The sequence below is a fragment of the Sinomonas susongensis genome, from assembly GCF_005877005.1.
Classification (GTDB): Bacteria; Actinomycetota; Actinomycetes; order Actinomycetales; family Micrococcaceae; genus Sinomonas; species Sinomonas susongensis.
This window is the reverse complement of the sequence record NZ_SSNH01000001.1, coordinates 1-57,336: the sequence shown is the minus strand read 5'-3', so window position 1 is coordinate 57,336 and position 57,336 is coordinate 1. Positions and strand designations below refer to the sequence as shown.

At 69.4% G+C, this 57,336-nt stretch carries 49 protein-coding genes and 2 pseudogenes (1 of these 51 only partly in view); 19 read left to right on the top strand and 32 right to left on the bottom strand.

Going from position 1 to position 57,336, the window contains the following annotated elements:
* The 5 genes from E6A21_RS00260 to E6A21_RS00240 all read right to left on the bottom strand — a co-directional run.
* Positions 1–909, bottom strand: partial view of a sulfate adenylyltransferase subunit 1 gene (locus E6A21_RS00260; protein WP_138442070.1) — the 5' portion only. 489 nt of this gene lie to the left of the window's left edge; only the first 909 of its 1,398 coding nucleotides appear in the window; its start codon is at positions 907–909; the stop codon falls past the left edge of the window.
* On the bottom strand, positions 909–1,856 hold the full coding sequence (gene cysD, locus E6A21_RS00255) for a sulfate adenylyltransferase subunit CysD (protein WP_425471487.1): 948 nt from the start codon (positions 1,854–1,856) through the stop codon (positions 909–911). The genes E6A21_RS00260 and cysD overlap by 1 nt, the downstream gene beginning before the upstream one ends.
* Positions 1,853–2,590, bottom strand: a complete 738-nt coding sequence (locus E6A21_RS00250) for a phosphoadenylyl-sulfate reductase (protein ID WP_246036103.1) — start codon at positions 2,588–2,590, stop codon at positions 1,853–1,855. Before E6A21_RS00250 ends, cysD begins: the two co-directional genes overlap by 4 nt.
* Positions 2,587–4,374 carry a nitrite/sulfite reductase gene (locus tag E6A21_RS00245; RefSeq protein WP_138442065.1) on the bottom strand — a complete coding sequence of 596 codons (1,788 nt, stop codon included), beginning with the start codon at positions 4,372–4,374 and terminating at the stop codon, positions 2,587–2,589. The genes E6A21_RS00250 and E6A21_RS00245 overlap by 4 nt, the downstream gene beginning before the upstream one ends.
* A 145-nt stretch (positions 4,375–4,519) precedes the next feature.
* Positions 4,520–5,206 (bottom strand): sirohydrochlorin chelatase, encoded by a 687-nt coding sequence (locus E6A21_RS00240; protein WP_138442064.1) that lies wholly within the window; start codon positions 5,204–5,206, stop codon positions 4,520–4,522.
* A gap of 74 nt (positions 5,207–5,280) precedes the next feature.
* Between E6A21_RS00240 and E6A21_RS00235 the strand changes: the two genes are divergently transcribed.
* A complete protein-coding gene (locus tag E6A21_RS00235) occupies positions 5,281–5,721 on the top strand; it encodes a hypothetical protein (protein ID WP_138442062.1) in 441 nt (146 codons plus the stop codon).
* 220 nt (positions 5,722–5,941) lie between these two features.
* Here the strand turns inward: E6A21_RS00235 and E6A21_RS00230 are convergent, their stop codons facing one another.
* From E6A21_RS00230 to E6A21_RS00215, 4 genes are read right to left on the bottom strand one after another with little or no spacing between them, the layout of a single operon-like run.
* A complete protein-coding gene (locus E6A21_RS00230) occupies positions 5,942–7,042 on the bottom strand; it encodes a polyprenyl synthetase family protein (RefSeq protein WP_138442061.1) in 1,101 nt (366 codons plus the stop codon).
* Between the two features lie 9 nt (positions 7,043–7,051).
* Positions 7,052–8,398: a geranylgeranyl reductase family protein gene (locus tag E6A21_RS00225; RefSeq protein WP_138442059.1), complete on the bottom strand. Its 1,347-nt coding sequence runs from the start codon at positions 8,396–8,398 to the stop codon at positions 7,052–7,054.
* A gap of 7 nt (positions 8,399–8,405) precedes the next feature.
* Positions 8,406–9,170, bottom strand: coding sequence for a demethylmenaquinone methyltransferase (locus E6A21_RS00220; protein WP_281281536.1), 765 nt, complete (start codon positions 9,168–9,170; stop codon positions 8,406–8,408).
* Between the two features lie 46 nt (positions 9,171–9,216).
* Positions 9,217–10,233 (bottom strand): L-idonate 5-dehydrogenase, encoded by a 1,017-nt coding sequence (locus E6A21_RS00215; protein ID WP_138442056.1) that lies wholly within the window; start codon positions 10,231–10,233, stop codon positions 9,217–9,219.
* 103 nt (positions 10,234–10,336) lie between these two features.
* Between E6A21_RS00215 and E6A21_RS00210 the strand changes: the two genes are divergently transcribed.
* The 5 genes from E6A21_RS00210 (at position 10,337) to E6A21_RS00190 (ending at position 15,399) form a co-directional block, all read left to right on the top strand.
* Positions 10,337–11,095 (top strand): GntR family transcriptional regulator, encoded by a 759-nt coding sequence (locus E6A21_RS00210; protein WP_138442055.1) that lies wholly within the window; start codon positions 10,337–10,339, stop codon positions 11,093–11,095.
* A complete protein-coding gene (locus tag E6A21_RS00205; RefSeq protein WP_138442053.1) occupies positions 11,092–12,414 on the top strand; it encodes an isochorismate synthase in 1,323 nt (440 codons plus the stop codon). The genes E6A21_RS00210 and E6A21_RS00205 overlap by 4 nt, the downstream gene beginning before the upstream one ends.
* Before the next feature lie 212 nt (positions 12,415–12,626).
* Entirely contained in the window at positions 12,627–13,568 is a 942-nt protein-coding gene (locus E6A21_RS00200) for an ABC transporter substrate-binding protein (RefSeq protein WP_138442052.1), read from the top strand.
* 5 nt (positions 13,569–13,573) lie between these two features.
* Positions 13,574–14,593: an amino acid ABC transporter permease gene (locus E6A21_RS00195; RefSeq protein WP_138442050.1), complete on the top strand. Its 1,020-nt coding sequence runs from the start codon at positions 13,574–13,576 to the stop codon at positions 14,591–14,593.
* A complete protein-coding gene (locus E6A21_RS00190) occupies positions 14,590–15,399 on the top strand; it encodes an amino acid ABC transporter ATP-binding protein (RefSeq protein WP_138442048.1) in 810 nt (269 codons plus the stop codon). The genes E6A21_RS00195 and E6A21_RS00190 overlap by 4 nt, the downstream gene beginning before the upstream one ends.
* Before the next feature lie 242 nt (positions 15,400–15,641).
* Here the strand turns inward: E6A21_RS00190 and menD are convergent, their stop codons facing one another.
* A complete protein-coding gene (gene menD / locus E6A21_RS00185) occupies positions 15,642–17,345 on the bottom strand; it encodes a 2-succinyl-5-enolpyruvyl-6-hydroxy-3-cyclohexene-1-carboxylic-acid synthase (RefSeq protein WP_138442047.1) in 1,704 nt (567 codons plus the stop codon).
* Positions 17,346–17,444: 99 nt separating this feature from the next.
* Here menD and E6A21_RS00180 point away from each other — a divergent pair, with 99 nt between their 5' ends.
* Entirely contained in the window at positions 17,445–20,183 is a 2,739-nt protein-coding gene (locus tag E6A21_RS00180) for an MGH1-like glycoside hydrolase domain-containing protein (RefSeq protein ID WP_138442045.1), read from the top strand.
* On the opposite strand, the gene E6A21_RS00175 is transcribed toward E6A21_RS00180, so the two are convergent.
* A complete protein-coding gene (locus tag E6A21_RS00175) occupies positions 20,170–21,189 on the bottom strand; it encodes an o-succinylbenzoate synthase (protein WP_246036102.1) in 1,020 nt (339 codons plus the stop codon). The two genes, E6A21_RS00180 and E6A21_RS00175, sit on opposite strands and share 14 nt — an antisense overlap.
* Entirely contained in the window at positions 21,186–21,902 is a 717-nt protein-coding gene (locus E6A21_RS00170) for a M50 family metallopeptidase (RefSeq protein WP_138442043.1), read from the bottom strand. Before E6A21_RS00170 ends, E6A21_RS00175 begins: the two co-directional genes overlap by 4 nt.
* A gap of 56 nt (positions 21,903–21,958) precedes the next feature.
* Between E6A21_RS00170 and E6A21_RS00165 the strand changes: the two genes are divergently transcribed.
* The gene (locus tag E6A21_RS00165; protein ID WP_138442041.1) at positions 21,959–22,882 is read left to right on the top strand and encodes a phosphatase PAP2 family protein; all 924 of its coding nucleotides are present in this window, start codon (positions 21,959–21,961) and stop codon (positions 22,880–22,882) included.
* 186 nt (positions 22,883–23,068) lie between these two features.
* Here E6A21_RS00165 and E6A21_RS18055 read toward each other — a convergent pair whose 3' ends face one another.
* Positions 23,069–24,286, bottom strand: coding sequence for a MinD/ParA family ATP-binding protein (locus E6A21_RS18055; protein WP_425471503.1), 1,218 nt, complete (start codon positions 24,284–24,286; stop codon positions 23,069–23,071).
* Between E6A21_RS18055 and E6A21_RS18370 the strand changes: the two are divergent.
* A pseudogene (locus E6A21_RS18370) lies at positions 24,201–24,536 on the top strand (hypothetical protein); the annotation flags it as partial. The gene E6A21_RS18055 and the pseudogene E6A21_RS18370 sit on opposite strands and share 86 nt — an antisense overlap.
* A gap of 49 nt (positions 24,537–24,585) precedes the next feature.
* On the opposite strand, the gene E6A21_RS00150 reads toward E6A21_RS18370, so the two are convergent.
* From E6A21_RS00150 to pdhA, 4 genes are all read right to left on the bottom strand, one after another.
* Positions 24,586–25,416, bottom strand: a complete 831-nt coding sequence (locus E6A21_RS00150; protein WP_246036100.1) for an MBL fold metallo-hydrolase — start codon at positions 25,414–25,416, stop codon at positions 24,586–24,588.
* An 81-nt stretch (positions 25,417–25,497) separates the two neighbouring features.
* On the bottom strand, positions 25,498–27,075 hold the full coding sequence (locus E6A21_RS00145) for a dihydrolipoamide acetyltransferase family protein (protein WP_138442037.1): 1,578 nt from the start codon (positions 27,073–27,075) through the stop codon (positions 25,498–25,500).
* Entirely contained in the window at positions 27,075–28,142 is a 1,068-nt protein-coding gene (locus E6A21_RS00140; protein WP_138442035.1) for an alpha-ketoacid dehydrogenase subunit beta, read from the bottom strand. The genes E6A21_RS00145 and E6A21_RS00140 overlap by 1 nt, the downstream gene beginning before the upstream one ends.
* A complete protein-coding gene (gene pdhA / locus E6A21_RS00135; RefSeq protein ID WP_138442033.1) occupies positions 28,142–29,311 on the bottom strand; it encodes a pyruvate dehydrogenase (acetyl-transferring) E1 component subunit alpha in 1,170 nt (389 codons plus the stop codon). Before pdhA ends, E6A21_RS00140 begins: the two co-directional genes overlap by 1 nt.
* Positions 29,312–29,451: 140 nt before the next feature.
* Here pdhA and E6A21_RS00130 point away from each other — a divergent pair, with 140 nt between their 5' ends.
* On the top strand, positions 29,452–29,904 hold the full coding sequence (locus E6A21_RS00130; protein ID WP_138442031.1) for an Lrp/AsnC family transcriptional regulator: 453 nt from the start codon (positions 29,452–29,454) through the stop codon (positions 29,902–29,904).
* Positions 29,905–29,946: 42 nt separating this feature from the next.
* Here the strand turns inward: E6A21_RS00130 and E6A21_RS00125 are convergent, their stop codons facing one another.
* The 8 genes from E6A21_RS00125 to paaA all read right to left on the bottom strand — a co-directional run bounded on the left by E6A21_RS00125 (position 29,947) and on the right by paaA (position 37,910).
* Positions 29,947–31,098 carry an HNH endonuclease gene (locus E6A21_RS00125; RefSeq protein WP_425471486.1) on the bottom strand — a complete coding sequence of 384 codons (1,152 nt, stop codon included), beginning with the start codon at positions 31,096–31,098 and terminating at the stop codon, positions 29,947–29,949.
* A 619-nt stretch (positions 31,099–31,717) separates the two neighbouring features.
* Positions 31,718–33,136 (bottom strand): glutamate decarboxylase, encoded by a 1,419-nt coding sequence (gene gad / locus E6A21_RS00120; RefSeq protein ID WP_138442027.1) that lies wholly within the window; start codon positions 33,134–33,136, stop codon positions 31,718–31,720.
* Between the two features lie 25 nt (positions 33,137–33,161).
* The gene (locus tag E6A21_RS00115) at positions 33,162–33,944 is read right to left on the bottom strand and encodes an enoyl-CoA hydratase/isomerase family protein (RefSeq protein WP_138442025.1); all 783 of its coding nucleotides are present in this window, start codon (positions 33,942–33,944) and stop codon (positions 33,162–33,164) included.
* A gap of 47 nt (positions 33,945–33,991) precedes the next feature.
* Complete coding sequence (paaE, locus tag E6A21_RS00110; protein WP_138442023.1) at positions 33,992–35,188, bottom strand: 1,2-phenylacetyl-CoA epoxidase subunit PaaE; 1,197 nt, start codon at positions 35,186–35,188, stop codon at positions 33,992–33,994.
* Positions 35,189–35,208: 20 nt separating this feature from the next.
* Positions 35,209–35,700 carry a 1,2-phenylacetyl-CoA epoxidase subunit PaaD gene (gene paaD / locus E6A21_RS00105; RefSeq protein ID WP_246036099.1) on the bottom strand — a complete coding sequence of 164 codons (492 nt, stop codon included), beginning with the start codon at positions 35,698–35,700 and terminating at the stop codon, positions 35,209–35,211.
* Between the two features lie 28 nt (positions 35,701–35,728).
* Positions 35,729–36,610: a 1,2-phenylacetyl-CoA epoxidase subunit PaaC gene (paaC, locus tag E6A21_RS00100; RefSeq protein ID WP_138442019.1), complete on the bottom strand. Its 882-nt coding sequence runs from the start codon at positions 36,608–36,610 to the stop codon at positions 35,729–35,731.
* Positions 36,607–36,915, bottom strand: a complete 309-nt coding sequence (paaB, locus tag E6A21_RS00095; protein WP_246036098.1) for a 1,2-phenylacetyl-CoA epoxidase subunit PaaB — start codon at positions 36,913–36,915, stop codon at positions 36,607–36,609. Before paaB ends, paaC begins: the two co-directional genes overlap by 4 nt.
* A complete protein-coding gene (gene paaA / locus E6A21_RS00090) occupies positions 36,915–37,910 on the bottom strand; it encodes a 1,2-phenylacetyl-CoA epoxidase subunit PaaA (protein WP_138442017.1) in 996 nt (331 codons plus the stop codon). The genes paaB and paaA overlap by 1 nt, the downstream gene beginning before the upstream one ends.
* Positions 37,911–38,212: 302 nt before the next feature.
* Here paaA and E6A21_RS00085 point away from each other — a divergent pair, with 302 nt between their 5' ends.
* Positions 38,213–38,797, top strand: coding sequence for a S26 family signal peptidase (locus E6A21_RS00085; RefSeq protein ID WP_281281533.1), 585 nt, complete (start codon positions 38,213–38,215; stop codon positions 38,795–38,797).
* Between the two features lie 4 nt (positions 38,798–38,801).
* A complete protein-coding gene (locus E6A21_RS00080) occupies positions 38,802–39,497 on the top strand; it encodes an arsenate reductase/protein-tyrosine-phosphatase family protein (protein ID WP_138442013.1) in 696 nt (231 codons plus the stop codon).
* Here E6A21_RS00080 and E6A21_RS00075 read toward each other — a convergent pair.
* Genes E6A21_RS00075 through E6A21_RS00065 form a run of 3 tightly spaced genes read right to left on the bottom strand, consistent with a single transcriptional unit; the run spans position 39,437 to position 42,517 of the window.
* Positions 39,437–40,981, bottom strand: a complete 1,545-nt coding sequence (locus E6A21_RS00075) for a tyrosine-protein kinase domain-containing protein (RefSeq protein ID WP_246036097.1) — start codon at positions 40,979–40,981, stop codon at positions 39,437–39,439. The genes E6A21_RS00080 and E6A21_RS00075 overlap by 61 nt on opposite strands.
* Positions 40,982–41,006: 25 nt before the next feature.
* Positions 41,007–42,227: a hypothetical protein gene (locus tag E6A21_RS00070; RefSeq protein WP_138442012.1), complete on the bottom strand. Its 1,221-nt coding sequence runs from the start codon at positions 42,225–42,227 to the stop codon at positions 41,007–41,009.
* Positions 42,224–42,517, bottom strand: a complete 294-nt coding sequence (locus E6A21_RS00065; protein WP_246036096.1) for a PqqD family protein — start codon at positions 42,515–42,517, stop codon at positions 42,224–42,226. The genes E6A21_RS00070 and E6A21_RS00065 overlap by 4 nt, the downstream gene beginning before the upstream one ends.
* 91 nt (positions 42,518–42,608) lie before the next feature.
* On the opposite strand from E6A21_RS00065, the gene E6A21_RS00060 reads away from it, so the two are divergent.
* A complete protein-coding gene (locus E6A21_RS00060; RefSeq protein ID WP_138442010.1) occupies positions 42,609–43,739 on the top strand; it encodes an LCP family protein in 1,131 nt (376 codons plus the stop codon).
* An 88-nt stretch (positions 43,740–43,827) separates the two neighbouring features.
* Positions 43,828–46,035, top strand: coding sequence for a S9 family peptidase (locus E6A21_RS00055; protein WP_138442008.1), 2,208 nt, complete (start codon positions 43,828–43,830; stop codon positions 46,033–46,035).
* A 3-nt stretch (positions 46,036–46,038) separates the two neighbouring features.
* Here the strand turns inward: E6A21_RS00055 and E6A21_RS00050 are convergent, their stop codons facing one another.
* Positions 46,039–46,611 carry a TetR/AcrR family transcriptional regulator gene (locus tag E6A21_RS00050; protein WP_138442006.1) on the bottom strand — a complete coding sequence of 191 codons (573 nt, stop codon included), beginning with the start codon at positions 46,609–46,611 and terminating at the stop codon, positions 46,039–46,041.
* A gap of 106 nt (positions 46,612–46,717) precedes the next feature.
* Here E6A21_RS00050 and E6A21_RS00045 point away from each other — a divergent pair, with 106 nt between their 5' ends.
* The 5 genes from E6A21_RS00045 to E6A21_RS00025 all read left to right on the top strand — a co-directional run bounded on the left by E6A21_RS00045 (position 46,718) and on the right by E6A21_RS00025 (position 52,563).
* Positions 46,718–48,124: an MFS transporter gene (locus E6A21_RS00045; RefSeq protein ID WP_138442004.1), complete on the top strand. Its 1,407-nt coding sequence runs from the start codon at positions 46,718–46,720 to the stop codon at positions 48,122–48,124.
* 89 nt (positions 48,125–48,213) lie between these two features.
* A complete protein-coding gene (locus E6A21_RS00040; RefSeq protein ID WP_138442002.1) occupies positions 48,214–48,672 on the top strand; it encodes a hotdog fold thioesterase in 459 nt (152 codons plus the stop codon).
* A gap of 113 nt (positions 48,673–48,785) precedes the next feature.
* Positions 48,786–50,051 (top strand): phenylacetate--CoA ligase PaaK, encoded by a 1,266-nt coding sequence (gene paaK / locus E6A21_RS00035; RefSeq protein ID WP_171041233.1) that lies wholly within the window; start codon positions 48,786–48,788, stop codon positions 50,049–50,051.
* A 37-nt stretch (positions 50,052–50,088) separates the two neighbouring features.
* Positions 50,089–50,751: a TetR/AcrR family transcriptional regulator gene (locus tag E6A21_RS00030; RefSeq protein WP_138441998.1), complete on the top strand. Its 663-nt coding sequence runs from the start codon at positions 50,089–50,091 to the stop codon at positions 50,749–50,751.
* Positions 50,752–50,850: 99 nt separating this feature from the next.
* On the top strand, positions 50,851–52,563 hold the full coding sequence (locus tag E6A21_RS00025) for a phospholipase C (RefSeq protein ID WP_171041205.1): 1,713 nt from the start codon (positions 50,851–50,853) through the stop codon (positions 52,561–52,563).
* A 386-nt stretch (positions 52,564–52,949) separates the two neighbouring features.
* On the opposite strand, the pseudogene E6A21_RS00020 reads toward E6A21_RS00025, so the two are convergent.
* From E6A21_RS00020 to E6A21_RS00010, 3 genes and pseudogenes are all read right to left on the bottom strand, one after another.
* Positions 52,950–54,128 (bottom strand): annotated as a pseudogene (locus tag E6A21_RS00020) (mannitol-1-phosphate 5-dehydrogenase); the annotation flags it as partial.
* Positions 54,125–56,149 carry a PTS mannitol transporter subunit IICBA gene (locus tag E6A21_RS00015; protein ID WP_138441992.1) on the bottom strand — a complete coding sequence of 675 codons (2,025 nt, stop codon included), beginning with the start codon at positions 56,147–56,149 and terminating at the stop codon, positions 54,125–54,127. The pseudogene E6A21_RS00020 and the gene E6A21_RS00015, both read right to left, overlap by 4 nt.
* 17 nt (positions 56,150–56,166) lie before the next feature.
* Positions 56,167–57,027, bottom strand: a complete 861-nt coding sequence (locus E6A21_RS00010) for a TetR/AcrR family transcriptional regulator (RefSeq protein ID WP_138441990.1) — start codon at positions 57,025–57,027, stop codon at positions 56,167–56,169.
* Positions 57,028–57,336 lie beyond the last annotated feature (309 nt).

Genomic DNA, 57,336 nt, shown 5'->3' with positions numbered 1-57,336 from the left:
CTCGCGTGCAGCCTGACCGGGCGTCACCACGGAGACGCGGTCGCCCACACGGACGATGCCCTCCGTGATCTGGCCCGCGTATGCGCGGTAGTCCCGGAACTCCGCTTCCGAGAGCCCCGGCGCGAGCGCGCCCTGCGGGCGGATCACGGTCTGCACTGGGAAGCGGAACGGCTCTTGGGCATCATCGAGTTCGTCGGTGCCCGGCAGGTTCTCGAGCAGCTCGATGAGCGTCGGCCCCGTGTACCAGGAAGTGCGGGCCGAGCGGTCCACGACGTTGTCGCCGTCGAGCGCGGACACCGGCACGGCGACCGCCTCGCGCAGCCCGAGCTCTCGCGCGGCCCGGGCAACGTCGGCGGAGATGGTCCTGAAGACCGACTCGGAGAAGTCCACGAGGTCGATCTTGTTCACTGCGACGACGACGTGCGGGACACGCAGGAGCGCCGCCACGGAAAGGTGCCGCCGCGTCTGTTCGAGTACGCCCTTGCGGGCGTCGATGAGCAGGACCACGGCGTCGGCCGTCGAGGCACCCGTGACCGTGTTCTTCGTGTACTGCACGTGGCCGGGGCAGTCGGCGAGGATGAACGTGCGGCGATCGGTAGCGAAGTAGCGGTAGGCGACGTCGATGGTGATGCCCTGCTCACGCTCAGCCCGGAGGCCGTCCGTCAGCAGAGCGAGGTCGAGCCGGCGAGTGCCTTCGGCCTTGTCCCCGCCGAAGCCGCGCGCCTCGGACGTACGGGCCACGGCGTCGAGCTGGTCGGCGAGGATGGCCTTCGAATCGTGGAGGAGTCGGCCCACGAGGGTCGACTTTCCGTCGTCGACCGAGCCGGCCGTCGCGAACCGGAACAGTGTTCCGGAGGGCACGGTGCCCTGCTCGAGGGCTGCCGGGGGCAGCGTGGCTTCAGCAGTCATCAGAAGTACCCGTCCTTCTTGCGGTCTTCCATCGCCGCCTCGGAGATCCTGTCGTCGGCGCGCGTGGCACCGCGCTCGGTGAGGGTCGACGCCGCGACTTCGCGGACCACGTCGGCGACCGTGAAGGCGTCCGACAGGACGGCGCCCGTGCAGGACATGTCCCCCACAGTGCGGTAGCGCACGGTGCGGACGACGACGTCCTCCCCCTCGCGCGGCAGGCTCACCTCGCCGACGGCGCGCCACATTCCATCGCGCTGGAAGACATCGCGCTCGTGGGCGTAGTAGATGCTCGGCAGCTCGATGCGCTCGCGCTCGATGTAGCGCCAGATGTCGAGCTCGGTCCAGTTGCTGATGGGGAACGCACGAACGTGCTGGCCCACGGTGTGGCGGCCGTTGTAGAGGTTCCACAGCTCCGGACGCTGGTTGCGCGGGTCCCACTGGCCGAACTCGTCGCGCAGCGAGAGGATGCGCTCCTTCGCGCGGGCCTTGTCCTCGTCGCGTCGGCCGCCGCCGAACACGGCGTCGAACCTGTTAGCTGCGATCGTGTCGAGCAGGGGCACGGTCTGGAGGGGATTGCGCGTCCCGTCGGCGCGCTCCTGGAGCTCGCCGCGATCGATGTACTCCTGCACGGAACCGACCACGAGCTTGAGTCCGAGCCGGGCGACGGTACGGTCGCGGAAGTCGAGGACCTCGGGGAAGTTGTGTCCCGTGTCCACGTGCAGCACGGGGAACGGTATCTTCCCGGGCCAGAACGCCTTCGCGGCCAGATGCAGCATGACGACCGAGTCCTTGCCGCCCGAGAACAGCATTGCAGGACGCTCGAACTCCGCGACGACCTCGCGGATGATGTGGATCGACTCGGCCTCGAGGGAGTCCAGGAGCCCGAGGTGGGCCGCGGCCTCCGTGGCGGCAGCCTCGGCCGGGGCGGCGGTGGTGGGAGCGCTCATACGTGGAGTCCGCATTCTGTCTTGTCGGTGCCGGACCAGCGGCCGGCTCGGGGGTCCTCTCCCGGGGCCACGGCGCGGGTGCACGGCGCGCAGCCGATGGAGAGGAACCCCTGGGCAAGGAGGGGATTGACGGGCAGCAGGTTGTCCTCGGAGTACTGGACGAGCTGGTCGAACGACCACGGCGCGAGCGGGTTGACCTTGACGAGGCCGTTCTTCTCGTCGAACACCACGAGGGGCGTGTTGGTGCGGGTCGGCGCCTCGTCCCGGCGCACACCCGTGAACCACAGCTCGTAGCCCTCGAGGGAGCGGTGCAGGGGCTCGACCTTCCGCAGGGCGCAGCACCGGGCTGGGTCTCGGGCGAACAGGTCCTTGCCCTCGGCCACGTCCTGCTCGGGCACTGTCTGACGCGGCAGCACGTCGACGATGTTGACGCGGAGGTTCTCGGCGACGTCATTCCTCGTCCGGTACGTCTCCGGGAAGTGGTAGCCGGTGTCGAGGAAGAGCACATCGACGCCGGGCAGCTGCTCGGCGACGAGGGCGGGCAGCACGGCGTCTGCCATCGAGCAGGCCACGGCTGCCGCTTCGGTGGCGAAATTCCTCGCGACCCACGCGATCACCTGCTCTGCGGACGCGTCCCAGCCGAGCTCCGCTGCACCGGAGTCGGCGAGGGCGCGGAGTTCCTCTGCTGAGCGCTTGGGCGCCTTCGGCTTGGCTGCCTCTGTCTGCGTGCTCACTGGAGCGCCTCCTCCTCGGCCGCAAGGGCCCATTCCGCGAAGCTCTGGCTCTCGTCGGCACGCTCTGCGAGGTACCGCCGCGTCACCCGCTCGACGTACTCGGGAAGGTCTTCGGTAGTGACCTTGAGGCCCCGGACGGTCCGCCCGGTGCCGGCTTCTTCACGGGTCTCGGAAGCGAGCCCGCCGCCGAGATGCACCTGGAAGCCGGGCGTCTGGCCGCCGTTGCCGTCTGGCAGGAGCTGGCCCTTGAGCCCGATGTCCGCCGTCTGGATGCGGGCGCACGAGTTGGGGCAGCCGTTGATGTGGAGGGTCAGCGGCTTGAGCAGCCCGTTCGCGCCCGAGCCCTCGCCGGCCTCGGGCGGGAACCGCTTCTCGAGCTCGTCGATGGCGTTGGCTGCCGTCTCCTTCGTCTCCACGATCGCGAGCTTGCAGAACTCGATGCCCGTGCACGCGATGGTGGAGCGCCGCCACGGGCTGGGGTTGGCGTAGAGGCCGATCTCTTCGAGCCCGGCTACGAGTGACTCGACCCGGCTCTCCTCGATGTCGAGGACGACGATCTTCTGGTGCGGAGTCGTCCGGAGCCGCTGCGAGCCGTGCGCCTCGATGAGGTCCGCGAGCTGCAGCAGGACCTCTCCCGACACCCGACCGACGGTCGGGGTCGCGCCGACGTAGAAGCGCCCGTCCTTCTGGCGGTGCACGCCCACGTGGTCGCCCGGCGTCGTCGGCTTCTCGGCAGCGGGACCGTCGGGCAGCGGCGAGGAGAGGTACTCGGTCTCGAGGACCTGGCGGAACTTCTCGGCGCCCCAGTCGGCCACGAGGTACTTGAGGCGCGCGCGGTTGCGGAGCCTGCGGTAGCCGTAGTCGCGGAAGATGCTCGTCACGCCGGCCCAGACCTCGGCCGCGCGGGAGGGCTCGATGAACGTGCCGAGGCGGACCGCGAGGTGAGCCGACGTGGAGAGGCCGCCGCCGACCCACAGGTCGTAGCCCGGGCCGAGCTCGGGGTGCACGACGCCCACGAGGGCGAAGTCGTTGATCTCGTGGACCACGTCCTGGCTGGGGTGGCCTGTGATCGCGGTCTTGTACTTGCGCGGGAGGTTCGCGAAGCTCTCGTCGCCGATGTAGCGGTCCGCGATCTCGCGGATCTGCGGCGTCGGGTCGAGGATCTCCTCGGCAGCGATGCCTGCGACCGGCGAACCGAGGATGACGCGGGGCACGTCGCCACAGGCTTCGGTCGTGTGCAGGCCGACACCCTCGAGCCGCTGCCAGATCTCGGGCACGTTCTCGATTTCGACCCAGTGCAGCTGGATGTTCTGGCGGTCGGTGATGTCGGCCGAGCCGCGCGCGAAGTCGCGGGAGATCCCGCCGATGACGCGGAGCTGCTCGGTCGTGAGCGCGCCACCGTCGATGCGCACGCGCATCATGAAGTAGCGGTCCTCGAGTTCCTCGGGCGAGAGCGTGGCCGTCTTGCCGCCGTCGATGCCCGGCTTCCGCTGGGTGTACAGCCCCCACCAGCGGAATCGACCGTGCAGATCGGTGGGGTCGATCGAGTCGAAGCCGCCCTTGGCGTAGACGTTCTCGATGCGTTCGCGGACGCTGAGGCCGCCGTCTTCCTGCTTCCAGACCTCATTGGCGTTGAGCGGCTCGGTCCCGTCGACCTTCCACTGCCCGTTGGGCTTGGACGAACGCGGACGCCCCGGCTGCCCCGGACGCTGGTCAGCACGCTGATCGGGTCGCTGCCCGCCGCGGGCAGCCCCGGAACGCGCAGTGAGGGCTGTTTCAGTCATGATTCGAGGGTACGGACCGCCCCGGGCGTGTCCCCAGAGAGATGCAATGCGATGTCACCGGGGGACATATTTCTTCGTATTGGCGTCACGTACCCCGCGAGCCGACCCCGCCAGCCGATCCCGACCCGGCCCCGGGGTCCGGTGCTCACAGCGTGGCGAGGGCGGCGTCGAAACGGTCGAGGGCGATCCGGGCGACCTCCGGGGACGGCAGCAGGGGCGTTGCGACGGCGTCCGCCCCCGCGCGGGCGAGCTGGTCGTGGAAGTAGCCGGGCGCGAGCAGGTAGCTCGCGATCACGATGCGGCCGGTCTCCTCCGCGCGAAGCTCGGCGACGGCGTCGGGCACGCTGGGCTCGGCGCTCGCCCCGTAGGCGGGCAGGACCCTGTTCGGGATCAGGTGCCGGAGCATGTCGGCGAGGCGTTCGACGTCGTCTGCCGCGGCCGGATTCGACGAGCCCGCAGCGGCGAGCACGACGGCGTCGTCCGGCCCGAGTGCCGCCGCGGCGAGGCGCTCGCGGAGCACCTCCGCGAGACGCGCATCCGGGCCGAGGGGCGCGGCCGCCGTCGTCCGTTCCCTGGACTTGACGGCCCGGCCGATGTCCACCTTGACGTGGTAGCCGACGCTCAGCAGGAGCGGGACGACGACGGCGGGCACGTCCGCTGGCAGGCCCTCGACGACGCGGGGCAGCTCGGGGCCGTGAACGTCGACGTAGGCCTCCAGCACGGTGACGTCCGGACGGGCGGCGCGCAGCTCGTCCACGACCCCGAGGATCGCGGCCTTCCCGTCCGGATTGCTGGTTCCGTGAGCGCAGGCGACGAGGAACGGCTGGGTCATAGGGGGAGCCTACCTGCGCGCCCGACTCCGGCCACCGCCTCCGCAGGCGAGAGCGGCCCGGCTAGGATGAAGTCATGAGCGACATGTTCTTGGAGAAGTTCCGCGCGCTTGTCCCCAAGTACCTCGGCGATCCGTGGAGGCCGAGTGATGGGATCTCCGAGGACGAGCTCGACGAGGCCCTCGAGGAGCACGCCTTCACGATCCCCCTCGCGCTGCGCGAGTTCTACCTTGCGCTCGGAGGCTCCGAGCTGATGGAGGCGTACCACTACTTCTGGGATCCCGAGGAACTCGAGATCGACGAAGAGGGGTTCCTCATGTTCCTCGAGGACGAGGAAGAGCAGTTCACGTGGGGCCTGCGCTCCGGGGATCTCCGGGTGCCCGACCCGATCGTCTACCGCAAGAACAACGCCCGCGGCGAGTGGGTGTCGGAGGACGGCACCTTCTCCGAGTTCACGTTCGACATGTTCGAATGGGTCTTCTCGGGGGCCGAGGATGACGAAGAGCAGCACGTCTAGGCGCGCCTTTCCTGCCCCCAAGAATAAATTGACGGTTGGGACTGGACATATGACAGATCTGTCATAAACTTGTCAGTGGATCCACTTCAGCCTCCAGTGGATTCGGGTGCGAACGGAAACGGGCCCTGGGATAGCGGCATTGCCGCCACCCAGGGCCCAACCGTTTAAGCGCACATGTGACAGCACGTGCGGCGCTACGCGTGGGACAAGTACCGGGGCGCTACGCCTGCCGGTCCACCACCGCGTCCGCGAACGCTGAGAGCGAGTGCTTGACGACGCCCTCGGGCAGCGGCGAAAGGGCCGCCTTCGCAGCGTCCGCCCACTCCCGCGCGGCAGCCCACGAGTCCGCGGTCACGGAATGCTCGCTGATCGCTGCAACAGCCTCGGCGAGGGCAGCGTCGCTCGACAGGTCGCCGTCGATGAGCCGCAGCACGTCGCGCGCGGACTCGTCCCCGCCGTTGGCTGCACGCCTCAGGAGGAGCACCGGCAGGGTGGGCACGCCTTCCCTGAGATCCGTGCCAGCGGACTTGCCCGACGTCACCTTCCCTCCGGTCACGTCGATCACGTCATCGGCGAGCTGGAACGCGACGCCCACGTTCTCCCCGTACTTGACCAGCACTTCCTCATACTCGTCAGGGGCCTTGGCGAAGATCGCGCCCATCTGCCCCGACGCGGCGATGAGGGAACCGGTCTTGTCGGAGAGCACCGAGAGATAGTGCTCCACGGGATCCTGATCCTCACGCGGCCCCACGGTCTCGTGGAGCTGGCCGAGGCAAAGGCGTTCGAACGTCCGGGCCTGGATGGACAGGGCACGGCCGCCGAGCTCGGAGACGAGGATCGAGGCGCGCGCGAAGATGAGGTCGCCCGTGAGGATCGCAACAGTGTTGCCCCACACCTCGTGCGCGGTCGGGGCTCCACGACGGTACGGTGCGGAGTCCATCACGTCATCGTGGTAGAGGGTCGCGAGATGCGTGAGCTCGACGACGGCGGCCGCCTGCAGGACCTCCGGCCGCGTCCAGTCGCCGAGATGCGAGCAGAGGAGAGTGAGCAGCGGCCGGATCCGCTTGCCGCCGGCCTCGACGAGGTGGCGGCTCGTCGCATCGGCGAGGGGGTCGGAGTTCGCGATGGCCTCGCGGAGACGCTTCTCGACGCGGGCCATGTTCGTCGTGATGGCGGGGCCGAGGTCGGGGTCCTCCGCTATCGCGGCGAATCCGGCAGGCAGCTGGATCCCGGCGGCAATCGCCGTCGTGGTCGGGGCGGGCTCGGCGCTCTCGCCGGCGCCGTGCCCCGCGTGGGTCCAGCTGTGTTCAGTGTTCGTCACGGGTCAAGCCTAGCTTTCGGCCGGGGTGGGCGAGTTCAAACGGACTGCGGGCGGAGTCATGGGCCGAAGGTTCGACGTCTCCGGCGTGAGCGCCTCGAGGAGCCGGATGGCTCGGTCCTCGAGCCCTCCTCCCCGTTTTTCGGTGAGGTTGGCGAGGAGGCGGACGACGACGCGCATGAGCGCCGGGACCGGCATCCCCGTGCGGAGTGCGAGGCGCATGACCGCAGGCTGGCCGATGAGCGCCGCGAATGCGCGGCCGAGCGTGAAGTGGCTCCCCCACTGCTCCCGCACATGGTCCGCGTAGGCACGGAGGCGGCGGTCGACGTCGTCCGCGGCCGGCCGCACGCGACCCGCCGAGCGCTGGGCTGCTGCGGCATCCACGAGGAACTGCGCCGCGTAGCGGCCCGACTCCATCGCGTAGCTGATGCCCTCGCCGTTGAAGGGGCTCACCATGCCTCCCGCGTCGCCGAGGAGGGCCATGCCGGGAACCACGTGGGGAGTCCGGTTGAACCCCATCGGGAGGGCCGCCCCCCGCACGGGCCCGGCCTGGTTCGACTCGGTGAAGCCCCATTCCTCCGGCATCGAGGCAGTCCAGTCGCGGAGCACCTGCCGGTAGTCGAGCTTCCCGAACTCCTTCGACGAGTTGAGGATCCCGAGCCCCACGTTCGACGTGCCGTCGCCGACCCCGAAGACCCATCCGTAGCCCGGGAGCGGCTTGCCGTCGCGGCCGGGGAGCTCGAGCCAGCCCTCCATCCAGTCGTCCTCGTGCCGGGGACTGCGGAAGTACGTGCGGTAGGCGACGCCGAGGGGCCGGTCGTCGCGCTTGGCGAGTCCGCGCGAGACGGCGGCCCGCGTGGAATTGCCGTCGGCGGCAAGCACGACGTCGGCGCGGAAGTCGCGGGTCTCCCCCGTCCTGCGGCCGTCCTCGTCGAGGAGCTGCACACGCGCGCCCACGACCCGACCGCCGTCGTCCGTCAGGACTTCCGCGACGTTGTGCCCCTCGAGGATCCTCGCGCCGGCCGTTTCGGCGTGGCGTGCGAGCGCCTCATCGAACCCGAGCCGGGTCCGGATGAGGCCGTAGTCGGGGAAGCCGCCGCCTTCGGGCCAAGGCAGTTCGACGGTGCGGCCGCCGGCGATGAGACGCAGGCCGCGGTTGCGCCGCCACCCGTCCTCGGCCGCATGGGGCAGGCCGAGCAGCTGGATTTCGCGGACTGCCCGCGGCGTGAGCCCGTCGCCGCAGACCTTCTCACGGGGGAAACGGGTCTTCTCGAGCACCGTCACCTCGACGCCGGAACGCGCGAGGTAGTGCGCTGCGGTCGAGCCGGCGGGCCCGGCCCCGACGATCAGGACCTCCATGAGCCCCTCAGCCCGCCGCGCGCCGCGCGCGCCGGATCTTCTCCACCGGCCCGGACTGCGCGGCCGCCGGCACAGGCTTCGTGGCGCGGTGGACGGCGACGATGCCGCCGGAGAGGTTGCGGTACTCGACGTCCTCCCAGCCGTCCCGGGTGAGCCAGTCCGCGAGGTGGTCCTGGTCCGGCCATGCGCGGATCGACTCTGCGAGGTACACGTAGGCGTCGGGGTTCGAAGAGGCCTTCCGCGCGATGGGCGGAAGAGCGCGCATGAGGTATTCGAGGTACATGGTGCGCCACAGCGGGTTCACGGGCGAGGAAAACTCGGCAACGACAAGCCTGCCGCCCGGCTTCGTGACGCGCAGCATCTCCTGCAGCGCTCGGTGCGGCTCGCTCACGTTGCGGAGGCCGAAGGAGATGGTGACGGCGTCGAACGAGTTGTCCGCGAAGGGAAGGCGGGTCGCGTCGCCGGCGATGAAGTCGATGTCGGGGCGGCGGCGCTTGCCGACGCGCAGCATGCCGAGCGAGAAGTCACACGCGACGACCTCGATGCCAGCGTCGGCGTAGGGCTCGGCGGACGTGCCCGTGCCGGCCGCGAGGTCGAGGACGCGCTGGCCGGGCTTCGCGCCGACCGCGTCGAAGACGACCTTGCGCCACCTGCGCGTCTGGCCCAGCGAGAGCAGGTCATTGACGACGTCGTAGCGGGGAGCCACGTCGTCGAACATGCTCGCCACGTCGCCGGGAACCTTCTGGAGAGATGCCCTCTTGCCTGTGCTCACCCGGCCCATTCTGCCAAACTTCCGCCGGGCCTCGGGACGCACCCGCTCAGAACCGCAGGAGGACCTTCGAGGACCCCGTGCTGCGGTCCCCGGCCACCCGGAACGCCTCGACTGCCTCCTCGACCGGGTATTCGTGCGTCAGCATCGGTTCGACGTCGAGGCCGCCGGCGAGGTACTCGAGTGCGGTCGAGATCTCGTCGATGAAGCGGAACGACCCGCGGTAGTCGATCTCGCGGAACACGATCTCGGCGAGGGAGACCTCGAGGAGGCCTGCGGGGAGGTTGCCCACCTGGACGACGATCCCGCCGCGCTTCACGGCACGCAGGACGCTCGTGACGGCGACGGGGGCACCGGATGCCTCGAAGACGACGTCGGCGTCCGGGAGGGTGCCGCCCTCGGCGAGGTTGACGACGTCGTCCGCTCCCATGCGGCGCGCGATCTCAAGGGAGCCGACGGCCAGATCACTGGCGACGACGCGTGCGGCCCCGGCCTTCCGGGCGGCGGCGACGACGAGGGCCCCGATGGGACCGGCCCCGTTCACCAGGACGGTCCGGCCTTCGACCGAGCCCGCGCGGCGCACGGCATGGATGGCGACGCCGAGCGGTTCGGCGACCGCGGCCAGACGGGTGCTCACGCCGTCGGGCACGGCACGGAGCTGGCTCGCCGGAACCACCGTGCGGGCGGAGAAGGCGCCTTCCGTGTGGGGGTGGTAGGCGGCCGATCCGAGGTGGTGCACGTTGACGCAAAGATTCGGCCGGCCCGACGTGCAGAACTCGCACTCGCCGCACACGATGGCGGGGTGGATGGCGACGGCCTGGCCCACCTCGAAACCGGACACCTCGGAGCCGAGGGCAGCGATTCGTCCCGCCACCTCGTGCCCCAGGACCATGGGGTCCTTGAGGATGCTGAGCCCCGCGGCGCCGTGCTTGACGTAGTGCAGGTCACTCCCGCAGATCCCCCCGTACTCGATCGAGACGAGGGCCTCCCGGGGGCCGGGCTCGCGGGGTTCGACGGGGTCGAGGCGCAGATCACCGGCTGCGTGGACGACGACGGCCAGGCTCATGGGGTTCCTCCTGAGGGGTTCACGGCTCCCCCTATTCAAGCACTGCCATACCAGTGCTGTCGATTCCTGCCCCCGCACGTGCGGCCCGCCTAAGGTTGGACGCATGGTCCCGTCCCTCCCGGGCACGCCGCCGCCGTCGGCCGCCCGACCGCCGTCGAACCGCGACCTCGCGTACGAGCACATCCGCGAGCTCATCGTGCGGGGCGACGAAGCCCCCGGCGCCCTGCTCAGCGAGAACGACCTCGCCCTCCGGCTCGACCTCAGCCGCACCCCCGTGCGCGAGGCGCTCCTCCTGCTCGCCCAGGCTGGACTCGTCGACATCCGCCCCCAGCGCGGGAGCTACGTCTCGTTCATCGACCCCGACATGGTCCGGCAGGCACAGTTCGTCCGGGAGGCGATCGAGGTCGCCTCGCTCGAGGCGTGCGTCGAGAACTGGACGGCGGAACAGGGCGCCGCAGTCGAGGAGATCCTCGCGGCCCAGGAGGAGTGCACGGACAGGGAGGACTTCTACCCGCTCGACGAGAAGTTCCACCGGGCACTCCTCGCCATCGCCGGCCACGAGACCGCGTGGACGGCCGTGCAGAGCGCGAAGGGCCACCTCGACCGTGCGCGCTACCTCGGCCTCAGCGGCTACCGGCCCATCGCCGAGTACGTCGCCGACCACCGTCGCGTGGTCGAGTCCGTCGCGGAGGGCCGCCTCGAGGCAGCACGGGACGAGCTCCGCGCCCACCTTCGCTTCGTCCTCGAGGACCTCGAGCGCATCCAGGCGGCACGGCCCGAGCTCTTCCGGCCCGCCGCGGGGCCCGAGCGGCGCCCGGCGCGGCCCGCCCGGAGGCCAGCGCGTACTCTTGACCCATCATGAGCTCCCCTTTGCGCGCCCTCACCGTCGATCTGGGCGCTGTAGACCCGTGTGCTGTCGACGCACGCGGCAGCTTCCCCCTCGACGACCTCGCGAGCGCGGTCAACCGGCCTGAGGTCCTGTGCTGGGTACGACGCGGAGAGGGCCATCTCGGGTTCGGCGAAGCCATGCGCTTCACCACGACCGGCCCGGACCGCTTCATCGAAGCCGAAGCGTGGTGGAAGCAGCAGACCCTCGAGGCCGAGGTCGAGGACGCGCTCCAGCACCCCGGCACGGGCCCGCTCGCCTTCGGCTCGTTCGCCTTCTCGAGGACGTCCGAGTACGAATCCCGGCTCGTCGTGCCTGAGATCGTCGTCGGAATCCGGGAGGGCCGCGCGTGGGCCACCCAGCTCACCGCAGACGGACGGCGCCCGTCCGAGCGGGAGCTGCGGGCCGGCGTCGAACGCTGGATCACGGCGGCCGCGCCCGCGGCGTCGAACGGAGCGCACCTCCGGGTGCGGCCCGGGAGGCTCGGCGAGCAGCGCTGGATGAGCGCGGTCGCGTCCGGGGTACGGCACATCCGCGCTGGGGAGCTCGAAAAGCTCGTGCTCGCCCGGGACGTGGTCGTGGAGGACGACGCCGGGATCCGTCGCGAACGGGTCCTGCGGCGGCTCGCGTCGGCCTACCGAGACTGCTGGGTCTACGGGGTCGACGGGCTTGTCGGGGCGACTCCCGAGATGCTGATCCAAGTCGAGGGCCGCACGGCGCAGGCGCGCGTGCTCGCGGGAACGCTCGACCGCCGGGACGCCGACGGCGCGGGCCCGGGCTACGCGGAGCGGGTCCTCGCGGGCTCGCCCAAGCAGCGCCACGAGCACCAGATCGCCATCGAGTCGCTCACGACCGCCCTCGAACCGTTCTCGGAGGCGCTCAACGCCCACGACGAGCCGTTCATCCTCGAGCTGCCCAACGTGTTCCACCTGGCCTCGGACGTCAAGGCCGAGCTCGCCGAGATCGAGGGGCACGTCCCGACGCCGCTCGCGCTCGTGAACGCCCTGCACCCGACCGCCGCGGTCTGCGGGACGCCGACCAAGGTTGCGGCCGACCTCATCCTCGAACTCGAGGAGCTCGATCGGGGACCCTATGCGGGGCCGGTGGGGTGGCTCGACGGCGCGGGCAACGGCGAATTCGGCATCGCGCTGCGCGGAGGCGTCCTCGAGGGCACGACGGCGGCGCGCCTCTACGCGGGCTGCGGCATCGTCGAGGGGTCGCAGCCGGAGGCGGAGCTCGCCGAGACGTGGGCCAAGTTCCGCCCGATGCTGGAGGCCCTCGGCGTCGAGCGCTGAGGCCGCTGCGGCAAAAGAGTCTGACATCGCAGACAGCCACGTCCGGGGTTCCAGAACCTTCGCCTCCCGACGGGCTTGCGCGAGAGCGCGATTCGTTGTCCAATTGGGAAACGAAAGTTGCATGTGACGAACATCTCACCGCTCTCGGGAGCCGGTAGGATAGATGTCGCTCTAGCACCTGATTGCCAGTACCTCCAAGTAAGGGACGACCTATGACTTTCTCCACGAAGCTCGCCGCCAAGGGCGCCGTGGTCCTTGCAGCCAGCGCACTCGCACTGACCGCTTGCACCAATGCGTCCGAGACGGGCGGCGGCGCCCAGCCCAGCAGCTCGGGTTCTGCGGCCGCCAGCTTCGATCCCAGCACGGTGCAGAAGGACGACTCGCTGGCATCGCAGGTGCCCGCCGCGATCAAGTCCAAGGGCACGCTCGTCGTCGGCTCCGACACGACCTACGCGCCTGCGGAGTTCCTCGGCGGCTCGGACAACCACACGCCCATGGGCTACGACGTCGACTTCGCCAAGGCAATCGGGGCGACGCTCGGCCTCAAGGTCGACGTCCAGACGGCCGACTTCACCGGCATCCTGCCCGCGCTCGGCCCGAAGTACGACCTCGGCATCAGCTCCTTCACGATCACCAAGGAACGCCTCCAGGCGGTCAACTTCGTGAGCTACTTCAACGCCGGCGTCGCTTGGGCAGTCCAGAAGGGCAACCCGAAGAACTTCTCCGTGAGCGACGTGTGCGGGAAGACCATCGGCGTCCAGACGGGCACCACCGAGGCTGACGAGGTCAAGGCCCTCAGCGACAAGTGCACCTCGTCGGGCAAGAGCGCGGTCAACATCGTCACCCTCGCGGCTCAGACGGACCTCAACACGCGCCTCGTCAACGGTGCTCTCGACGCCATGTCCGCGGATTCGCCTGTCACCAGCTACGCGATCCAGCAGACCAACGGCGCCCTGCAGAAGATCGGCGACACGACCGAAATGGCACCTGAGGGCATCGCAGTCGCGAAGAGCGACACGGCAATGGCCGATCTCGTCCAGAAGGTCATGACCAAGCTCATCTCCGACGGCACCTACAAGAAGATCCTCGACACCTGGAACAACGCCGACGGCGCCGTCACCAAGTCCGAGGTCAACCCGTCCGTCTCCTCGTGACTGTCATGACTGCACCTCAGGCGGAGACCACCGAAGCCACGAAGGGCGGCGCGCCGGAACTGATCAAGGCAGTTCCGGTGCGCCACCCGGGCCGGTGGGTCGCGGCCGCCATCATCCTCGTGCTCGCGGCACTGGCCATCCAGAGCCTCGCGACCAACCCGCGCTTCGCATGGGGCACCGTCGCCGCGTACATCATGGACGTCAACGTGGTCCGCGGCGTGGGCTGGACGCTCCTGCTGACGGTCCTGTCGATGCTCCTGGCGATCATCCTCGCGATCATCCTCGCGTTCATGCGCCAGTCGGACAACCCGATCCTGCGCTGGTCCTCCTGGTTCTGGGTCTGGTTCTTCCGCGGCACCCCGGTCTACACCCAGCTGATCTTCTGGGGCCTGGTCACCGTGCTCTACCCGAGCATCTCCCTGGGCATCCCGTTCGGCCCCCAGCTGGCGACCTACATCCTCAGCGACCCCTCCAAGGGCTTCATCCCCGCCATCCTCGGCCTGGGCCTGAACGAGTCCGCGTACCTGGCCGAGATCTTCCGCGCCGGCCTGAAGTCCGTGGACAAGGGCCAGGTCGAGGCCGCCGAAGCCCTCGGCATGCGCGGGACCAAGATCATGTGGCGCATCGTGCTCCCCCAAGCCATGCGCGTCATCGTGCCCCCGACCGGGAACGAGACCATCGGCATGCTCAAGACGACCTCGCTCGTCCTGGCCGTCCCGTTCACCCTCGACCTGACGTTCGTCACGAACGCTCTGGCCAACCGCACCTACCAGCCCATCCCGCTGCTGATCGTCGCGGCCGCCTGGTACCTGCTGGTCACGAGCATCCTCATGGTCGGCCAGCACTACATCGAGAAGTACTACGGACGGGGCGTGGACAACCTCGTCGCCGCCGCTGCCGTGAACCCGGCCGCCGCCAAGGCAGCCGGCGCGGGAACCCCCGCAGGGTCCGACACCGGCAACGGCACCGCCATCCCCGGCGGCCCCACCGCCGCCGGCCCCACGATCGAGGAGAGCGGACGATGAGCGCCCCCGCCACCAACGCAGGGCACGCCGCCCCATCCCCGACGGCCACAGACCTGGTCCGGATCGAGGGAGTGCACAAGTACTTCGGCGAGCACCACGTGCTCCGCGGAATCGACATGACCGTCAAGCAGGGCGAAGTCTCGGTCCTGATCGGCCCCTCCGGGTCCGGCAAGTCCACCCTTCTGCGCTGCGTCAACCACCTCGAGACGATCAGCGCCGGGCGCATCTGGGTCAAGGACGAGCTCATCGGCTACCGCGAGAAGGCCGGCAAGCTCCACGAGCTGCACCTCAAGGAGATCGCCGCCCAGCGCCGCAACATCGGCATGGTCTTCCAGCGCTTCAACCTCTTCGGCCACAAGACCGCCCTCGAGAACGTCATGGAGGCCCCCGTCCAGGTCAAGGGCCAGGACAAGGCCGCGGCCAGGAAGCGCGCCCTCGAGCTCCTCGACCGCGTCGGCCTCTCCGACCGGGCCAAGCACTACCCGGCCCAGCTCTCCGGCGGACAGCAGCAGCGCGTCGCGATCGCCCGCGCACTCGCCATGGACCCCGAGCTCATGCTCTTCGACGAGCCCACCTCGGCCCTGGACCCCGAACTCGTCGGCGACGTCCTGAACGTCATGAAGGACCTCGCGAAGTCCGGCATGACCATGGTCGTCGTCACCCACGAGATCGGCTTCGCCCGCGAGGTCGGCGACACCCTGACCTTCATGGACGGCGGCGTCGTCGTCGAATCGGGCAACCCCCGCGACGTCATCGCCAACCCCCAGCAGGAACGCACCAGGAGCTTCCTCAGCAAGGTCCTCTGACCGGCAGGCGAAAGCGGCACGTAAAGGCCGCGGCGCCGTGGAAACGAGTGTTCTCGTTCTCACGGAGCCGCGGCCTTTGGCTTGAGCGGTTCGGCTGCCCGTCATCTGTAGCCGAAACGATCTGTACCCGAAACACTCCAAGGCGCGCGTAGCCGTACCCGAAACACTCCAAGGCGCGCGTAGCCGTACCCGAAACGCTCCAGGGGGCGCGTTAGCCGTACCCGAAACGCTCCAGGGGGCGATTATCTGTACCCGTAGCGGTGCTGGGGGGAGACCGACTCCGCTACTGCCGCTCGCAGCCGTTCGTGCAGGCCCCGGAGCCCCGAGCGGTCGACGCGCGCCTCGATGATCTCGCGGCCCCCGGTCCCCGGTGCGGCGAGCGCGGAGGCGGCCTCCGCCGTCGTCCGCACCGTGGTGTGCCGGATTCCATACGCGGCGGCGAGCGCCCTGAGGTCGGCCTTGTGCGGGGTGCCGAAGAGCCGTTCGACGGCGGCCCCGGCGCCGGGCCGCGCTTCGTCGCCGCCCACACGCCCGTGCTCGAGGAGCCCGAAGATCGCGCCGCCCCCGTCATTGAGGACCACGATCCGGAGGGAAGGCTCGGCCTCGCCGACGCCGAGCAGGAGGCCGCCGACGTCGTGGAGCAGCGTGAGGTCGCCGAGGAACAGCGTGGTCTCGACGCGGTTGCCGAGCCAGAGGCCCGTCGCACTCGAGACGGTTCCATCGATGCCCGAGAGGCCGCGGTTGGCGAAGACCCGAGCGCCGGGTTCGGCGGACGGCGGCGCCGCGAGGTCGACGTCGCGGATCCCGTTCGAGGAGCCGAGCATGAGCTGGCCGTGGGCCTGCTGCCACACGAGCTGCGCGAGCTTTGGCCCCGAGAGCGGGGAGCTCGCGAGGAGCCGGTCGACAGCCTCCTGGGCACTCGCGCCAGCCAGAAGCCACGTGTCGAGCCAGCCCTCAGCGCCGCGGCCTGCGAAGGCGGAGAGCTCTTCGAGGTCCTCGACGAGCTTCTCGCGCCGGCGTCCTTCCTCGAACCACGCGGCAGGCCGGGGGTGGTACAGCGCGGTCTCAACCCCCTCGCGGGCGAGGAGCGCGGTCACGGGGCGGCTCAGGGTGGGCCGCCCGAACAGCACGACACGCTCGATCCCGTCCCCCGGGTGCCCATCGAGCAGCACCCGGTACGGCCCGACGGCGTGCGAGCCGAAGCGCGCGTTCGACGACGGCTCGGCGAGCAGCGGGAGGCCGTGCGCGGCCGCGAACGCCTCGGCGAGCGGACCCGCCCCGTGCCCCGCGAGGACGACGGTCCGGCGCGGCGGCAGACCGCCGAGGGCCGCGACCGCTGGCCGCCGGTATGCGAAGCCCTCGGTCGGCGGCTGCTGCCAGCCCGCCGTCGCCGGCTCCCACTCCCCCGGTGGGACAAGAGGCTCCCGGAAGCACACGTTGATCTGGACGGGTCCCGAGGGGACCCCCGGCAGGAGCCCAGACGCAGCGCTCAGCGCGGTCCGGACGGCCGACGACGGCGGCTCCCCTGCCGCGACGGACGTCGCGAAGCGCACGTGCTCGCCGAAGAGGTCGAGCTGTTCGGTGGTCTGGTTCGCCCCCGTGCCGTGCAGTTCGGCGGGACGGTCGGCCGAGAGGACGACGAGCGGGACCTCCGCGTGGTTCGCCTCCATCACGGCCGGGAGCAGGTTCCCCACGGCAGTCCCGCTCGTCGTGACGACGGCCGTGGGCCGCCCCGAGGAGAGCGCAGCACCGAGCGCCGTGAAGCCTCCCACGCGCTCGTCGACGCGGACGACGAGCTCGAGCAGTCCTCGGCCCTCCGCCTCGGCGAGGGCGTACGCGAGCGGCGCGCTGCGGGATCCGGGGCAGACCACGACACGACGGACGCCGCCGGCGAGGAGTCCGGAGACCGTTTCGCGGGCGGCGTCGAGGGAGCCGAGAGAAGTCACATGTCCATCGTAGGCTCGCGGTGCTGCGGGGTGGCGCCTCGGCGAAGTGGCTGGTCGGCGCAGCGGGACCCGCGCGGGGGTGCATGGCAGACTGGCCGCATGCCGGTCACCGCCGAAGAGCGCCGCCTTTCCGAGTCGCCCGAGGATTCCGATCCCTGGCGCATGTGGGGCCCCTACCTCGCCGGTCGCCAATGGGGCACTGTCCGCGAGGACTACTCGGCCGACGGGGACGCCTGGGACTTCTTCCCGTTCGACCACGCCCACCGCCGCGCGTACCGGTGGGGCGAGGACGGCATCGCCGGGCTATGCGACCGTTTCGGCTTCCTCAATCTGGGAGTGGCGCTGTGGAACGGCAGGGACGACCGTCTGAAGGAGCGCTACTTCGGGCTCACGAACGGCCAGGGCAATCACGGCGAGGACGTCAAGGAGCACTGGTGGCACCTCGACGCGACGCCGACCCATTCGTGGGCCAAGACCCTGTACCGCTACCCGCAGGCCGCGTACCCCTACGAGGAGCTCGTGAGCGTCAACGGCTCGCGCTCCCGGAGTGAGCCGGAATACGAGCTCGCCGACACGGGCGTCCTGGCGGAGGACCGCTTCTTCGACGTCGAGACGGTCCACGCGAAGGCCTCGCCGGACGACATCTGCATCACCATCACGGCCACCAACCACGGTCCAGATCCCGCGCCCCTCGACCTGGTCGCCCAGCTGTGGTTCCGGAACACGTGGGCGTGGGGGCGCGACGACCGCCGGCCCCAGATCCGCCGACTCCGTGCGCCCGAGCTCCTCCCCGGGGGCGTCGTCGCGGTCGAGGCGATGCACGGGTTCCTCGGAAGGTACGTGCTCGCCGCCGAGGCTGCCGCCGCTGCGCCCGACGCCCCCACACCCGAGCTGCTGTTCTGCGACAACGAGAGCAACGACGTCGAACTCTTCGGGGCGCCGTCGAACCGTTCACCGCACCCGAAGAACGCGATCGACGCCGCGATCGTCCGGGGCGACCGCTCCCTGCTCAACCCCGCCGAGGAAGGCACGAAGGCGGCGATCCGCTGGCACTTCCCCGCGGTCGCCCCGGGGGCAAGCGTGGCAGTGCGGCTGCGCCTCACGGGCGAGGCCCTCCCCCTCGAACCGTTCGGCGTCGGGTTCGACGACGTCCTCGAGGATCGCGAGCGCGAGGCTGACGAGTTCTATGCCGCCATCGTCCCCGGTGATCGCGGCCCCTCGGCGTCCGAGGACGCGCTCGTGGCCAGGCGTGCCTTCGCCGGGCTCCTGTGGGGCAAACAGCACTACCGCTACTCCGTGCGGGAGTGGCTTGAGGGCGACCCCGCGTTCCCCGCTCCCCCAGCCGACCGGGAGTCGGTGTGGGGCCGCAACACCGGTTGGCGCCATCTGGCCCTCGCGGATGTCATCTCAATGCCTGACGAGTGGGAGTACCCCTGGTTCGCGTCGTGGGACCTCGCGTTCCACTGCGTCGCACTCGCCCACGTCGACCCGGACTTCGCGAAGAACCAGCTCGTGCTGCTGTGCCGCGAATGGGCCATGCACCCGGATGGGCAGCTCCCCGCGTACGAGTGGGCCTTCGGAGACGTGAACCCTCCCGTCCATGCTTGGGCGGCCTGGCAGGTCTTCTGCATCGACGGCTCGCGGGACAAGCACTTCCTGACGAGGGTGTTCGCGAAGCTGCTCCTGAACTTCTCGTGGTGGGTGAACCGGAAGGACGCGGACGGCTCCAACCTCTTCGAGGGCGGCTTCCTCGGCATGGACAACATCGGGGCGTTCGACCGCTCGAAGGGACTCCCGCCCGGTCACCGGCTGGAGCAGTCGGACGCGACCAGCTGGATGGGCTTCTACTGCCTCTCCATGATGCGCATCGCACTGGAACTCGCCCGGGACGACCGCGTCTGGGACGACCTCGCGACGAAGTTCCTCGAGCACTTCCTCACCATCGCCCAGGCGATGGACACCTTCGGGAGCGGCGGGGTCTCCCTCTGGGATGAACAGGACGGCTTCTTCTACGACGTGCTGCTGGGCGAGGACGGCCGCCAGGAACGGCTCCCGATCCGCAGCATGGTCGGCCTCCTTCCGCTCCTCGCGGTCGCGGTGACGCCCGACTGGGCGGTCAAGCGGCTGCCGGACTTCGCCCAGAACCTGCACTGGCTCCAGCGCCACCGTCCTGACGAGACGGGTGCCCTTCTGAAGGCGGGCGACGGCGGCACAGCCGAAGGCGCGGACCCCACGCGTTTCACGCTCGCCGTCCTGCATGACGCCCGGCTCGAACGCGTGCTCGCCCGGCTCCTCGACGAGGGCGAGTTCCTCTCGCCGTATGGCATCCGCTCGCTGTCCGCCGCCTATCGGGAGCCGTTCACGGTCGACGTCGCGGGGCAGCCGATGAGCATCACGTATCTGCCGGGAGAATCCGACTCCGGGCTCTTCGGCGGCAACTCCAACTGGCGGGGTCCCGTGTGGTTCCCGGTCAACGTCCTCGTCGTCGACGCCCTCGCGGACTATGCCGAGGGTTCGGGGGCCGAGCTCAAGGTCGAGTTCCCGACCGGGTCCGGCGTGAAGCTGCCGCTCGGCGACGTCGCGCGGGAACTCGAGGAGCGGCTCGTGCGGCTCTTCCGGCCGGATCAGAGCGGCCGCCGGCCGAGCACACCGAGGCACCATCCGTCCGGGCCGCTGTGGGACGCTCACCCCACGTTCAGCGAGTACTTCCACGGAGACACGGGTGCCGGGATCGGCGCCTCGCATCAGACGGGCTGGACGGCCCTCGTGGCACACCTCATCTGCCAGCGCCAGCAGGGATCCGACCAGCGCCAGCTAGCCCCCGTCAGCTCCCCGTGAGCACCCCGTAGCACCGGCGCAGGCGTTCGATCCACCACGTGCGCCGGTCAGCGGGGGCGGCGTGCTGCGCCAGCAGTTGCGGGTCGGGCGCCGCTGCAACACTGAGCGCCGCCCCGACGGTCAGGACGCCGCCGCGGGGCACCAAGGGCGAGCGCGCGACGTCGTGCGCGAACAGCGCGCCGGTGCCGAGGCCGCACGCGTGCGGGAGTTCCGGGAGCGCGGCGGCGAGCGCGACGCCCGCAGCGAGTCCCACGGACGTGTCGAGGGCCGAACTCACGACGGCGGGCAGTCCCGCCTCGCGGACGATCTCGAGCGCGCGGCGCACTCCGCCGAGCGGTGCGGCCTTCACGATGATGAGGTCCGCGGCGCCGGCGCGGGCGACGCGGAGCGGGTCCTCTGCCTTGCGGACGCTTTCGTCGGCGGCGATCGGGAGCTGGAGGCCGGATGCGGCGAGGCGCGCCCGGACGGCCGCGAGGCCCTCGATCCCTTCGGCGGGCTGCTCGGCGTATTCGAGCCCGAAGGGCGCGAGCGCCGTGAGTGCCTCGACGGCCTCGTCGACGCTCCAGCCGGCGTTCGCGTCAACCCGAACGGCGGCGCCTGGGAGGGCGTCTCGGACGGCGGCCACGCGCGCGACGTCGTCTTCGAGCGACTGCCCTCGCTCGGCGACCTTGACCTTCACTGCGGGAACCGCGCCGTACTTGGCGAGGATCTCGGGGACGCGGCCCGCCGCGACGGCGGGCACCGTCGCGTTCACAGGCACGGTGTCGCGCACGGGCTCCGGGAAGCCCTCCCAGGCGGCCTCTATGGCGGATGCGAGCCAACGGGACGATTCGACGTCGTCGTATTCGAGGAACGGGGCGAACTCGCCCCAGCCGGCGGGGCCTCGGAGCAGGAGGGCCTCGCGCTCGAGGACCCCCCGGAATCTGACGGTCAGCGGAAGGCGGACGACGGCGGCCGTCGCCTCGAGCTCGGCGAGCGCGGGAAGCGGAGACGGAGTGTCCATCATGCTGCCACCCTTAGCACAAGCCACGCCGCGGCGCCGCTCAGGGAGATGACGACGGCGAACGCGAAGAGCCATAGGGCGGCGGGGACGCCGGTCTTCCGAGAGAGGATGAACGCATCCGAGCTGGCCAGCTCCCGGCGACGGCTCGTGTGGACGGAGACGAGGTTCCACCAGTCGCGCGCCGCGCCAAGCACGAGCGCAACACCGGCACCGAGTGTGAGCTGGCCCTGGAAATCCGGGGGGACCGCCACCACGATGGCCCCGACGACGATGATGGCGCCGAGCAGGATGAACACGCCCTGGACGTTGCGGATGAAGAGGAACGTCAGCACGAGCAGGACGACGGCGGCCGAAAGTGCCGCTCTGCCCCAGCCCTGGGACGACGCCCACACCAGCGCCGCCCCGACCACCGCTGGCGCGGGGTAGCCCCAGAAGCCGAACCACACCGCCCGGCCCCGGCCCATCCCGAGGGTCGTCCCGCCTTGGTCCATGCGAAGTGTGATTCCCGTGACGCGCATGCCGGTCGCGAGTCCGGCGAAGGCGTGGCCGAGCTCATGCACGATCGTGACGAAGCGACCGAAGAGCCGCCAGAGCACGGGCACGACGCACAGCGCGGCTGCCCCGACGAGCAGCCAGACGAGCTCGTAGCCGGGCACCGTGATCGGGCCGGTGCGTGTGAAGCCGTTGATGAAGTCCGTCCACCATTCCTGAACCACCTCTCGACCCTATCGGCATCAGCGCGTGCTCAGCAGCGTGTGCGACCCTAGGTCCCATGGTTTCCACCCGCGAGAACTACGGCACGCCCGCTTCCGCACGGCATGCGGCTCCGTTCGGCGAGGCCGTGGCCGGACCGGGGCTCTTCCTCGTGGCCGCCCTGGCCTCGGCGATCGGCGTCGGGGGAACCTACTGGTTCTTCGTCCGCACTACGACCGGCCAGTACATCGACGAGTCGGCGCTCGACGAAGCCGTCGCGGTCTACGGCAAGGCAACCAAGGCAGCCCTCGGGTTCCTCGACGCGCTGCCGACGATTGCCGTCGTCATCGGGCTCGGCGGCCTCCTCTATGCGGCGATCGTGAGACGACGATGGCAGGCGGCGCTCATCACGTTGGCGGGCGCCGGAGCCGCGAACATCCTGACCCAGGTGCTCAAGGCCTACGTCTTCACGCGGCCCTTCCGGGGCATCCAGACGATCATGGAGAATTCGCTTCCGTCCGGGCATACGACGGCGGCGGCCTCCGCCGCTGCCGCCGTCTTCCTCGTGTGCTCGCCCGCGAGGCGCCCCTTCGTCGCGTTCGCGGGCACGACGTTCGCGGTTGCGGCGGGTGCGGCGACCCTCGTCAACCAGTGGCACAGGCCGGCGGACGTCGTCGCCGCGTTCCTCGTCGTCGGCGCGTGCATGGCCCCGACCGGGTGGCTCGTGCTCCGCACCGGGGCACGGTGGAACACTTGGGACGGCTTCGGCAGCACCTGGGCATCCTCGCGGGTGTGGCTCACCCTTCCACTGCTCGTGGGCCTCGGCGCGACAGCGGTCGCCGTCGTCATGCTTGTCAGCATCGCCCCCGGCTCCGGCGTCGTCAGCACGACGCACTACTTCTGGACGGGACTCTCACTCATCGTGATCAGCGGCTATCTGCTGGGAATCGCCGCGACCTGGCTGTTCGCGGTCGCGGTGCGGCGGAACCAGCCGCACCCCTGAGAACCCGCGTTGCGCCTTGGGCGGGCGGAACGCTAGCCTTCACATGTCCAGTCATTGGATAAACCCTCCGGCAGATGAATCTGCTGGGCCAGAGGGACTGATGGGGGTCTTGCCAAGAGCGACACGGCTGCTATTGGGGGCAGCCGTGCAGCTCCCCCTCCTGGAAACCGCCTCGGGGATTCACCCTCACCGGTAGCCGTCGACGATTGCCGCGGCGATCTCCCTGTACGCTCGGCGGGTCTCCGGATGGACCGCCTCGAGGGAGACGAGGTCGCCGTCGGCCACGGCCTTGTCGTGGGGGACGCTGATCAGCATGCCGCACATCCCGGCGAGCGCGGATTCGATGGCGCCCTTGTCGACGCGGGCCGAGACGTCGTCCTTGTCGGTCACGACGACGATCGCCTCCTTCGCGAGGCGCTCGAAGCCATGTGCGGAGAGCCAGAGCAGCGTGTCCCTGGCCCTCTTCGCCCCGCTCACCGCGAAGCCCGCCGCGACGACGATGTTGTCCGCGTGTTCGAGGATCCCTCGCATGGCCGGCCGGCTCACGCCCGTGCCGCAGTCGGTGAGTGTCACCTGGTAATGCCGCGAGACGAGGGAGTAGACACGCTCGTAGTCCTCGGCACGGAGGGAGTCGGAGAGGTCCGGGTCCTGTTCACCGGCCAGGAGGCGCAGGCTCCGGACTTCGTGCAGGTAGGCGTCGAGCGCGACACGGGAATCGTTGTCCCCGAGCTCGCGGAGGAGCTTCGTGATCGTGAGCTGACGCTCCGACTCGTAGGCGCCCTCGCCGAGCGCCCGCTCGATGAGGTCGCCGGCGTCGGGGTTCGCGTCGATCGCGCACACGCTGCCCGAGCGGATGCTCGCCAACGTGAGGCCGACGCCCACGGTCGTCGAGGTCTTGCCGACGCCGCCCTTCATCGAGAGGAGCGCCGTGTTGCGGCTGCCTTCGAGGCGACGGCGGATGCGCCGGTTGAGCTCCGCCTCCTCGCGTTCCGCGGGCGAGGGGCCGAGATTGAGCGTGCCGGCCGTGAGCCGGTACAGCCACCCGCGCAGGCCGCCGCGTGGGGGCGCAGCCTGCGAGGGCTTGATGAAGCCGGCCGGCTGCTCGGACTGAGGCGACGATAGACGCCGCGGGAGGGGAGACGGTCTGGGCGCGAGCGGCTCACGCGCCCGCAGGGACCCCGGCTCCGGCAGCACCGGCTCCGCAGGGGCAGGCTCGGCCAGGGGCGGCTCCGCAGGGGCAGGCTCGGCCAGCGGCGGTTCCGGCAACACCGGTTCCGTCAGGGCAGGTTCGGCCAGCACCGGTTCCGGCAACACCGGTTCCGGCAGCGCAGGCTCGGCCAACACCGGCTCCGGCTGCACCGGTTCAGGCCGCGCAGGTTCCGTCAGGGCAGGTTCGGCCAACACCGGTTCCGGCAGCGCAGGTTCCGCCAGCACCCGTTCCGGCTGCACCGGTTCCGGCAGCGCAGGCTCGGCCAACACCGGTTCCGCCAGCGGCGCCCCGGTCCGGGCGAGCACGGGTTCGGGCTCCGCCTCGCGGACGCGCTCGGCCCGCTCAGCCTCCTCCGCCTCGCGCAGGCGGCGGAGCTCCCGCCGCGACAAGGGAACGGGCTCGGGGGCTGCAGCGGGAGCACCGCCGTCGTCCGTGCGCTGCTGAGTACCGTCGTCGACCATCCCGCCCCTTTCGTACCTGCCCCGCAGCAACTCTAGTGCAGGCTGCTTGCCGCCTTGAGGCGGCTGATGAACAGCCTTGACTGCTCGGGGCCGTACGGGAGGATCGGGATGGCCTTCGTCGCGTCGTGGGGCGTCTCTCTCGTCGCCTGACGTGCGGAGCGGACGGCCGTTGCCATCGTCTCGGCCATCGTGCGCACGGCGACGTCAGTGGAGAGCCCGCCGTGGCCGGGCACGAGGTGCTCGTAGCGGTGACGGAGGGCGGAGATGTGCCGCAGCGAGTCAGCCCACTCCTCCGGATACGCGTCCTCGAACTCCGGGTAGGAACCCTCTTCGACGAGGTCGCCCGTGAAGAGCGTGGTGGAGGTCCCCACGAGCAGGTCGCCGTCCGTATGGCCGCGGCCGAGGTAGAACAGCGTGACCGACTGTCCGCCGAGGTCCACCAGCACGGGCTGGTCGCGCACGATGGCCTGGGGCACCACGATTTCCGTGTGATCGCCGTGCCCTTCCGCCATCTCAGGCTCGCGCTGGCCCGCTTCGGTTCTCGCGACCTCGGCCCGCGCTTCCTCCCCGTGAGCCGCCATCGCGACAGCGGCGTTCTCGTGGGCCCAGAACTCCGTGACCCCCGCGGCGGCGAACAGTGCGTTGCCGAAGTAGTGGTCGTAGTGGGCGTGCGTGTTGACGACGACGAGCGGCAGCTCGGTCTTCTCGCGCACGGCCTCGAGGATGAGCCGCGCCTGCCGCGGCCCCTCCCCCGTGTCCACCACGAGGGCACGTTCGGCGCCCACAACGAGGCCGATGTTGAGTCGGAGCGGCTCGAGGCTGAGCGAGTAGGTCCCGCCGCCGAGGTCGCGCCAGGAAGGCATCTGACGCCTTTCATCCATACGTCGCACGTCCTTACTTGTACGCTGGTCTGTCAGGTCGTGCGTCCGATTCTGCCATGGCCGTCAGAGGTCGGCGAGGATGCTGCCCGGGTGTTCGACGGCGTCGGCCACGAACCGCAGGAAGCCTCCGGCCGTTCCGCCATCGCATACGCGGTGGTCGAAGACGAGGGTGAGCTGGACGATCTTCCGCACCGCAAGCTGCCCTTCCACTGCCCAGGGCCGGTCGAGAATGCGGCCCACTCCGAGGATCGCCGCCTCCGGGTAGTTGATGATGGCGGCACTCCCATCGACTCCGAAGACGCCGTAGTTGTTGAGGGTGAAGGTGCTTCCGGTGAGGTCCTTCGGCGCGGCCTTCCCGTCGCGTGCAAGGGCCGTGAGCCGGCGGAGCTCGCCGTCGAGGGATCGGGCGCTCATGCGGTGGGCCCCGCGGATATTCGGGACCACGAGTCCGCGCTCGGTCTGGGCCGCGAAGCCGAGGTTCACGCCGTCGAACTCGACGATCTCCTTGCCGCCGTCCTCTGCCGTCTCGATCCGGCTGTTGAGCGCCGGGTACTTCTCAAGGCCGGCGAGGGTGAAGCGGGCGATGAACGCGAGCAGGCTCGGCGCGCGCTCGGGCTCGCGACGCTTGAGGTCCTCGCGGAGGGCCACGAGCTCGGTCGCGTCGACGTCGACCCACACGGTCGCCTCGGGAATCTCCGAGCGGCTGCGGGACATCGCCTGCGCAACCGTCTTGCGGACGCCCCGGATAGGGGTGCGGGACGAGACCCCGAGGCCCGTGGCGGAATCGGAGGCAGCCGACTGCGCCGACTGCGCCGGCACCGACTGCCCCAACTGCCCCAACTGCCCAGACTGCCCCAACTGCCCAGACTGCCCCAACTGCCCAGGCTGCCCAGACTGCCCAGGCGCAACGCTCACTTCCCGAGGCACCTTCAGCACCTGCGCGGCCTCGTCCACGTCACGACGCAGAATCAGCCCGTCCGGCCCCGAGCCCTTGATCGAGTGGAGGTCGACGCCGAGCTCGCGTGCCAGCCGCCGCACGAGCGGCGACACGACCCGGAGCGCTTCCTTCGGCGCGGCCGGGGCATTCTGCTGGCCTCCAGAAGGGAGCCCCTTGCGACGCCGCTTCCTGCCGGACCCTGTCGACTCGGACGTTCCGTACCCGATCAGGACGTTCCCTGACCCTGAACCAGCCGTCGACGACGCGGACGAACCCGCAGCACCGGCCGTCGCCGCCGCCGCACCAGTTGTCGTCGCCGACGCACCCGTCGCCGCCGCACCAGTTGTCGCCACCGCCGCCGGGATCTTGGAGCCCGCCCGTTCCTCGGTCCGGTATTGCTCAGCAGCCCCATCGCCGGCCGACTTCGCACCGCCCGCTCCGGCGCCGTCGGCCTTCGAGCTCCCCTCGTCGATGCTGATGAGCGGTCGGCCGACGTCGACCGTCTCTCCCGGCTCGCCATGGAGCACGGAGACGACGCCGGCGTAGGGCGACGGCACCTCGACTACGGCCTTCGCGGTCTCGACCTCCACCACGGGCTGGTCGACGGCAACGAGGTCACCTACAGAAACGAGCCAGCGCACGAGCTCGGCCTCCGTCAGGCCCTCGCCCAGATCGGGAAGCAGAAATTCACGGGTCACGGTCATCAGTCCTCCCACTGGAGCGTGTCGAGGGCGTCGAGAATGCGGTCGACGCTCGGCAGGTACCAGTGCTCGAGCTTGGGGGGCGGGAACGGGATGTCGAAGCCCGCCACCCGTCGGACGGGCGCGGCGAGCGAGTGGAAGCAGCGTTCCTGGACGCGCGCAACGATCTCGGATGCCACAGAAGCGAAGCTCTGCGCCTCTGCAACGACGACCGCGCGCCCCGTCTTGCGGACGGAGGCCGCGACGGTCTCGTCGTCGAACGGGACGATGGTGCGCAGATCGATGACCTCTACCGAGCGGCCCTCCTCGGCAGCGGCCTCGGCGGCGGCGAGCGCAGGCGGAACCGCGGGACCGTAGGCGATGAGGGTCGCGTCCGTGCCGGGGCGGGCGACGACGGCCTTCCCTTCGGCGCGGTCGAGGGCTCCGCCCTGGAATCCTGCCCGCAGGGCCGCGAGGTCGACCGCGTCCTTCGACCAGTAGAGCTTCTTCGGCTCCATGAAGACGACCGGGTCGTCGCTGGCGATGGCCTCCCGGAGGAGCCGGTATGCGTCGGAGACGGTCGCGGGCGTGAAGACCTTGAGGCCTGGCGTGTGGGCGTAATAGGCCTCGGAGGAGTCGCAATGGTGCTCGACGCCGCCGATGCCGCCCGCGTAGGGCACACGGATGACCATGGGCAGGCGCACACGGCCACGCGTCCGGTTGTGCATCTTCGCAACGTGGCTCGCGATCTGCTCGAAGGCCGGGTACGCGAAGGCATCGAACTGCATCTCGACGATGGGCCGCAGCCCGTTCATGGCCATGCCCAGCGCCATGCCGACGATTCCCGACTCAGCCAGCGGGGTGTCGAAGCAGCGCTTCTCCCCGAACTCGGCCATCAGCCCGTCGGTGATCCGGAAGACGCCGCCCAGCTTTGCGACGTCCTCGCCGAAGACGACGACCGTGTCGTCCTCGCGCATGGCGTCTGCCATCGCGGTCGTGAGCGCCTTTGCGAACGTCACCGGCTGCAGGCTGTCATTCTTTTCGGCATCCGCGGCGGCGCGCGCGGCGGCGGCTTCGGCGACCGTGCTCATCAGAGTTCCTTTCCTGGCTGCTCGTCGCGTGCGAGCTCGTCGGCCAAGAAGGCGGCCTGCTCGCGCAGTTGGGGTGTGGGTTCCGCGAAGACGTGGAGGAACAGCTCCTGCGGGTCTAGGTTAGGCTCGGCGCTGAGTCCGTCGCGGAGCCGCTGGGCGACGTCCTCAGCGTCGCCCGCGAAGGCCGACTCGACGTCGTCGGTCAGCGCTCCGGTCGAACGCAGGTAGCTCCGCATCCGGTTGAGCGGGTCCTTCGCGGCCCACGCCTTGACCTCAGCCTCGTTGCGGTAGCGGGTCGCGTCGTCGGCGTTGGTGTGGGCCTGCATCCGGTACGTGTTGGCCTCGACGAGGAGAGGACCGGAACCTGCACGGGCTAGGGTCACGGCCCGGCCAAGGACCGCGAGGAGAGCGACGATGTCGTTTCCGTCGACCCTCTCCCCGGCCATGCCGTAGCCGACGGCCTTGTGGGCCAGCGACGGCGCCACGGTCTGGTGGGCGAGCGGCACAGAGATCGCGTATTGGTTGTTCTGGACGAAGAAGACGACCGGGAGATGGAACACAGCTGCGAAGTTGAGGGCCTCGTGGAAGTCCCCCTCGCTCGTCGCGCCATCGCCGCACATGGCGAGGACCACGGTGTCCTCCCCGCGCAGTTTTGCCGCATGTGCGACCCCGACTGCGTGGAGGAGCTGGGTCGTGAGGGGGGTGCTCTGGATGCCCACCTTGCGTTCGTGGGGGTCGTAGCCGCCGTGCCAGTCGCCTCGGAAGAGGGTCATGGCTTCGACGGGGTCGACGCCCCGAGTCATGACAGCAACCGCGTCGCGATAGGTCGGGAACATCCAATCGCCCTCGCGGAGGCACAGGGCCGCGGCGACCTGGCAGGCTTCCTGACCGTGGCTCGAGGGATAGACGGCGAGCCGCCCCTGCCGGACGAGCGCAGAGTTCTGATCGTTCACCCTTCGGCCGACGACGAGCCTGCGATACGCCTCCAGCAGCTCGTCATCGCTCGGGACGGGATACTGGTGACCAGGGCTCGATCCGCGCTGATCCTCAGGCCGCATAGTCCCGTCCTCGGAGAGGATCTGGATCTGACCGTGCACCGGGAGCATGTAGTCCTCGATGCTGATCCCGAAGCGGCTGATGGCCTCCTGGGCCTCGGCGGGAATCGTCATGATGCCTCCTCGCAGCATGTCCTGTTCTGACCAGGCGTGTTGCCACAAGTATCGACTCGGACGCTGATTCGTATCCACAAGTCGAGGGAATCTTGGAAAGCTGGAAGCGAAATGCCCTAATCTGTAGACGAAACCTCAAAATGATCCAGATCACAGGAGGCCACGTGGACGATGTGGATCGGGCCATCCTCGCCCAGCTCACCGAGGACGCTCGACGTTCGGTCACCACGATCGCAGAGAACGTCCATGTCTCCCGCGCCCACGCCTACAACCGGATCGCCAAGCTCCAAGAGCAGGGGATCATCATGAAGTACACGGCGCTCGTGGACCCGCTCAAGGCGGGCCTCCGCTCGAGCGCCTACGTGACGCTCAAGGTCCGCCAGCACTCCTGGCGCGAGCTCCGTGAGCAGCTCAAGGGGATCCCCGAAGTGCACCATATCGCCCTCGTCGGCGGCGACTTCGACGTCATCCTGCTCGTGCGCGCCGTCGACAACACGGACCTCCGCCGCGTCGTCTTCGACCAGCTCCAGAACATGCCGGGTGTCCTCGACACGCAGACCTTCCTCGTGTTCGAGGACCTCGACACGAGATGACCCGCAAGCCAGGCGACCCCGCAGGCCGGGCGGCGCTTCGGTTCAGCCGGCCCGCCGCTTCTCGGGTCCTCTTTCTCGGGGTACCGTCCGTTGCGCCGACCCCGGCAAGGTCGGGGGTGGCGAGAAGTATTCGTGACCGGTGGGCGTGACCGTCACGATGTCCCCGCGGGTTCCGTCGGGCGCTTCGTTTCCGACCACGTTCCGCCCCCACCCAGCCGACTCCTTTGCGTGATTGCACGCCTCGCAGAGTCCTTGGCCGTTCTCGACGCTGGTTTCCCCGCCCAGCGCGACGGGAACCACGTGGTCGATGTGCCGGATCGGCGCCTCGCAGTAAGGGGTGCGGCAGACCTGATCGCGGATCTCGATGTACCGGGCCAGCGCGCGAGGGAAGCGCCGCAGCCTGGAGTCCATGGCGGCGAGTTCGCCGGTTGCCGGATCAAGGTAAAGACGACGGAGCCAGACCCCTGCGAGTGATGCGGCGCCGGGGTCGGGCATCGAGGGGGCCCTGGGCATCCCGGGGTCGGGGTCGGCAGCAGACGCCCAAGCGCCCGCAGCGGCGGCGCGAGAACCGTCGGCCGGCGGGGAGACGCTCCCGGCCGACGACGCCGCGACCATGGCACGAGCCTGCGCGGCAGCGATAGTCCCGTATCCCTGGAGCACCGCTGGCTCACGGCCACGTTCGAACAAAGACGAACTCGTCATCACGAGGCCGACCCGAAGGGGCACGGCGTCCGCGCGGGCCTGACCTGTCACCCGCTCCACGAGGGTGTCGGCTGCAACCTGCCCCGCAGTCCGCGTATCGCCCGCAGCCCTCGCGGCCGCACCTGCCGCTCGAAGCGCCCCCGAGACCGCTGCAGCCTGTGCGACCGGGAGGACCGCGGTGAGTTGCGCCATCGAGTCAGGAAGCCGTCGAACGGTGACCCTACGGCCCTCCTCTGCCTTGCGCACCCGGGCGACGGCTGAGCCGTCGTCAATCGCGTCCACCGCAGCCCGGACCGCATTCTGGACCCCGCGATCCCCTAGACCCTCGAGGCGCTGCGGAAGGCCCGCGAGGTCCTCGTCGACGGCGGAGCGGGCAGGCGGCGAGAGCACCTCGACGCCCTCGGCCACGAAGATCGCCCGCTCCTCGTTGAGCTGACCAGCTGCCAAGGCACGGAACGTGTGGGGCATCTCGCGAACGAGCCGCTTCGACATCGCCAGAAGCCGAGCCCCGCGGGCTGGTGACACCTTCCGTGCGAGCGCGATCTGGGCCGAAGCAGAACGTTCTCGAGTCCTTGCCAGAGTCCGACCGGTCGTGGATTCCAGCGCGGCGGCACGAGCGTCCATCCCGGCCTCGCACAACTCGGCGAACACGACTTGGACTCGCGCCTGCTCCCCTGCGGCCGCCGCCTTCAATCGCTCAAGCGCATCAAGTCGATCGATCAGCTCAGGCCCGGTGAGATCGGTTAGCCCGCCGCAGAGCGCGAGCCGTGAGAGAAACGAGGCAATCTCTCTCGTCGAGGGCCCCTCCGCACGGCTGAACAGCCCGTTCAGCGCGCCGCGCCAATCTTCGACAGACGAAGGCTGCTCTGACGCAGGCGGACTCGGCCAGTCGGCAACGCCGGTGCGGCCGACTGAATCAGGCCGGTCGGCAGCATCAAGCCGGCCGTCCCCGTCAGAGCAGCCAGCAGCATCAAGCGGGCCGAACCCGTCGCGTCGACCCCCACCAAACGCATCCCCCACCAAAGGCATGGAAGAAGCCTATCGAACATGAGTTCTAAACACAAACGTATGATCAAAGAAGTGTTCGAGTCCGTGAGCTCCTGGGCGCAGCCTAGTGGTGGAACGCCGGTGCGTGACCCGGATCAGGGAACGGGGCGTCGGCCGAGTCGAGGAACTGGACGGCGTTGCGCAAGTCCTCGAGGAAGCTCGCTGCGAGGTCCCTTGTGAAGCCATTGCGCACCACGATCCGCTGCACCGTCAGGCCGTCGAGCCCTGCGGGCATCGGATAGGCCGGGACGAGCCACCCCTCCATCCGGAGGCGGTCAGAGAGGTGGTGCAGATTCCACTTGTCCGTGTGGCCCTCCCGTAGCTTCCAGGCGAAGACCGGGATGTCGGAACCGTCGTTCCACAGCTCGAACGGCTCCATCGCCCCGATCTCGCGCGCAAGGTACTCGGCGACGTCCCGGCATGCGGCGTGGACGGCGCGGTACCCCTCGATACCGAGGCGCAGGAACAGGTAATACTGCAGGAGGACCTGTGCGCCCGGCCGGGAGAAGTTGAGGGCGAACGTGGGCATGTCGCCGCCGAGGTAGCTCACGTGGAACACGAGGTCCTCGGGGAGGGCCTTCGCCTCCCGCCACACGACCCAGCCGAGCCCCGGGTACACGAGGCCGTACTTGTGGCCCGACGTGTTGATCGAGACGACACGAGGCAGGCGGAAGTCCCAGACGAGCTCCGGCTGCAGGAACGGCGCGATCATGGCGCCCGAGGCCCCGTCGACATGGATCGGAACGTCGAGCCCGGTCGAAGCCTGGATGGCGTCGAGGGCCTCGGAGATCTGCTGCACGGGCTCGTACATTCCGGTGTAGGTCACGCCCAGGATCGCGACGACGCCGATCGTGTTCTCGTCGACATAGTCCTCGAGCCCGTGGCCGTCCAGCACCCGGTGCTCCTCCGAAATCGGCACGTAGCGCGCCTCGACTTCGAAGTAGTTGCAGAACTTCTCCCAGCACACCTGCACGGCGGAGCTCATGACGAGGTTCGGGCGGTCAGTGGTCTTCCCCGCCTCGCGCCGTGCGTGCTGCCAGCGGCGCTTGAGCGCGAGGCCTGCGAGCATGCACGCCTCCGAGGACCCGACGGTCGAGGTGCCGATCGAGTCAGCGGGATCGGGCGCGTTCCACAGGTCGGCGAGCATCCGCCAGCAGCGGTGCTCGATCTCCGCCGTCTTGGGGTACTCGTCCCGGTCGATCATGTTCTTGTCGACGGTCTCGGCGTAGAGCTTGCCGGCCTCGGGCTCCATCCAGGTCCCCACGAAGGTCGCGAGGTTGAGGCGAGCGTTGCCGTCGAGCATCGCGTCGTCGTGGACGATCTGATAGGCGGTCGAGGGCAGCGATTCGCCCTCCGGAATGGTGAAGCGTGGGAAGACCGAAGCCTCCCCGGGCCTGCTGAACAGCGGGTTCAGCTCCACGTTGACCGAAGTCTGATGGTGGGAGTCGCGGGCATGGTGGGAGGAACTGCGAGAGGCGTTCACGGGGCCACCCTACCCGCCGCCCCAGTCACCGCCCTGAGAATTCCGGCTTCCGCTTCTCCTGGAACGCCTTGAAGCCCTCGCGGTAGTCCGCCGTATCGCACAACGCAGCCTGCGCCTTGTTCTCGGCGTCCATGGACTCCCACAGGCCGAGGCGACGGTCGCGGACCTGGGCCACGAGCTCCTTCGAGGCGACGAACGCGCCGGTGGCGCCCTGCGCGACTCGATGCACGGTCTCGCGGGCCTTGTCGAGCAGTTCGTCAGCGGGGAGCGCGCGGCTGAAGAGCCCCGAGCGCACCGCCTCCTCACCGCTCATGAGGTCGCCCGTGTAGATGAGGTCGAGGGTCCGGTGCATGCCCAGCCGCTCGGTGAAGTACCAGTGGCCGCCCGAGTCCAGGGTCGCGCCGAGGTTCGCGAAGGGCGAGCCGATCTTCGCGTTCTCGGCGACGTAGACGACGTCGGTCGCAAGCAGGAGCCCCAGCCCGACCCCGAGCGTGGCCCCTTGGGCGGCCGCGAAGGTCGGGGCAGGGAATGCTGCCATCTTCTGCATGAGCGGCGTCACCAGCCCCCCGAGGTACCCGAGCACGTCGTCGTCCGCGGGGTCGACGCCGGAGATGTCCCGACCCGCGCAGAACGCGCGCCCCTCCCCACGGAGGAGCAGTGCGCGGACGGCGCCGCTCGAGACGGCGGCAGCGGCGTCGTCGTACGCCTCTGAGAGCTCGGCGAGGGCAGCGGGGTCGACGGCGTTGAGCTTCGCGGGCGCGTCGAGAGCCACCTCGGCGACGCCGTCCGCTATGGCGAGTGAAATCACGGGGCCTCCTGGGCTGCTGCGTTGGGCTGCTGGGTCAGGCTGCTGGGTCAGGCATCGAAGTCGACGGACACGGCGTCCGACGTCGGGCGGGACTGGCACGTCAGGACGTACCCGCGTTCGAGCTCGTCCGGCTCGAGTGCGTAGTTCTCCGCCATGTCGACCGTGCCCTCCACGAGCTTCGCGCGGCACGTGCCGCATACGCCGCCGGCGCACGCGAAGGGGACATCCGCGCGCACGCGAAGCGCCGCGTTGAGGATCGTCTCGTTCGCGGCTGCCGGGCTCTTGACCACTCCCTGCAGCCCGTCGAGGCGGAACTCGATGTCGAAGTTCTTCCCCGAGTCGTCCTCGACGACGGGGCGCCCTATGTTCCCCTCGAGATTGGACGGCGTGCCCGTCGTGAAGAGCTCGAAGCGGACCTTCTCCGGCTCGACCCCGCGCTCCGAGAGCGTGTCCCGTACGAGCTGGACGAGCTCGAAGGGCCCGCACAGGAACCACTCGTCGACGTCGTCGGCGTGGATCACGGTGTTGAGCAGCGTCGTGAGCTTCTCGGCGTCGACCCGGCCGGAGAGCAGCGGCGAGATGCGCTGCTCCCTCGAGAGCACGTGGTGGAGCGCGAAGCGGGACGGGTACTTGTCCTTGAGGTCGGCGAGCTCCTCGACGAACATGACGTCCATTGCAGCCTTGTTGGCGTAGATGAGGTCGAAGCGGACGTTCTCGTCCGCGGCGAGGACGGTCTTCGCGATCGCGATGACGGGGGTGATGCCCGAGCCTGCCGCAACGGCGACGAAGGTGTGCTCGCGGTCCGTGTCGATGCTCGTCGGGTCGTTGAGGCCCGTCATCCTGTGCTTCGAGATGAAAGCACCGGCCGGGCTCATGACGTCGAGCGTGTCGCCGGGGGCGAGGTGCTCGTTGGCCCACGTCGAGAAGAGGCCGCCGAGGTCCTTCTTGATCGCAACCCGGATCTCGCTGCCGCCGTCGGCGAAGCGCTGCGGCGGGGCACAGATGGAGTAGCTGCGGCGGACTTCCCTGGCCTCGCCGTCGACACCCCCGCCGGGAACGTGGGCTCGGAGCGCGACGTACTGCCCCGGAATGTAGTCGTACTCATCGGCGAGTTCAGCCGGGACGGCGAACGTCACCTCGATCGCGTCGTTCGTCAGACGGCGGACCTGGGTCACCACGAGCGGGTGGAAGGACGCCCGACGGCGGCCGGTCGCCTCTGCGTCCTCGGTCAGCTGGTCGGTCATAGGGAGCACCTCGAAGTCATCTACAGCACCTTGAAGTAGTCGAAGGGTTCACGGCAGTCCTGGCAGACGTAGAGCGCCTTGCAGGACGTCGAGCCGAAGCGGGAGAGCTCGCGTGTGTTGAGCGAGTGGCAGCGGGGGCATTTGACCGCAAGGCCGAGGCGTACCGGTCCGGCGTGGAGGCTGGAGCCGCCGGTGGGCGGGGCGATGCCGTACTCCTCGAGCTTGGCCTTGCCCTCCTCCGTCATCCAGTCCGTGGTCCAGGCCGGGGAGAGGACGAGGTCCACCTGGACCCGCTCGTGCCCCGCTTCGTGGAAGACGCGCTCGAGGTCGTCGCGGATCGCGTCCATGGCGGGGCAGCCCGAGTAGGTCGGGGTGATGGTGAGCCGCACCGCGCCGTCGTCCTCGAGGTGCCCGTCGCGAAGGATCCCCAGGTCCCGGATGCTGAGGACTGGGATCTCAGGGTCGTTCACGGTCGCCGCGAGGGCGACGACGTCGTCGTCGGTCGTGATCACCGGCAGCTCCTTCTGTCAGCTCGCGTTTCTACCAGGTCGCGCCGGGATGCTTGCGGGCGAGCACCTGCATCTCGGCGAGCAGGTAGCCGAGGTGCTCGGTGTGCTCGCCGCGGCGTCCGCCGCCGCGGGCGCGCGGGACGGCGGGCAGGGTCAGTGTGGCCTCGTCGAGGACGGCTGCAATCTCGGCGTCGAACTCGGCGCGGAGCGTCGACGGACGGACCCCGGCTTCGCCGACGCGCTCGACGAGCTCGTCGTCGTCGAACAGCTCGTCGACGTAGGGCCACATGAGCTCGAGTGCCGCCTGCATGCGGCGGTGCGATTCATCGGTGCCGTCGCCGAGGCGGAGCGTCCACTGGATTGCGTGGTCGCGGTGGTAGTCGACTTCCTTGAGCGCCTTCGCCGAGATGGCCGCGATCGTGCTGTCCGCCGACCCGACGAGCCGTGCGTAGAGGAGGCACTGGTAGACGGCGACGACGAGCTGCCGCGCGATCGTCACGCCGAAGTCGCCGTTGGGCTGCTCGAAGATCCACGCGGAGCGGAACTCTTCCTCGTCCCGCCAGTAGGCGAGGTCGTCCTCGGACTTGCCCCAGGCGTGGCCCGCATAGGTGAGGAACGAGCGGGCGTGGCCGAGGAGGTCGAGGGCGATGTTGCCGAGTGCGATGTCCTCCTCGATCTCCGGACCGCGCGAGATCCACTCGCCCAGCCGCTGGGCGAGGACAAGGGAATCGTCGCCGAGGCGCAGCGCGTACTGGGCGACGTCGTCGCTCGGGCGCTCGGTCTGGATCGCGATGTCCTCCGGGCGCAGGGCGTTGCCCGGGGTTACCCGGGTCGCCGACGCCGCGGCGTCGCCGAAGCTGTCGAGGGAATGGTCGGTTCGGGCGGGGTGGGAGGGTGTAGGAGCGGCGTTCACAGGTGCTTCACGCCCTCGCTCTTGGTGTAGTACGTCGCATGGCGGTAGTCCTTGCCCTGCGGGGATTCGAAGAACGAGCCCTTCGCGTCCGGGTCCGATGCCGTGATCGCCTCGGAGGGGACCACCCAGATCGAGACTCCCTCGTTGCGACGCGTGTACAGGTCCCGGGCGTTGCGCAGCGCCATCTCGGCGTCGGGTGCGTGCAGCGAGCCGGCGTGGACGTGCGAGAGGCCGCGGCTCGAGCGCACGAAGACCTCCCAGAGGGGCCAGATGTTGGTCTGATTGCCCATCGGCTGATTGCTCATCAGGCTGCACCTGCCTTCTGCATCTTCCGCTGCCCTGCCTTCTGCGCGTAGGCACGGGCGGCCTCGCGCACCCAGGCGCCGTTGGCGTGCGCCTCCCGGCGGCGCTCAAGGCGCTGGGCGTTGCACGGGCCGCGGCCCGCGATGACGTCCTTGAATTCCTGCCAGTCGAGCTCCATATGGATCCACTTGCCCGTCTCCTCGTCGAAGCGGAGCTCCGGGTCGGGGAGGGTGAGGCCGAGGACCTTGACCTGCTCGGCGATCATGCCGACGAAGCGCTGGCGCAGCTCGTCGTTCGAGAACCGCTTGATATTCCAGGCCATGGACTGCTTCGAGTTGGGCGAGTCGTCGTCGGGCGGCCCGAACATCATGAGGGCAGGTGCGTAGAAGCGGTTGACGGCGTCCTGCGCCATCTTCTTCTGCTCGGGGGTGCCGTGGGACAGCTCGAGCAGGATCTCGAAGCCCTGCCGCTGGTGGAACGACTCCTCCTTGCAGATCCGCACCATCGCGCGTCCGTAGGGGCCGTAGCTTGCCCGGCACAGCGGGACCTGGTTCGCAATCGCTGCGCCGTCGACGAGCCAGCCGATCGCTCCCATATCCGCCCAGCTGCGCGCCGGATAGTTGAAGATCGACGAGTATTTGGCCTTGCCGTCCAGCAGCTGCTGGTTCAGGACGTCGCGTGGGGTGCCGAGCGTCTCAGCTGCGGAGTAGAGGTAGAGGCCATGGCCGGCCTCGTCCTGCACCTTCGCCATCAGGATCGACTTGCGCTTGAGGCTCGGGGCGCGCGTGATCCAGTTGGCCTCCGGCTGCATGCCGATGATCTCGGAGTGCGCGTGCTGGGAGATCTGGCGCGTGAGTGTCTTGCGGTACGCCTCCGGCATCCAGTCCGTGGGCTCGATGCGTGAGTCGTCGGCGATGATGCGGTCAAATGCTGCCTGGCCTGCGCGATCCTCTTCGGATGCTTCGGCGGCCACGGGCTGCAGGGGCGCAGCTGCCATAGCTCCTCCTCAAATAATTACCGACCGTTCGTTCAGAATATGTGGACAGGGCAATGGGCGTCAAGCCGTCCGTGGAGCCTACGCAGAGGGCAGCAGAAGCGCCCTCCGTGTCCACCTCCACTGCTACGTTCGCCGCATGACCCCCCGCCAACAGCGCAAGGAGGTGCCCGCTTGGCTGCGCTTCGCGGCCCATGCCCTCATCGCCGTCCTCGTGGTCTCGCTCGTTCAGGCGTTCCTCGTGAAGCTGTACCGGGTGCCCTCCGCCTCCATGGAACCGACTCTTCACGGCGGCCCCCACGGCGGTGACTGGTTCCTCGCCGACCGCCTGTCCACGTTCCTCGGCCGCGCCCCCCCAGGTGGGCGACGTCGTCGTCGTGACGCGGCCCGCGGGATGGGACGGATCGAAGGCAGACGACGGATCGAAGGCAGACGACGGCGCAGGCAGCGGCCCCGCCGGCGGGGCTCCTGCTCTTGTGCGCGCGTTCGGCGACCTCACCGGCATCGGCCCTTCGAACCGGAGCTACCTCGTCAAGCGGATCGTGGCCCGGGGCGGCCAGACCATCTCGTGCTGCGATGCGGACGGCCGCCTCGAACGCGACGGGCGTGGGATCGACGAGCCGTACGTCACGCTCAACCTCCCGTTCGTGCCCCGGGTGCTCGACTGCTCGACGACACCGCGCTCTGCCCGCTGTTTCCGCGCGTTCACGGTGCCGTCGGGTGAGCTCGTGCTGCTCGGCGACCATCGCTCCGCATCCGCGGACTCGGCGGCGGCCTGCCGGGGCCAGTCCCCACCCGACCCCTGCATGCGCACGGCGCCGACCTCCGCCGTCGTCGGGCGGGTGGCGCTCAGGGTCTGGCCACTGTGGCGGGTGGGGATGCTAGCGTGAGGCGATGAGCGAAGGATCCCCCTTCCGAATCCTCACCGTGTGCACGGGGAACATCTGCCGGTCCCCGCTGGCCGAGCGGCTGCTGCAGTCCGGCCTGGACGAGGCCGCTCCCGGGGTTTTCGCCGTGACGAGCGCTGGCGTCAGAGCACTCGCAGGGCAGCCGGCCCATCCGAGGTCGGCCGAGCTTGCGGCTCGACTCGGCTCGAGCCTCGAGGCCTTCGAGGCTCGGCAGCTCACGCAGCGGCATCTCGAAGAGGCGGCTCTCGTGCTCATCCTCGCCGAGGAGCATCGTGGCCCCGTCCTCGCGCTCGCGCCCTCGGTGCTCAAGCGCACGTTCACCCTCCGCGAGTTCGCACGGATCGTCGAGATCCTGCCCGGACCCTCGACCCGCGAGACCGTCGCGGACGCGTGGCGGCGGTACGTCGTCGACGGCGAGAGGGTGCGACATCAAGTACGGCTCGACGACCCGTCGCTCAATGACGTCGCCGATCCGTTCGGGCTCGACGCCTCTGCCTACGAGCGCATGGCCGAGGAGCTCATCCCACCCGTCAGCGCGCTGATCCGCGCAGCTCTCCCCCGCCGGCGCCGCCGCGCCCCCTCGGGCGAGAGCCGCGCCTCGCTGAGAGAGGCGGAACGGCGTCAGTTCGCCGAACGCCTGCCCCTGAATGCCGGAACGGGTTCGGGCGCAGACGAGCCCTGAGCGTCGTCCGCGCCGGCGGTGCCCCTGTTCCCATGGCTCGCCCCGAGCCAGCCCCTGCGGCGCTCGGGCCTGCTCGAGTACGTCCCGTAGTAGCCGTAGCTGTAGGTGTCCGGCCCCTTCGTCGCGACGCAGTTGAGGATGACGCCGAGGACCCGCCCCCGCACGCGGGCCAGGTTCCCGAGCGCGCGCTGGAGGCTGTCCGTCGTCGTCTTCCGCGCCCGGGCGACGACGAGCGTTCCGTCCGCCGCACGGGAAAGGACCGCGGCGTCGGTGACCGGCAGCAGCGGCGGGGTGTCGATGAGGACGACGGCGCGCTGCGAGAGCTCCTCGAGGAGGTGCTGCATCGCGCGGGAGCCCAGCAGCTCGGACGGGTTCGGCGGGATCCGGCCCGCCGCGAGGATCTTGAGGTGCGGCATCGGGCCCCACTCCTGCAGGACCTCCTCGATCGTCGCGCGGCCTGTGAGGACGTCCGTCATGCCGACGTCCCCCACGACCCCGAAGACCTTGTGCCCGGTGGGCCGGCGCAGGTCTGCGTCCACGACGATGACATCCTCACCTGCCGCGGCAATGGTTGCAGCGAGGTTCCCGATGACCGTCGATTTGCCCTCGGATGGCAGCGAGCTCGTCACCAGGAGGACGCGCGGGGGGCTGTCGACATCGATGAAGTGCAGGTTCGTCCGCAGCTCCCGGAGCGCCTCGCCCATCGCGTGCCCGGCGCCCGCGCCATGGACGTCGAGGATGCGGGTCTCTCCGACGAGGCGCTTGTCCCGCGGCAGCGTTCCCACGACCGGCACGTGGAAGCGCCGCTCGATCTCCGCGGCGGCCCTGATTCGCCGGTCCAGCAGATTGCGCACGAGCGCGTAGGCGAGCCCGAGCACAAGCCCGCCCGCGACACCGGCGCCGAGCGCGAGCCGAAGGTTCGGCGAGATCGGCGCGCTCGGGACAGCGGCCTTCGCGAGCGGAACAACCTTCGTGGCCGGGTCCGCCCCCGAGGTCGACATCGACTTCTCGATCTCGTACACCTGCGCCGCGAGCGCCGAGACCCATGCATCGGCGACTTCCTTCGCCTGGACCGGGTCCGACGACGTCGCAGTCACCTGCAGCTCCGCGGAGTCGACCGGGACGACGACCTTGACGGTGCCGGCGATCGCCTGCGGCGACGTGCTGATGCCGAGCGTCTTGATGACGCGCTCCGCCACGAGGAGGGAGTCGGCGAGCGAGCGGTAGCCCTTCGCCTTGGACTTCGAGAGGTTGTCCCCCGCGAGCGAGAGGTTGAGGTTCTCCGAGCCGCCTGTGACGACCATTCCGTTCGACTGGGCCTCGTAGACACGGGGCTGCACGTGATACCAGCCGAAGGCCCCCGCCGTGGCGACGACAACGAAGACCAGGATCCCGGACCAGTACGTGCGCGCCACCGAGAGGTAGTCCGCGAGGTTCATGCCCTGACCGCCCGCAGGGTTGTCGCCTTGGAGTGAATTCTGCACAAGGTTCATCTAAACCCGGCCGATCTCAGCTCCGTGTGAGCACCCCGTAGTCACTGAGCTCCTCCACCGCGCGTTCGAGGGCTCCCTCGTAGTCCGGCGGGAGCCCGACCTCGGGGGCAATCCGGTCGACCAGGCCTTCGAGCCCCGTGGGCGTGCGCAGGCCACGCCAGATCGCCGGGGCGATGCCCCCGAGCCGCAGAACCTGCTGCCCGACCATGACGAGGAGCTCGGTCCTGCCGCTTCCCGGGGTCGCGATCTCGACGGCATCGACGACGTCGGCCCTGTGCAGATGAGCCCTGTGCAGACGAGCCCTGTCGACGTCGGCCCTGTGCAGATGAGCCGGTTGGCGCAGTCGGGCGGAACGGTCGACGGCGGGCACCCACCCGCCGTCGACGGCGGGCCGGGACAGGAGCCCGGGCACGAGGCCCGCGAGGTCATCGGCCTCGCTGTAGACCGCTCGGACGGCCCCGCCGCAGGCATCGAGCATGCGGCAGATCCGCTGGAGCGGGTCTGGCAGCATCGCGAGGGAGGACGTGTGCGGCGCGAGCCCCACGATGGCGTCGGCATGGTCGAGCGGGCGGACCTCGGGTGCCCGTGAACTCTGGGCGGGGGCGCGCTCGAGCAGAACGACGGCGCCGAGCCGCGTCTGGGCGGGCGTGACGAGGAGGCCGAGCGCGTCCGGGCCGAGCTGCCGTTTCGGGGCAGGCGGCTTGTCGACGATGACCGAGAGCGGCTTCGCGTACGGGACGACCGCGCCCGAGGGCTCGACGCCGACCGTCTCGTCGGTCACGTAACCCATCCTCCGGGCGAGGGCGCGCGTCGCGGTCGTCTTGCCCACGCCGGAAGGCCCGACGAGCGCAGCCGTTCGGCCTGTTCCCGGATCCGCGAGCCCCGACGCGTGCAGCATGATCAGTTCGCCGCCGCGCTGCTCGATGGCGGCCAACGTCAGGGCACTCGTGAGTTCGGCTGAGAAGTGCTGGAACGATCCGCCCGAGACCGGCACGTAACCGGGGCCGGAACCGGCCAGGATGCGAGCTCGGAAGGGACGGGAACTGCTCTGGATGCTATTGGTCCGGGCCTGGCTGGCCTCGCAGACTCCTACGTGACCGGACGGCGCCGCCTCCCCCTCCGCCTCGCCGCCCTCGAGGCACCGAGACCACGCCTGCCGCAGCTCGGCCCGCTCGGCCGCGTTGAGCCCCGCCTCGAAGACGACCGAGACCGACGCACCGAGGATGCGCAGCCTCACGGAGCCGGCTCCGTGACGAGCGCCCCGATGAGTCCCTGCTCGGCGAGCTCGCGGAGGAACGTGGCGAGCTGCACCTCGAGATCGGGCGGAGCGGCCGTCCCATAGTCCTCACGCAACTTGGCGAGCATGTCCCCTTCGCTGCGGACCCCGTCGATGAGCGACCAGATGACCGCAGCCGGACCCCTCAGGACGACGGGCCTGTTCGCGCACAGATTGAGCAGCGCAACCCGCTCGCCTCCCTCGCCGAGGACCTCGGCAACCGAGCTGCTTCTGCGCCAGATCGGCATCATTCCCCCTTCCCCAAGAGCCGCCCAACGGCTCCCAGCCAGCCCTCAGGGCAGACTGATAGTATCCGCCGCCCGGCCCGAGAAGTGAGGCACCGTGAACCCCGACGAGAGTGAGCCCGCCGTCGAAGCGCCCGACGCTTCCGCCTCCCGCGCGGGGACTCCGGCTCCTGCACCCCGCTCGAGGCGGCGCTCGGCAGACACGCCCCGACGCAAGAAGAAGCGCACCGCGACCTTCGTCCTGCTGGGTGCGCTGCTCGTCGTCGTGCTCGCGGCCGTCGCGGCAATCGTGTACCTCGGGAGCCTCTCCCAGAGCTTCGACGGGAACACCAAGAAGATCCCGAATGCATTCCCGCAGGAGTCGTCGCGTCCGGCCGAGCCCCGTCCGGGGCCGGACGGCAAGACGGCGGTGAACATCCTGCTCGTGGGCTCGGACAGCCGCGGGGCGACGGGCGCAGCCGCCGAGTCCGGGACGCCCTCGGACCAGCGCTCGGACACCATGATGCTCGTCCACATCCCGGCCGATCGACAGCACGTCTACGTCGTCTCGATCATGCGCGACCTGTGGGTCCCCATCCCGGACCACGGTTCCGCGAAGATCAACGCCGCGCTCGCGTTCGGAGGGGTGCCGCTCATGGTGCAGACGGTCGAATCGCTCCTCGGACAGCGCCTCGACCACGTCGTCTTCGTGGACTTCGAAGGGTTCAAGGGCCTCACCGACGCCGTCGGCGGGGTCACCGTGAACGTCCCGAAGGCGTTCACGGCGAGCCAGACCTCGGATATCCATTTCGATGCCGGGCCGCAGACGATGAACGGCGAACAGGCGCTCGCATTCGTCCGAGAGCGCTACGCGTTCGCGGACGGGGACTACCAGCGCGTGCGTGACCAGCAGGCCTTCATGAAGGCTCTCGTGTCGAAGCTCGCGACGCCCCAGACGCTCGCAAACCCGATCACCCTCGCGAATGCGGTCAACGGGTTCTCGCCGTATCTGACCGTGGATTCCGGCTTCACCGCCTCCGCCGTCGCCTCTCTGGGAGTCGAACTCGTCAATGTGCGGCCCAAGGACATCACGACGTTCACACTCCCGACGAACGGCACTGGCTGGTCGACAGACGGGCAGTCGATCGTGCTCCTGAACCAAGCCGCGACAACGGGTCTCGCCACTGCGATGGCGCAGGGCACGGTTCCCCAGTACGTTGCCGCGAACAATCTCGCCAACGGAAACTGAGCGACGCCCGTCTCAGTGGTCCCGCCCCGAAAACCAGTGGTGCGCGAGGCCGTACTCCGTGGTGGGCGCGAATAGCTAGGGTGGGAACATGAGTGCTGATGTCCCGCCCGTCGCCCGGAAGGTTCCTTCGCGCCGCGAGCGCCACGGCGACGTGTTCGTCGACCCCTACGAGTGGCTGCGGGACAAGGACAACCCGGACGTCGTCGCGCATCTCGAGGCCGAGAACGCGTATACCCAGCGGGCCACCGAGGATCAAGGCCCCCTTCGGGACGCGATCTTCGACGAGATCAAGCGCCGCACCCAGGAGACGGACCTCTCTGTGCCGAGCCGGCTGGACGAGTGGTGGTACTACGCCCGCACGGTCGAGGGCAGCCAGTACCCGGTCTACTGCCGGGTAGGAGCGGAGCCCGATGTCTGGACGCCGCCCGCCGTCGTCCCCGGTGTCCCGCTCGACGGCGAGCAGGTGCTGCTCGACGGCAACGCCGAGGCCGCGGGACACCCGTTCTTCGCGCTAGGCGGAGCTGCGCTCACGCGGGACGGCCACCTCTATGCGTACGCGGTGGACAACTCGGGCGACGAGACGTTCACTCTGCGGATCAAGGACCTGCGCACCGGAGAACACCTCCCTGAGGTGATCGAGCGCGTCTTCTACGGGCTCGAGTTCTCCCCTGACGGGCGGCGGATCTTCTATATGGTCGCCGACGAGTCGTGGCGGCCCTTCCAGGTCCGTGTCCATACGCTCGGCACGCCGGTCGACCAGGACGAGGTGCTCTACGAGGAGGCCGACGTCGCCCAGTGGACATCGATCGACCTCTCGTCCGATCGCCGCTGGCTGCTCGTGGGCATCGGCAACTCCGAGTACAGCGAGACGCGGTGCCTCGACCTCGCCGCACCCGCGGCCCAGCTCATGGTCCTCGTTCCCCGCAGCGAGCGCATCCTGCACAGCGCCGAGGTCTTCGAGCACGACGGCGAGGCCCACGTCCTGCTCGTTCACAACGGCGGCCCGCAGCGTGGAGCGCACGGGCGGGAGCCCGGCCGGGCGTTCAACAACATGGTCTCGATGGCGCCCCTGGCCGAGTTCGCGAAGCCCCCGGCCGAGCAGGAGTGGCGCACGGTCGTCGAGCATGACGACGCCGTGAAGATCGAAGGCGCGGACGTCACCTCGACCCATCTCATCCTCTCGCTGCGGCGCGACACGATAGAAACGGTCCGCTTCGCGAGGCTCGAAGACGTCCTGGGCTTTGCCTTCGGAGGCGACGGGGCCGCGGACGGCGGGCGCGCGCCGTCGTTCGCGGAGCCAGCCTTCGGCGAGGAACTCTATACGGCGGGGGCGGGCTCTTCGGACTACCGCTCTCCCGTCGCTCGCCTCCGGTACACCTCGTTCTTCACCCCGCCGCGGATCTACGACTACGTCCTTGCGACCGGCGAGCTGCTCCTGCGCAAGGAAACCCCCGTGCTCGGTGGCTACGACCCCAACGACTACGTCGCTGAACGTGCATGGGCCACGGCCGACGACGGCACCCAGGTCCCGCTGTCGGTCCTTCGGCGCGCATCGGTCCGCCCGGACGGGACGAACCCCGCGCTGGTCTACGGCTACGGCTCCTACGAGGTCAGCATGGACCCCGCCTTCGGGATCGCACGGCTGAGCCTGCTCGACCGGGGCATCGTGTTCGTGATCGCACACGTCCGGGGCGGCGGGGAGCTCGGCCGCCGGTGGTACGAGGACGGCAAGAAGCTGCGCAAGAAGAACACCTTCAGCGACTTCGTCGCGGCGACGGACTGGGTGGTGTCCTCGGGCTGGGCCGACCCGGCGAGGATCGGCTGCATGGGGGGCTCGGCCGGCGGCCTCCTCATCGGGGCCGTGCTCAACCTCGCTCCCGAGAAATACGCCGTGGCGGTCGCAGAGGTTCCGTTCGTGGACGCCCTCACGACGATCCTCGACCCCGAGCTGCCGCTCTCGGCCCTCGAGTGGGAGGAGTGGGGTAACCCGATCGAGGATCCGGAGGTCTACGCGTACATGAGGTCGTACACGCCTTACGAGAACGTGCGGCCCGCCGCCTATCCCCGAGTCGCCGCAGTGACCTCCTTCAACGACACCCGCGTGCTGAACGTCGAGCCCGCCAAGTGGGTCCAGGCGCTGCGGGAGGCGTCGACGAGCGGGCAGCCGATCGTGCTCAAGACCGAGATGGTCGCGGGGCACGGCGGGGCCTCGGGCCGGTACGAGGAGTGGAAGGACCGGGCGTGGGACTACGCGTTCATCGCTGACGGGCTCGGCGCCCGCGAGGTGACCGCCTAGCGCCTACCGGTCGGCGAGGTTCGCGCCCTCAGGCACGAGCAGCCCGTCGGCCACGATCTCGAGCATCGATGCGAGGGCGTCGGGCGAAAGATCGCTGCTGTCCGCCACCGCCGCTGCTCCGCCAACGAGCCGGCTGATCTGCATGGCCTCCACCCCCGGGCGCACAGCCGAGGCCAGGCCCTCGATGATGCGCTCATTGGCGCCGAGGTATGTCTGGCACTTTGCGGCGAACGGAGAGCTGGCGTCTCCGAGCGCGGCTGTGATCCGCGCCGCCGCGCCCTTGTGCTCCGTCAGCATCCCGGCAAAGTCGCGCAACCACGCCAAGAGGCGCTCACGGGCCGGTGCGTCGAGGGAGAGCGCTCGGTCGACGGCCCCGTTCACACGGTCGGCCCAGGCCTCGAGAACCGCGTCGTAGAGTTCCTCCTTCGTGGGGAAATGCCGGTAGAGGGTTCCGGTGCCGACCTCCGCGGCCTTCGCGACCTCGTCCATCGAGACGGCGTCATAGCCCTTCGCCCGGAAGAGCCCACGAGCGACCTCGACGATCCGATCCCGATTGCGGCGAGCGTCAGCGCGCACAGAAACCACTACTCCCTTTCCGACGGTTGCAAAACGGAGACACTCTCCGTATATTTCTAATCGGAGCATCTCTCCATTTAGTGTACGCCGAATAGGACATCACCTCATGCCACTCATCACCGCGACACGCACCCCCAACTCGGCCACCCCGAAGCGCCGGGGCGGCAACATCGGCCTCTGGCTCGTCATGCTCGCCCAGCTCATGCTCGTCCTCGACGCCACGGTCGTGAACGTGGCCCTCCCCCACATCGCAACCGATCTCCATTTCTCCCACTCCGATCTCAGCTGGGTCCTCAACGGCTACGCCGTCGCATTCGGCGGCCTCCTGCTCCTTGGCGGGAGGATCGGGGACGTGGTCGGCAGACGCCGCACGTTCCTCATCGGCGTGGCCGCCTTCACGCTCTTCTCCCTCCTCGGCGGACTGGCCACAACGCCCGCCCTCCTCGTCGTCGCACGCGCCCTCCAGGGCCTCGGGGCAGCCTTCGCCGCCCCGAGCGTGCTCGCCCTCATCACGACCAACGCCCCCGATGAGGGCTCACGCAATCGCGCCCTCGCCCTGTTCTCGGCGATCGCCTCGATGGGCGGGGCCATGGGGCTCATCCTCGGGGGCGTGCTGACCGACACGGCCAATTGGCGGTGGACACTCTTCATCAACGTGCCGATCGGCCTTCTTGTGCTGATCGCCGTGCCCCGACTCGTCGGCGAAACCCCGCGCGCGCCCGGCCGTTTCGACATCGTCGGGGCGGTCAGCGCAACGGGCGGCGCCGTCGCCATCGTGTGGGCCCTGATCCAGGCACCCGACTACGGCTGGTTCGGCACCCGCACCCTCGGCGGAATCGCCGTCGGCGCACTGCTCATCGGCCTCCTGGCCTTCACCGAGCGACGCGTTCCCCACCCCCTGCTCAGGCCGCAGCTCCTGCGGAGCCCGAGCAGGGTTGGAGCACTCGCGGCGATGGCCGCGACCTACGGCGGCATGCTGGCGATGTTCTTCCTCATGGTCCAATACCTCGAGGACCAACTGCACTTCACGCCCCTCGTGACCGGGCTCGCCTTCCTTCCGATGCCCCTGAGCATCTTCGCGATGTCCCGGGTCATCCCGCGACTCGTCGAGAGGGTGGGGGCAGTTCGGCTGGTCATCGCCGGCGCCGCGCTGCGCGTCGTCGCCTTCCTGCCCCTCACCCAGCTCAGCCCCACCACGAACTTCGCCCTCGTCGCCGGGGCGCTCGTGGCCACGGGCATCTCGGCCGGAATGACGTTCATGCCGCTCACGACGCTCGCGCTGCGCAATGTCGAGCCAGAGCACGCTGGCGCAGCTTCCGGGCTCTTCCAGACGATGCAGCAGCTCGGAGGCGCCGTCGGACTGGCCATCGTCGCCTCGACCTTCGCGGCGTTCGCGGCCCCGGGCGACTTTACGGTCGGGGGCCGGGCCGGATTCTGGGCAGCGACCACCCTTTCCGTCCTCGCACTGGCCGCCGTTGCGGGACTGGCGAGGCGACGGCGGCAGGAGGCCTGAGGAGGGGCCGCCTGCCTTGGGTGTCTTGACACGGCGTCGCCCATGGGATTACCTAATGAACATTCGGTAAAGAATTGCGAGGTACCCCCATGAGCGACGCCGCTCCCGCCGAGACGCCGGCAACCCTGGCCCACCCGATCCTCACCGACGACTACGCGACCGAGTGGATGGGCCTCGAGGTCCTCGCCCTCGGCGACGGCAGCGCGACGGTGGCGACGACCCTCCGGCGGGAAATGCTCAACGGATTCGGCATTGCGCACGGCGGGATGATCTTCGCCATCGCGGACTCCGCCTTCGCCCTCGCGTGCAACCCCCACACCCCGGACGAAGACCAGGCCGGCACGATCACCGTTGCGGCCGGCGTCGACGTGAACTTCCTTGCGCCCGCCCACGTCGGCGAGCGCATCACAGCCGTCGCGGCCCGCCGCGCCCAAGCCGGGCGCAGCGGGCTCTACGACGTCCAGGTCTTCGCGTCACCCGACGCGGACGGCTCCGGACGCCTCATCGCCGAATTCCGCGGCCGCTCGCGCACCATCCCCCAGCACTGACACCCGTCCACCCCTTGGCCACTACGGAGAGAGAAACCGTGACCCAGACTGCCGCTCCCGCGTCATCCCAGTCCTCACTGTTCGGCCCCGCGATCCTCGACGCCGAGGAGACCATGTCGCGGGACCAGATCGAATCGCTCCAGCTCACGCGGCTGCAGGAGACCCTGGCCTACGCGTACAGCCGAGTCCCGCTCTACAAGCGCAAGTTCGACGAGGCCGGAGTGCACCCGGGCGACCTCAAGGAGCTCGCCGATCTCGCCAAGTTCCCCTTCACCACGAAGGAAGACCTCCGCCAGGAGTACCCGTTCGGCATGTTCGCCGTCCCGATGGACCAGGTGGCCCGCATCCATGCGAGTTCCGGCACGACGGGCCGTCCCACCGTGGTCGGCTACACGAAGCAGGACCTCGACAACTGGGCCACGCTCGTGGCCCGCTGCCTTCGGGCGTCCGGCGTCCGCCCGGGAATGAAGGTGCACAACGCCTACGGCTACGGCCTCTTCACGGGAGGCCTCGGCGCGCATGGAGGCGCGGAGAAGCTCGGAGCAACGGTCATCCCGATGTCCGGGGGCCAGACCGAGAAGCAGATTCAGCTCATCAACGACTTCGCGCCCGACGCGATCCTCTGCACGCCGACGTACCTCCTCACCATCGGTGACGCGATGGTCCACAAGGGGCTCGACCCGCGGGCGACATCGCTCAAGTTCGCGGTGCTCGGGGCCGAACCGTGGACGCAGGAGATGCGCCACGAACTCGAGGAGATGTTCGGGATCAAGGCGTGCGACATCTATGGCCTGTCCGAGGTGATGGGGCCCGGCGTCGCGGGCGAGTCGGTCGAGACGCAGGACGGAAGCCACATCTGGGAGGACCACTTCCGCCCCGAGATCGTGGACCCGTTCGACCTCTCCAGGACGATGGCCGACGGCGAGACGGGGGAGCTCGTCTTCACGTCCCTCACAAAGCAGGCCCTGCCGATCATCCGCTACCGCACCAAGGACCTCACGACCCTCCAAGCGGGCACTACCCGCCCCGGCCATCGCCGGATGGGCCGGATCTCGGGCCGCAGCGATGACATGATCATCCTCCGCGGCGTCAACCTCTTCCCGTCCCAGATCGAGGAGATCGCGCTGCGGATCCCCGAGCTGAGCCCGCACTTCCAGCTCGAGATCACCCGGCCCCACCGCATGGACGAGCTCACCGTGAAGATCGAGCCCCGAGAGGGCACGACGCCGGAGCAGCGCACCTCGGCCGCCGCGGCCCTCCGCCAGCAGATCAAGGTCCACATCGGCTCGTCGTGCAGGATCGACGTCGTCGAGCCGGGATCGCTCGAGCGCTCGAACGGCAAGCTGCGCCGCATCTACGATCTCCGCAACCGAGCCTGATCCGCTCTGCCCGGACCCGCCGCCTAGACTGGAACCCATGCCTTCCGCCGCTGCAACAGACACCACGGGACCCGTGCAGCCTGGACCCGCGCCGTCCGGCCGCAGGGGCCGCCCCGGGTATGACCAGCAGTCGGTGCTGAACGTCGCCGTCGAGGTGTTCAATCGGCATGGCTACGACGCGACGTCGATGGGAATCCTGGCCGAGAACCTGGGCATTTCGAAGTCGGCCATCTACCACCATGTCCCCTCGAAGGAGGACCTGCTCTCGCTCGCGCTCGAGCAGGCCCTCGGCGGCCTCGAGTCGGTCTGGGAGGCTCCCGAGACCAAGGAGGGAACCGCCGAGCACCGGCTCGAGCTCGTGGTCCGCTCGACCGTCGGCGTCCTCACGGAGCGGCTGCCGTTCGTAACACTCCTGCTCCGCCTCCGGGGCAACACCGAGACCGAGCGGCGCGCCCTCGAGCGGCGGCGCGGCTTCGACCGGAAGGTCGCCGAGCTCATCGAGGAGGCACGCGAAGAAGGCACCGTCCGCAGCGACGTCGATCCGCGCACGGTCTCGCGTCTCCTCTTCGGCACCATCAACTCCATCGTCGAGTGGTACCGGCCGGGCGGATCGCTCACGCCGGAGAGGCTCGCAGACGACGTCGTCGCAGTGCTGTTCGACGGGCTGAGGGCGGCGGCACGGCCCTCGGACAGTCAGTGAATTCTTGTTGAACTGACTGGGAACTCGGCCATCACAGGCTCCTCACAGGTTTAAGGTCAGTGGCGAATGCCCCTCCAACGACCTGAAGGATCACTCCTGATGCCAAAGTTCAGCATTCGCGCCGCGGCCGCGACGAGCGCATTCGGGCTCGCCATCGCCTCGGCCGGAGCCGTTGCAGCTGCCCTGCCCGCCCAAGCCTCCAGCACCTCGACGCCCATCAAGCACGTCGTCGTGATCTTCGGCGAGAACGTCTCGTTCGACCACTACTTCGCGACCTACCCCAACGCCGCCAATACGCCCGGCGAGACAACCCAGGGGTCCGGGGCTCCTGCCCCGTCATTCACGGCCGCGCCGAACACGCCGAAAGGCATCAACACCCTCGCGAACGCGGGCCTCCTCGCGCCGAACAACCCCAACTCGGTGCAGCCCTCCCGCCTCACACCCTCCCAGGCCGTGACCTGCGACCAGGGTCACGCGTACACGCAGGAGCAGAAGGCCTACGACGGCGGCCTCATGGACAAGTTCGTCCAGAACACGAGCACGGACACGTGCGGCGCGCCCCGCTATCAGGCGCCCGGCCTCACGATGGACTACTACGACGGCAACACCGTCACCGGCATGTGGAACTACGCCCAGCACTTTGCGATGAGCGACAACAGCTACAGCGACACGTTCGGGCCGTCGACGCCGGGTGCGCTCAACCTCGTGTCCGGCCAGACGCACGGCGTGACGAGCATCAATGCGCTCACGGGCCAGCAGACGTCGACGCCGGATTCCTACACGGTGAAGTCGCCCAACGCCCAGGGTGTCGGCACGGTCACGGGCGACCCGGACCCCGCCTACGACGACTGCTCGGACAACAGCCACAATCCGCCCCAGAGTGGCTCCCTCAACGCCCTGGCCGCGATGCAGGGCAAGAACGTCGGCGACCTGCTGAACGCCCAGGGCGTCTCGTGGGGCTGGTTCCAGGGCGGCTTCACGCCTCAGGGCAGCAAGACGATCAGCGGCACGAGCTACGCGCAGTGCACCGCGTCGCACACGAATGTCGCGGGCATCTCGTCCACGGACTACAGCCCTCACCACGAGCCGTTCCAGTACTTCGCCTCGACGGCCAACCCGCACCACCTCCCCCCGGCCAGTGACGCCGAGATCGGGCACAACGGCCAGGCCAACCACCAGTACGACATGACGGCCTTCGACAAGGTCGTGAACTCGGACAACATGCCTGCCGTCTCGTTCCTCAAGGCGCCCGAGTACCAGGACGGGCATGCGTCCTACTCCGATCCGATCGACGAGCAGAAGTTCGTGGTCAACGAGATCAACGCGATCCAGAAGTCCAAGAACTGGGAGTCGACCGCGATCGTCCTCGCATACGACGACTCCGACGGCTGGTACGACCACTCCGCGACGAAGGTCCTCAACGCGTCCAACGATCCGGCCAACGACGCCGCGTGGTGCCTCAATGCGGCTGCGGCCGGCACGCCCATCCTCAATGGCTACCAGGACCGCTGCGGCCCGGGTCCCCGCCAGCCGCTCCTCGTCGTCTCGCCGTACGCCAAGCGGAACTTCGTGGACCACACGGTCACGCAGCAGTCCTCGATCCTGAGCTTCATCGAGGACAACTGGAACCTGGGCCGGATCGGCAACGGCTCCTTCGACCAGCTCGCGGGCTCGCTCGGCAACCTGTTCGACTTCAGCCATCCGCGCCGGGACGGTCTCATCCTGAACCCGGCGAACGGTACGGTTGTCCAAGCCCCGTATTGTGCCGGCAACAAGGGCCAGCACCTCGGTGAGGGCGGCTCCTGCAGCTAGCCACCGACCCCGAAAGGCCCCCGCCGCGCCAGCGCGACGGGGGCCTTTCCTCTTGACCCACAGCCGAGGCTTGGCCCGGCCACAGGCTCGTATGTTTCAAATCTGCATCGATGGTTTGTTTCGGCTTTGCTTCGGTGTGATCCCCTGCCTACACTCGCAGACGTGACCTGCATCTCAACGGCGCGATGCAGGTTTTACTCTGCCAGGCTCGAAGAGGAGTCCGGCAGGGGCCCAGTGAAGAGAACAGGCCAGTCTGAAGAGAACTGGCCAGGGTGAAGAGAACCGTCAGAACAGAGGGCCGCCACCCCCCGCATTCCGGGAGAGGCGGCCCTCTCGCTGTCTCTGCGGCGCGGACCAGCGCCCCGGACCAATTGCGCGGGGCCCCCCGCCCGGGCTTCGGCTACGAGACGGACGACGGCGTCGTGCAGCGGGTGTCCCGGTTCGAGCCCTGAGAGCTCTTCCGCGACCTCCGCATCGCTCGCCTCTCCGGTCAGGACGGCTTGGAGGCGCTGGGCCTCGTCGTCGTCCGCAGCGTCGAAGCGGAGCGCGGCACCCATGGCCTCGAGCAGGGCATCAGCCGGGAGCCCACGCTCGGCAAGCTCCGCCGCCGGCCCCACGAAGCGCTCATGACGGCTCAGCTTGCGAAGCGGCGCCCGGCCGACGCGGTCCACTGTGTCGGGGAGCTCGGCATTCGCGAAGCGCTCCAGGATCTTGCGGATGTACGCCTCCTGCTCCTCGGGAGCGAATCCGTACTTCGCGACAAGGAGCGCCTTCGTCTCGGCGAGCACCGCCTCCACCTTCGACCGGATGGCAGGATCGGCGATCGCGTCCGCGATCTTCTCCTTCCCTGCGGCCCGGCCGAAGTAGGCTGCCGCGGCGTGCCCCGTGTTGACCGTGAAGAGCTTGCGCTCGATGTACGGCCCGAGGGAATCCACCCACGTCACACCCGGGATCTCCGGGGCCTCCCCGCCGAACGGGCCGCGCTCGATGGCCCATTCGAAGTACGGCTCGACCCTGACGTCGAGCCCGCCTCCGGGGGCCTGGGCCGGCACGATCCGGTCCACGGCCGTGTTGGCGAAAAGGGCCCTGCCGTCAAGGTCGGCGTCCGAGAGGCCTTCGGTCTTGGCCGCAGCGCGGACCTCGGACTCCAGGACGTCGGTCGCGTTGATCGCGTTCTCGCAGGCCATGACCGCAAGCCTCGGGGCATCCGCGGGCCGCGCAGCGATTCCGCGCGCGATCGCGGGCGCCACGAACTTGAGGATGTTCGGCCCCACCGCCGTCGTCACCACGTCCGCACGCGCGATCCGCTCGACGAGCTCGGCCTCGTCCGTGCCCGAGTTGACGGCCGCATAGCGGTCCACGACGTGGTCCCGGCCGCCCTCTCCCACCTCGTGGACCGTGTACGACGGCGTCTCCCGGAGGGCATCGATGAGTGGAGCGGCGACGTCCGCGAACACGAGCTCGTAGCCTGCCTCGTGGAGCAGGAGGCCGACGAACCCGCGGCCGATGTTCCCGGCTCCGAAGTGGACTGCCGAAGGAGCGGCCGATGGCTGCTCGGAGCTCATGCATTCACCTTTCCGAAGATGTCCAGCACCTCATCGACGCTCTGCGCCTGCTCCAGTCGGGCCACCTGCTCGCGGTCGCCGAAGACCTTGGCGATCTTGGCGAGGATCCCGAGGTGCTCCTTGTCCTTCCCGGCGATGCCGACGACGAACGTCACCGGCTTGCCCTGCCAGTCGATCGGCTGGTCATAGCGGACGAAGGTCACGGCGGAGGACCGGATGTGGCCCTTGGCCTCGTTCGTGCCGTGCGGAATCGCGAGACCGTTGCCCATGAACGTGGAGACTGAGCGTTCGCGCTCGTGCATCGAGGCGACGTACTCGTCGTCGACAGCGCCCGCGGCCTTGAGCAGGCGGCCGGCCTCCTCGATCGCGCCGCCCATGTCGACGCTCGCTCCCGCGAGGACGATGGACTCAGGGCGCAGGACCTGCTTGCCGTTGGAGTCGGCCGCCGCCTCGGAGGCGGGCTCGGACTTGGCGGGCACGCCGTCGGACGGAACGCCGTCGGACGGAACAGGCGCGGCGGACTGCTCGTCGAGCAGCGCGACGATCTCGTCGTACCTCGGGCTGCCCATGAAGTTGTCGACCGTCACGAGCTCGGCGCTCGGCGTCTTCTCCCGCGCACGGACGGCAAGGTCCTGGTGGACGACGACCATGTCATAGGTATCGGTGAGGTTGGCGATCGACTGGTTCGTGACGGTGACGTCCTTGTGGCCAGCGGCCCGGATCTTGTTGCGGAGCACCGAGGCGCCCATCGCGCTCGAGCCCATTCCGGCGTCGCACGCGAAGACGATGTTCTTGATCTCGGTATCGGTGAGGGTAGCGGTCCCGCCAGCGCCCTCGGCACCGGCAGCATTCCGGCCGAGGACACTCGAGGCCATGGACTTGCGGCCCTTCATGCTCTCCATGCTCGCGGTAGCCGCAGCAAGGTCGCCGGCTTCCTCGCGGTCCTTCGAGGCCCGCAGGATGATCGACGCGATCGCGAACGAGACGGCACACGCGAGGACCACAGCGAGGATGACGCCGAAGTAGCTGTCCCGTGCCGTCTGCGCGAGGACCGCGATGATCGAGCCAGGGGCAGCCGGCGCGACGAGGCCGGAGTGCGTGAGCGCGAGGGTCGCGATGCCGGTCATGCCGCCGCCGATCGTGGCGAGGATCAGGAGCGGGCGCATGAGGATGTACGGGAAGTAGATCTCGTGGATGCCGCCGATGAACTGGATGAGAGCGGCGCCCGGCGCGGACGCCTTCGCCGCACCCTTGCCGAAGAACATGTACGCAAGCAGGACGCCGAGGCCGGGGCCGGGGTTCGCCTCGAGCAGGAAGAGGATCGACTTGCCCTGGGCGGCGGACTGCTGGATGCCGAGCGGCGTGAGGATGCCGTGGTTGACCGCATTGTTGAGGAAGAGCACCTTGGCCGGCTCGATGAAGATCGAGGTGAGTGGCAGGATCCCGTTGCTGACCATGAACTGCACCGCCGTGCCGGCGGCCGCGCTGAAGGTCGTGACGACAGGGTCGATGGCAAAGAAGCCGAAGAGCGCGAGGGCGGCGCCCCAGATGCCAGCCGAGAAGTTGTTGACGAGCATCTCGAAGCCGGGGCGGATCTTCCCGTCCCAGATCGAATCGATCTTCTTCATGCTCCAGCCCCCGAGGGGGCCCATGATCATGGCACCGATGAACATCGGGATGCTCGTCCCGACGACAACGCCCATCGTGGCGATCGCCCCGACGACGCCTCCGCGCGTGTCGTAGACCATCTTTCCGCCCGTGTAGCCGATGAGCAGCGGGAGGAGGTAGGTGATCATCGGGCCAACGAGACCCGTCCAGGTCTGGCCCGTGGCCGGATTCGTGCCGAAGCCGCCGAGCCGGTCAACCGGGAGCCAGCCCGTCTGGATGAAGAGGGCGGTGATGAGGCCCCAGGCAATGAAGGCCCCGATGTTCGGCATGATCATGCCGGAGAGGAAGGTGCCGAATTTCTGCACCCCGGCCCGCGCGGCGTGGCCCCTCGAGGGGGCTGCGGTGGTCGACATGGTTCCCTGCTTTCGTTTCAGGAGGCAGCCCGGGGGCCGCCGGGGGTAGTGGGGGGTTGCCCGTTCCTGCGCGCGCTCCCGTTCTCCGGTGCATTGGAGAGCCGATGGAGCCATTCGAGGAAGAGCCGCATCTCGGTCCCGGAGAGCTGTTCCGGGTGCGAGGACTCGAGCGTCGCGTTGAGGGCGATGGCGGCCGCCACGTAGGACGGCTGGCCCCCAGCGATGGCTCCGCGCTCGGGATCGTCAACCAGCGACGGGTCCGAGACGACGGAGCGGAGGACGGCGTCACGCGTCTGCGCGGAGAGCGGCAGGTTCGCGATATCGCCTCCCGTGAGAGGTTCGTCTTGCTCGTCCGCCAGGAGCATCAGGGTGACCCCGATGTTGGCGGCCAGAACTGCCCGCGCCGCTTGAGCCGGCGGAACCGCGAGCTGGCCCGCGGCTGCCGCTCGCGCCAGTTCCGCCTCGAGGAGGTGCTCTGCCTCCTCGACGAGGACTGGGCGGCGGCCGGGGCCGGCATTGCCGAACATGAGGGTGTACAGCCCGGTGTGCGACAGCCCGAAATGCACGTGGATGTCCCACAGTCGTTGCACGTCGAAGATCGGACTCGCCGATCGCTCGATATTGCCCTCACGCTGGACGAACTCCTCGAAGCCTCTGGCCACGACGGCTTCCATGAGCCCGTCCTTGTCGCCGAAGTGGTGGTACAGCGTAGGCGCTGTCACCCCGGCGAGATCCGTGATCTGTCGGGTGGAGACAAGCTTGCCGTCCGAAGCCGCAAGCAATTCCATGGCGGCCGCGATCAGCCGCTCACGGGGCGAAGCCTTGGCCGGCTCCCCCTCCTGAGCGTCGCCGGCGACGCCCACCTCCCTGTCACGCATGGCCGCTAGCGTAACCGATATAGCAACGCTATACAAGAGCCGATAGTGAACTGCGTCACACCCGCCCCTCCTGTGGTGAGCCTCACCAAAGCCGTTTGTATAGCAACGCTATAGGGACTAACGTAACGCGGAGCTAAACCGCCGAGGGCCCTTGTGCCCGGACCGAGAGGATCCCGATGAGCCAGCAGTTTCACGGTGTGGGTGTGACGGCGGGGCGTGTGGTGGGGCCGGTGCTGCAGATGCCGGCCCCGGTGCGGGAGCCCGCGGCGGGTCCGGTGCCGGGGGCCTCGGCCGAGGCCGAGGCGGAGC

Bases quoted from the DNA above. Each gene is read 5' to 3' on its own strand.
- cysD (WP_425471487.1), bottom strand. From the start codon at position 1,856: ATGAGCGCTCCCACCACCGCCGCCCCGGCCGAGGCTGCCGCCACGGAG.
- E6A21_RS00245 (WP_138442065.1), bottom strand. From the start codon at position 4,374: ATGACTGAAACAGCCCTCACTGCGCGTTCCGGGGCTGCCCGCGGCGGG.
- E6A21_RS00240 (WP_138442064.1), bottom strand. From the start codon at position 5,206: ATGACCCAGCCGTTCCTCGTCGCCTGCGCTCACGGAACCAGCAATCCG.
- E6A21_RS00235 (WP_138442062.1), top strand. From the start codon at position 5,281: ATGAGCGACATGTTCTTGGAGAAGTTCCGCGCGCTTGTCCCCAAGTAC.
- E6A21_RS00225 (WP_138442059.1), bottom strand. From the start codon at position 8,398: ATGGAGGTCCTGATCGTCGGGGCCGGGCCCGCCGGCTCGACCGCAGCG.
- E6A21_RS00215 (WP_138442056.1), bottom strand. From the start codon at position 10,233: ATGAGCCTGGCCGTCGTCGTCCACGCAGCCGGTGATCTGCGCCTCGAC.
- E6A21_RS00210 (WP_138442055.1), top strand. From the start codon at position 10,337: ATGGTCCCGTCCCTCCCGGGCACGCCGCCGCCGTCGGCCGCCCGACCG.
- E6A21_RS00205 (WP_138442053.1), top strand. From the start codon at position 11,092: ATGAGCTCCCCTTTGCGCGCCCTCACCGTCGATCTGGGCGCTGTAGAC.
- E6A21_RS00200 (WP_138442052.1), top strand. From the start codon at position 12,627: ATGACTTTCTCCACGAAGCTCGCCGCCAAGGGCGCCGTGGTCCTTGCA.
- E6A21_RS00195 (WP_138442050.1), top strand. From the start codon at position 13,574: ATGACTGCACCTCAGGCGGAGACCACCGAAGCCACGAAGGGCGGCGCG.
- E6A21_RS00190 (WP_138442048.1), top strand. From the start codon at position 14,590: ATGAGCGCCCCCGCCACCAACGCAGGGCACGCCGCCCCATCCCCGACG.
- E6A21_RS00180 (WP_138442045.1), top strand. From the start codon at position 17,445: ATGCCGGTCACCGCCGAAGAGCGCCGCCTTTCCGAGTCGCCCGAGGAT.
- E6A21_RS00175 (WP_246036102.1), bottom strand. From the start codon at position 21,189: ATGATGGACACTCCGTCTCCGCTTCCCGCGCTCGCCGAGCTCGAGGCG.
- E6A21_RS00165 (WP_138442041.1), top strand. From the start codon at position 21,959: ATGGTTTCCACCCGCGAGAACTACGGCACGCCCGCTTCCGCACGGCAT.
- E6A21_RS00150 (WP_246036100.1), bottom strand. From the start codon at position 25,416: ATGCCTTCCTGGCGCGACCTCGGCGGCGGGACCTACTCGCTCAGCCTC.
- E6A21_RS00145 (WP_138442037.1), bottom strand. From the start codon at position 27,075: ATGACCGTGACCCGTGAATTTCTGCTTCCCGATCTGGGCGAGGGCCTG.
- E6A21_RS00140 (WP_138442035.1), bottom strand. From the start codon at position 28,142: ATGAGCACGGTCGCCGAAGCCGCCGCCGCGCGCGCCGCCGCGGATGCC.
- pdhA (WP_138442033.1), bottom strand. From the start codon at position 29,311: ATGACGATTCCCGCCGAGGCCCAGGAGGCCATCAGCCGCTTCGGGATC.
- E6A21_RS00130 (WP_138442031.1), top strand. From the start codon at position 29,452: ATGATCCAGATCACAGGAGGCCACGTGGACGATGTGGATCGGGCCATC.
- E6A21_RS00125 (WP_425471486.1), bottom strand. From the start codon at position 31,098: ATGTCGAAGCGGCTCGTTCGCGAGATGCCCCACACGTTCCGTGCCTTG.
- paaE (WP_138442023.1), bottom strand. From the start codon at position 35,188: ATGACCGACCAGCTGACCGAGGACGCAGAGGCGACCGGCCGCCGTCGG.
- paaB (WP_246036098.1), bottom strand. From the start codon at position 36,915: ATGAGCAATCAGCCGATGGGCAATCAGACCAACATCTGGCCCCTCTGG.
- paaA (WP_138442017.1), bottom strand. From the start codon at position 37,910: ATGGCAGCTGCGCCCCTGCAGCCCGTGGCCGCCGAAGCATCCGAAGAG.
- E6A21_RS00080 (WP_138442013.1), top strand. From the start codon at position 38,802: ATGAGCGAAGGATCCCCCTTCCGAATCCTCACCGTGTGCACGGGGAAC.
- E6A21_RS00065 (WP_246036096.1), bottom strand. From the start codon at position 42,517: ATGATGCCGATCTGGCGCAGAAGCAGCTCGGTTGCCGAGGTCCTCGGC.
- E6A21_RS00055 (WP_138442008.1), top strand. From the start codon at position 43,828: ATGAGTGCTGATGTCCCGCCCGTCGCCCGGAAGGTTCCTTCGCGCCGC.
- E6A21_RS00045 (WP_138442004.1), top strand. From the start codon at position 46,718: ATGCCACTCATCACCGCGACACGCACCCCCAACTCGGCCACCCCGAAG.
- E6A21_RS00040 (WP_138442002.1), top strand. From the start codon at position 48,214: ATGAGCGACGCCGCTCCCGCCGAGACGCCGGCAACCCTGGCCCACCCG.
- paaK (WP_171041233.1), top strand. From the start codon at position 48,786: ATGTCGCGGGACCAGATCGAATCGCTCCAGCTCACGCGGCTGCAGGAG.
- E6A21_RS00030 (WP_138441998.1), top strand. From the start codon at position 50,089: ATGCCTTCCGCCGCTGCAACAGACACCACGGGACCCGTGCAGCCTGGA.
- E6A21_RS00025 (WP_171041205.1), top strand. From the start codon at position 50,851: ATGCCAAAGTTCAGCATTCGCGCCGCGGCCGCGACGAGCGCATTCGGG.
- E6A21_RS00015 (WP_138441992.1), bottom strand. From the start codon at position 56,149: ATGTCGACCACCGCAGCCCCCTCGAGGGGCCACGCCGCGCGGGCCGGG.
- E6A21_RS00010 (WP_138441990.1), bottom strand. From the start codon at position 57,027: ATGCGTGACAGGGAGGTGGGCGTCGCCGGCGACGCTCAGGAGGGGGAG.